This window comes from Paenibacillus sp. FSL M7-0134, assembly GCF_038007865.1.
In the GTDB taxonomy this organism is placed as follows: Bacteria; Bacillota; Bacilli; order Paenibacillales; family Paenibacillaceae; genus Paenibacillus; species Paenibacillus polymyxa_B.
In genome coordinates this window covers 2,305,686-2,363,356 of the sequence record NZ_JBBOXV010000002.1, presented here as the reverse complement: position 1 = coordinate 2,363,356, position 57,671 = coordinate 2,305,686, and the positions used below count along the sequence as shown (strand labels likewise).

16 protein-coding genes and 1 pseudogene (1 of these 17 only partly in view) are annotated in these 57,671 nt (G+C 46.4%); 2 read left to right on the top strand and 15 right to left on the bottom strand.

Annotated features, from left to right (window positions below):
- Positions 1-812 carry the 3' portion of a helix-turn-helix transcriptional regulator gene (locus NSQ58_RS26030; RefSeq protein WP_053325439.1) on the top strand. The gene continues 31 nt to the left of window position 1, outside the view, so only the last 812 of its 843 coding nucleotides appear in the window; its start codon lies beyond the left edge, outside the window; the stop codon is at positions 810-812.
- Between the two features lie 171 nt (positions 813-983).
- On the opposite strand, the gene NSQ58_RS26025 is transcribed toward NSQ58_RS26030, so the two are convergent.
- Positions 984-1,871, bottom strand: coding sequence for a LysR family transcriptional regulator (locus NSQ58_RS26025; protein ID WP_028541292.1), 888 nt, complete (start codon positions 1,869-1,871; stop codon positions 984-986).
- A gap of 110 nt (positions 1,872-1,981) precedes the next feature.
- Here NSQ58_RS26025 and NSQ58_RS26020 point away from each other — a divergent pair, with 110 nt between their 5' ends.
- Positions 1,982-3,367: an MFS transporter gene (locus tag NSQ58_RS26020; RefSeq protein WP_028541293.1), complete on the top strand. Its 1,386-nt coding sequence runs from the start codon at positions 1,982-1,984 to the stop codon at positions 3,365-3,367.
- 165 nt (positions 3,368-3,532) lie between these two features.
- Here the strand turns inward: NSQ58_RS26020 and NSQ58_RS26015 are convergent, their stop codons facing one another.
- The 14 genes and pseudogenes from NSQ58_RS26015 to NSQ58_RS25950 all read right to left on the bottom strand — a co-directional run bounded on the left by NSQ58_RS26015 (position 3,533) and on the right by NSQ58_RS25950 (position 57,222).
- Entirely contained in the window at positions 3,533-24,823 is a 21,291-nt protein-coding gene (locus NSQ58_RS26015; RefSeq protein ID WP_341058496.1) for a non-ribosomal peptide synthase/polyketide synthase, read from the bottom strand.
- Between the two features lie 14 nt (positions 24,824-24,837).
- Positions 24,838-29,463 carry an amino acid adenylation domain-containing protein gene (locus tag NSQ58_RS26010; protein WP_341058495.1) on the bottom strand — a complete coding sequence of 1,542 codons (4,626 nt, stop codon included), beginning with the start codon at positions 29,461-29,463 and terminating at the stop codon, positions 24,838-24,840.
- A gap of 23 nt (positions 29,464-29,486) precedes the next feature.
- Entirely contained in the window at positions 29,487-38,357 is an 8,871-nt protein-coding gene (locus NSQ58_RS26005) for an amino acid adenylation domain-containing protein (protein WP_445671686.1), read from the bottom strand.
- 564 nt (positions 38,358-38,921) lie between these two features.
- Positions 38,922-45,014 carry an aminotransferase class III-fold pyridoxal phosphate-dependent enzyme gene (locus tag NSQ58_RS26000; protein ID WP_340959644.1) on the bottom strand — a complete coding sequence of 2,031 codons (6,093 nt, stop codon included), beginning with the start codon at positions 45,012-45,014 and terminating at the stop codon, positions 38,922-38,924.
- Positions 44,989-46,209, bottom strand: coding sequence for an ACP S-malonyltransferase (gene fabD / locus NSQ58_RS25995; RefSeq protein WP_340959643.1), 1,221 nt, complete (start codon positions 46,207-46,209; stop codon positions 44,989-44,991). The genes NSQ58_RS26000 and fabD overlap by 26 nt, the downstream gene beginning before the upstream one ends.
- Before the next feature lie 629 nt (positions 46,210-46,838).
- Entirely contained in the window at positions 46,839-47,624 is a 786-nt protein-coding gene (locus tag NSQ58_RS25990) for an S-layer homology domain-containing protein (RefSeq protein ID WP_340959642.1), read from the bottom strand.
- A gap of 374 nt (positions 47,625-47,998) precedes the next feature.
- Positions 47,999-48,397, bottom strand: coding sequence for a class I SAM-dependent methyltransferase (locus NSQ58_RS25985; RefSeq protein ID WP_341058575.1), 399 nt, complete (start codon positions 48,395-48,397; stop codon positions 47,999-48,001).
- 21 nt (positions 48,398-48,418) lie between these two features.
- Positions 48,419-48,691 (bottom strand): annotated as a pseudogene (locus NSQ58_RS25980) (GNAT family N-acetyltransferase); the annotation flags it as partial.
- 526 nt (positions 48,692-49,217) lie between these two features.
- Positions 49,218-49,520, bottom strand: coding sequence for a putative quinol monooxygenase (locus tag NSQ58_RS25975; RefSeq protein WP_028541298.1), 303 nt, complete (start codon positions 49,518-49,520; stop codon positions 49,218-49,220).
- 93 nt (positions 49,521-49,613) lie between these two features.
- Positions 49,614-50,408, bottom strand: a complete 795-nt coding sequence (locus NSQ58_RS25970; RefSeq protein ID WP_025723368.1) for an SDR family NAD(P)-dependent oxidoreductase — start codon at positions 50,406-50,408, stop codon at positions 49,614-49,616.
- Between the two features lie 159 nt (positions 50,409-50,567).
- Positions 50,568-51,596, bottom strand: a complete 1,029-nt coding sequence (locus NSQ58_RS25965; protein ID WP_341058493.1) for a helix-turn-helix transcriptional regulator — start codon at positions 51,594-51,596, stop codon at positions 50,568-50,570.
- Positions 51,597-51,861: 265 nt separating this feature from the next.
- Positions 51,862-54,702 carry an alpha-amylase family glycosyl hydrolase gene (locus NSQ58_RS25960; RefSeq protein ID WP_341058491.1) on the bottom strand — a complete coding sequence of 947 codons (2,841 nt, stop codon included), beginning with the start codon at positions 54,700-54,702 and terminating at the stop codon, positions 51,862-51,864.
- Between the two features lie 429 nt (positions 54,703-55,131).
- Entirely contained in the window at positions 55,132-56,196 is a 1,065-nt protein-coding gene (locus NSQ58_RS25955) for a Gfo/Idh/MocA family protein (protein ID WP_023988587.1), read from the bottom strand.
- 117 nt (positions 56,197-56,313) lie between these two features.
- Positions 56,314-57,222 (bottom strand): AraC family transcriptional regulator, encoded by a 909-nt coding sequence (locus NSQ58_RS25950; RefSeq protein ID WP_341058488.1) that lies wholly within the window; start codon positions 57,220-57,222, stop codon positions 56,314-56,316.
- Positions 57,223-57,671 lie beyond the last annotated feature (449 nt).

Sequence of the window (57,671 nt, the reverse complement as noted above, 5' to 3'; positions counted from 1 at the left end):
CCATTCTAAATAAAGGTATGCTGTTTCCCGAATCATTAGGGCGTTACAAGAACTTCCCTAATCATGGGGAGCGAAGGAATGCAGGATTACTGAAAGAATACAATTTACATATCATTTTTGCAGGCAAAGGCGTTATTGTGCATGATGGGAAGGAAATCGAGCTTACCCCTGGCATGGGCTTTCTTTTCGACAAGCATACGACGCAGCAATATCGAACAAAACCCGAGGATCCCTGGGATGTTCGATGGATTCATTTCGACGGGCAGGACGTAGATTCGCTATTACAAGGTCGAAGCATTCACGAACCGTATCTGTTCTCGCTCCACCGACCAGAACGTTTAAAGCCACTGATGGAAGAAATGCTGCAACTTGCCCAAACTTACCGTCACGACTATGATGTACGGATCTCTTCCCTGCTTTATGAAGTTCTTCTGGAGATCGTCCACCATTCCCACCAAATTTTCGGCACCTCTCCCGGCGGCACCGTCCATGAGAGGATTCGTCATACGGCGGAATATATTCGTATGCATTGTCGGAACATGCTCGATTTGAAGACAATGGCTGCGACGTCAGGTTATAGCTCCTTTCATTTTAGCCGGCTCTTCCATCAGATCATGGGCAGCACCCCAGCTCAATATTTGCTCCAATGCCGAATAACGCTGGCCAAACATCTCCTTGTATCCACGGCACTCACTGTAAAGCAGATTGCACTGGAAACTGGCTTTCATCAAAGCAGCTATTTTATCAAGAGATTTCGGGAGCATACAGGCATCACACCGGAGCAGTTTCGCCAGCTGAGAAGGATGGGTTAGTACAATCTAAAAAACTCCTTCAATAGCTGGGCATGTGTGTATGGCAGCGTACAAATCGAAATTACAAATTTTGCAGTTGAATAAAAGAATAAGCGGCCGCTTAGGACGTTTGGTTAACATGTCCTACGCTACCGCTTCTGTTAATGTTTTTTATTTCGCTTATATATGGGATTATATTGTCTGTTTGGATATTGCTCCGAAATATTCTACAACTACCTCACGGAATTCCAGAGCAGCCCGCGAAATATACCGACTCCTGTGCCATAATAAAGCGATCTCCCGTACCAATTCGTGATTTTCTACTTGAAGATATTTAAGATGTTCCCGTGAGTTTCTTGCCGTGCTTGGTATGAAGGCTATGCCAATTTCAGCTTCCACAAGCGTACTAAGCCTTGCAGGTTCATCCCCCTCATACACATATTTAGGTACAAATCCTTCCGATTTGCATACAGAGTCCACTAAATCGCGAGTACCGTAGCCACTCTTTACACCAACAAACCATTCATCCCTTAGATCTGTCAATGTTACACTGCTTCGATCTGCCAGCCGATGCCCCTTTGGAACAGCTACAAGGATTGGGTCGATAAACACGATCTGGCATTCGATGTTATCCCCCTCTATTGGAGGTGAGGACAAGCAAAAATCGACCTCACCTCTATGAAGAAGCGTTACCATTTCCTGTGTGGTCAGCATTTGCACATGAAACTGAATATAGGGTCGCTTTTTCCGAAACTCTCGCAGGATATTGGGTAATGTGCTTGCGGTGGTCACCGCCAATTCGAGAGTGCCATATTCCGGGCTGGATAAATCGCTAAGCTCCTGCTTCCCCTGCTCCAATTCAAATAAAGCCCTCTCTGCGCGGTGAAGGAATCTGCTTCCGAACTCATTTAATCGCAGTTTCCTTCCTGTTCGATCGAAGAGAGGAACCCCCAGATCTTCCTCCAGACGCTGAATCGTTTTGCTCAGCGACGATTGAGTAACGTGTAGACTTCGTGCAGCCTCGGTCACATGTTCCAAACGAGCTACCGTCAGAAAATATTGCAGTTGAAGAAGTTCCATTATGCCCTCCATTCATTCCCTCAAGTCAATGAGATTATAACATCAAATGCGTTGGAATAAATAATCGATTTCAAGTACGATGACATTAATTCGCTATGGGGGGACCAGAAATGAGCGTTCGCAGCTGGTGGTTAATGATTTCGGTTGGTCTAGGGATACTATTGAACCCATTAAATTCTTCGATGGTTTCTGTTGCTATTCCAAGTCTACAAAATGTGTTCCATCTTGACTTTACAGGTGTTTCCTGGATTATTTTTTCTTTCTACATTGCAAGTAGCATCGCTCAACCTGTCATGGGAAAAGCGAGCGATTTATTCGGTCGTAGGAAAATATTTCTTACCGGGCTTGTTGTAGCCTTCATTGCATCATTATTAGCTCCATTATCACCAAATTTCGGGTGGCTCATCATGTTCCGCATTGTGCAATCCATCGGAACAAGCATGATGGTTGGAGTTGGAATGGCTATTGTTCGAATTCATATTACAGAGAAACAAGCAACTGCGTTGTCTGTTTTGTCCATATTCCTATCTGGAGCAGCAGCAATTGGCCCCTTTATTGGCGGGGTCTTGATTCATTGGTGGAATTGGCCTGCTATCTTTTTCATCAATATTCCGTTTGTGGTGGCCAGCTTTGTATTGGCTTGGAGGAATATTCCTAAGGACGAACTGCCAACATCCGTAGCACGCAACATGTCTTTTCGTAAATGGTTTGATTTGATTGATGCAACAGGGATTCTGCTCTTCACATTGGGTCTGGTTGCCCTGCTAGTTGGGTTACTCTCGGCAAAATCATCTGGGCATATCTCATTAGGAAATGTCATTGTCGGGCTGATAGGCTTCGTTGCGCTGGGGGCATTCGTACGACATGAGTTAAAAGCGACATCACCCTTTATTCCTTTACGCACATTCGCCAGTTACCCTGCGATGATTTGGATTAATGTCGAATTCATGCTCGTTAACGTACTATATTACTCGCTCTTTTTCGGGCTTCCGTCCTACTTGCAAATGGTACGTCATGTCAGCGAGTTCCAAACAGGCATTCTCATGCTAAGCTTAGGCTTGTGCTCGCTAATTACTTCTCCATTTGCAGGACAATGGATTGATAAATCAGGACCCAGACCGGCATTGCTGGTGTCCGCAATTCTGATGACATTGGGGTCAGTGTGGCTCGTGACATTGAATCCAACTTCACCGGTTATCAGCGTGTGTTTGGCTTTAGCTGCATTCGGTATTAGCAACGGTTTGAACAATGTAGGTATGCAAGCAGCCCTGTTCCAAAGTTCTCCAAAAGAAATAATCGGTGTAGCATCCGGATTATTTAACACATCAAGATATCTGGGAACCATTATCTCTTCATTATTGATAGCTATTGTTATGGGAGGTACGTTTAGCTTCAAGGGATTTCAAATGCTTGGGATCATCCTCACGGTAATTGCATTGTCTTTGGTATTCATAAGTCGGCGGCACCAGAAGCCAGCGCAATTGCATGAGTCATAGGTTCACCAAGTTCATAATTCAAACCACAAAAGCCGTAAATCTCCGGGGTTATTGGAGACTTGCGGCTTTTGTGGTTTGTTTAGATTGCCCCAAAGCCATTTGAAAGCTTCGGGGCAGTTTCCCTATTTTGAACTCGGAGCTTGTTTTTAATGCCTAAAGTGAGAATCAGGTGAACATTATTCCACTTCCGTCTGTTACTAGTAAGTTCGCTAGCTCAGTTTCCAACATCGCTTTAACGGTTTCTGGATTTTCTTCAAAAGGAAGTTCAAGTGATATTTGCAGTACGTTCTCTAGATGCTGAACAGTGAAGAAAATGATCGAATCCCGATGAAAGTCCCTCTCTTCTGGCAGCACATTTTTAAACAGTTGATATGTTTCCGACGCTTCGCCAAGGTAATTGAAGACAATAGGCAGTTTATTCAGGCTATGCTTTAGATACCGATTGGACTGCGGATACAACGATGTCATTTCGCCATTGTATATGAGATTTAAAAAATTCAGATTATGGGACACGGCCAACTGTATAGTTTTCCTGATCTCATCCCCCTGTTCATCCGCATCTGTAAGCAGTACTGGAATTTGGTCAATAAATTCACCTATAATATCAAAATATTGCTTGTCCTCATATGCCCGGCCATAATTGACGAGAAGAACAGGAACTTCGTCCACTTGCAAATATCTGCGGAAAAAGCGATTGGCCAGTCGTATAGCCAAGTCCCACATGTATTCGACCGCGTCGGAATCATTCCAATTCGCAAGTTCAACTGTCACATCTGTGCCCGTTGTGTAGCTGCGCCCATCGACTGCGAGGAAAATAGCATCCGAAGCAGTAGCGAATGCGGACAAGCGAAATTTGTCGACAATCTCTTGATCGCCCATACCCTGAGGTCCTTTGCGGACCTGACTCACATAATCACGGTAGCTTCCTGCTAGCTGCCCTTTTACATTGTTTATGTCATCATATGCACGGTACAACTCACTCTTAACGACCTCTCCGCTCATGTTATCATAGATGAGATGTGAACAAGGGAGCAGCAGCAAATGATCCCGTAAATTGAGGCGAACAAGCGCAATACGATATAACAAGTCTCCGGTTGTTTCATAAGGGTTCATAAAGAATGCAGGCAATATATGTGAGAGTATACGATTTTGCATCTCTGCATCGTAGTTCGATAAATCTATCATTGGAATGTCCATGCGCTCCTTCATGGACAACGTTTCCCATTCACATCCGATATCCGTTTGGACCAACACACTTCTAAAGAGTTCATGGCGCTCTATCAGGCGTTGCATGACTGCAGATAACCGTTCTACATCCAGCAGGTAACTATCAAAAGGAACGACACCTCCTGAGGGTTGCGGATGCTCCAAATGATAATGTTGAGCGGGAGCAAGCGCATAGCGTTGTAAAGGCTCTCCTGCTAGCATCGTGCTGTTCCATTGGTCATTCATCCGCAGCAGATGTTCCAGCCATTCCTCAGCATGCAGCTTCACTGCTTCATCGTCTACCATCGTATCTGTGTACAACTTTTCACAGCCAAGTACTTGGACAGCTTCTTCAAAAGGAAGCAAATGATGTGGATGAAGGTCAGGATGAAGGCGTGACAAAATGACTTTTTTCAGGGCCTCTGCTTGTACAGAATCGAAAGGATCTATGTGCAAAGTTAATTGATCTCGTCCTTCAACGGTTGTTGATTGGAAATGAGCATATACGTCATAAGCCTTTTCGATGATGTCTATTGCCTCGGCAATATCACGTGTTAGTATATCCGGCATCGAAGTGTCTGCTCGCATATACTCTGACATTTGGCGAATAGTCTGATATTGAAACACCTGATTAATTCCTATTTCAATGCCAACAGCCTTAGCCTGTGAAACCAATTGAATGGCTTTTAGGGAGTGTCCGCCTAAATTAAAATAGTTATCATCAATGCCAACAATACTGACACCCAAATTCTGCTTCCAAATATCTACCATATGTCGTTCCATGTCGGTTCGCGGGGCTGCATATTCAACACCTGTTTGAATGTCTCCATCCGGCGCAGGCAACGCTTTGCGGTCAATTTTCCCGTTTGGTGTCAGCGGGAAATGATCCAGTTGTACGACATAAGTCGGGATCATATAACCCGGCAGCTTGGGCTGCAGCAGGTTGCGCAGCTCTGGCAAATTCAGCGCCTCCGAGGCTACGACATACGCACACAAATCCTTGTCTCCGTCTTCGTCTTCCCAGGCGGTGACGATGGCTTTCTGAATGCCGTCCACGGTCAGCAGCTGTGCTTCCACCTCGCCCAATTCAATCCGGAAGCCCCGGATTTTGACCTGATCATCCATCCGGCCGATAAAGTCCACATTGCCATCCGGCATCCACCGCGCCAAATCGCCTGTGCGGTACAATCGTTCACCCGGTACATATGGGTTCGCTACGAATTTCTCGGCTGTCAGGTCTGCACGATTCAGGTAGCCTCGTGCCACCCCGGCTCCGCCAATGCACAGCTCACCCAGTACGCCGATCGGCACCGGATTCAGCTGGCTGTCCACGATATAGAAACGTGCGTTCAGCCACGCCTGACCAATCGGCACATTGCCGCTGCTTGGCAGCTTCGACAGCTCTTCGTCGTAGAAGCTAGAGTCGATTGCCGCTTCTGTGACACCATAGCTGTTCATAATGCGGATATCCGCGCCAAACCGTTCTTGCAGCACCCGGTAATCTGTCACGCTACAGCTATCCGAGCTGGTGATCAGCAATTCCAGACTGCTCATGTCCAGTCCCTGTTCATGCACATGTTGCATAAACGGTACGATCAGGGCCGGGGTCGATTCGAATACGGTAATCTGGTAATCGCGAATCCAGCCATACAAACGGCTAAAATCAATCCGGTCGTCTTTCGGACAAATGACCATCGTGCCGCCGTTATAGAGCGTCCGCGCGATATCTCCGACGAATACGTCGAACGAGAAGCTCGCCAGCTGCAGCAGTCGTACCGGAAACTCGCTCAGACGGTAATCTCGGCGATACGCCGCAGCCGTATTCACTAAGCTGCGATGCTCAATCATGACCCCTTTTGGACGTCCCGTTGTACCAGACGTGTAGATCACATACGCCAGATCCTGTGGTTCGTTGATGTGATCGACGTCTGTGATATCTCCGATGTACAGCGACTCATCATCCAACGCCAGCATAGACTGCAGACGTAGTCTGGTTGCCAGTTCGGATGCTGCTTCGCTATCAGGTGACGAAGTTGCTGTTCCATTCAGGGTTCCATGGAGAGTACCTGATTCCATCGTTTCAGCGCCAGCCGCTGTTTCTAACTCGGCTTCAGATTGCCCTCCGGCCAAGGCCTGTCGGCTTTCCTCCAGCCATGCCTGCGCACGGTCCTGCAAGCCCGTCTGGGTCAACAGTACCGTCGCACCGCTGTCCTCCAGCATGAAATGAATACGTTCTGATGGATAGTCTGCATCCAGCGGCACATATGCGCCTCCAGCTTTCCACACCGCCAAAACGCCGACCAGCATGTCCACCGAACGTTCACTTAAAATGCCGACAATCGACTCACGTCCAATGCCTTCATTCCGCAATCTACGCGCCAATTGGTTCGCACGCTCGTTCAGTTTCCGGTACGTAAGCTGCTGCTCCTCGTACACCACCGCCACGTGATCCGGCACAAGCTGTGCCTGTTCTTCCACAAAGGTATGGAAGAAGGCTTCTGCTTCAACTACAGCAACATCCGATACCCCTACATTTCCAAATCCATGGATGATTTGTGCTTTTTCCTCGGCAGGTACCATCTCCAAAGCTGCCAGTGGCTGCTGCGGATGAAGGGTAATTGCACGTACAAGTTCGGTAAAATGCTGTGCCAAGCGCGTGATGGTCTCAGGCTTGTACAGCGCCGTGCTGTATTCCAGACTGCAAACAATACCATCCGGCTGCTCCACTGCATCCAGAGTCAGATCAAATTTGGCCGTATTATTTTCCAGCGGATATGAATGTAAGGTCAGACCTTCCAGATGGAACTCCTGTTGCTCCAATGTTTTCAACTCAAACATCGTGTCAAACAATGCATTTCGGCTCGTATCCCGCGTTAAATTCAGCTTTTCAACCAGCTCTTCAAAAGGATAGTCCTGATGCTCATAAGCACTAAGCGCATGCTCTTTAACCTCTTGCAGATAATCAAGGAACGTTTTGTCGCCAGACGGATAATTGCGGATCGCCAGCGTGTTGATGAAAACACCTACGAGGCTCTCCAGTTCCGCATGCGGTCTTCCAGCAATCGGCGTTCCCACTACGATATCTTCTTGGCCTGTGTATTTATGCAAGAGCGTGGTGTATGCCGCCAGGAGCACCATATACAGGGTTGCGCCTGTTTGTGCCGCCAGTTCTTTCAGGCGTTCGCTAACTTCACGCTCCAGTCCGAATTCGATCGTATCCCCTGCCGTACTCTGCACTGCCGGACGGGCAAAGTCGGTTGACAGATCCAGCGCAGGTACTCCACCCCGGAAGGTGTCGAGCCAGTACGCTTCCTGACGCTGCATCCACTCCTGATGGGCTTCGCTTTGCTGCCATACTGCATAGTCTTTGTACTGAATCCGCAATGGTAATAGCTCTTCACCGCTATACAACCGGACAAATTCATCGGTCAGTACCTCCATCGACACACCATCCGAAACGATATGGTGCATGTCGAGCATGAGCAGATGCTGAGATTCCTGCTCTACTCCTTGTACGCCCAAGTCCACCAAGCCTACCCGCAGCAGTGGCACAGCTTTTAGATCAAACGGACGGACAAACTGCCGCACAAGCTCTTGTGCTTCCTGGCTGACTGTCGTGTCCGTAGCTGTAGCTGTGTCCTGATCTGTATCCGTAGTCGCACGCTCTGCCTGTACCTTCGTATATTCCACCTCAAACGACACCGTATCCTCAACCCATTGCATCGGCTCATTGTCCACCAGCTCAAAGCGAGTACGCAACGTCGCATGACGGGTGATTAATTGATGGAACGCGTCTTCTACCTGTTTCACATCCAGCGGTCCGCTCATTTGCAGCACCGACGGCATGTTGTAGTTCACATCATTCGGGTCGAACTGATGCAGCACATACAGTCGTTTTTGCGCCGAGGAAAGCGGGTAGAAGCTGCGTTCTTCCGTCACCGGAATGGACGCATACGCCACTTGATCCAGACCTTCTATGATCGCTGCCAGTTGTTCAATCGTTGGCGCTTCAAAAATACTGCGTAGTGGGAGCAGCTTGTTCAGCTCCTTGTGAATTTTTGAGGCCAGCGTCGTCGCCCGCAGCGAGTGTCCGCCAATCTCAAAGAAGTTTTCCTTCACCCCAACCTGCTCCAGACCCAGCACATCCTGCCAAATTTGCGCCAGCTTCACTTCCACCCATGTCCGCGGTGCGACATAATCAGCTCTGCTTTGCAGACTGTCTTCCGGTGCCGGCAGTGCCTTGCGATCAATTTTTCCGTTCGGTGTCAGCGGCATGTTCTGCAGTTGTATAAAATACGACGGTATCATATAGTTCGGCAATTTTTCATTCAGCAAATTCAACATCATACTGCCGCTGATTTCTTTTTCAGCTACGTAGTAAGCAGCCAAATGATAGTCTCCCTGCTGATCTGCACGAGCCATGACAATAGATTCTTTAACACCGTCCACCTTGATAATTTGCGCTTCAATCTCACCGAGCTCAATCCGATACCCGCGGATTTTGACCTGATGGTCAATCCTACCCAAATATTCAATGTTCCCATCTGGCAACCATCGTGCCAAGTCACCTGTACGGTACATTCGCTCATAGCCAACTTCCTCTGCTGCAAACAGATTGGCTACGAATTTTTCTTTTGTCAGCTCTGGACGGTGCAGATAGCCGCGTGCCAGACCCGGACCGGATACACACAACTCACCAGGGACTCCTGCAGGTGAAAGATTTCCGTGTGTATCCACCATATACACGCGGTGATTAGATACTGGCCGTCCGATGGATATAATTCCACCTGACTCAGAATTTTCTTCTGATACCGGCCAAAGAGACGTTGCAACGGAATTTTCGGTAGGACCATACGCATTGTAATAAGCCACCCGGTCCTTCCATTTGGACACCAGTTCTGCGGTAGAGGCCGATCCTGCTGTAAGCAGAACACGCAAATCAGGCATGCGATCAGGGTTCAGGTATACAGCATAGTTTGGCGGCAGCGTTGCAATTGTAATTCTGCAGGCAGCCATGTATTGCTCGAAACGTTCATAATTCAAAATAGTCTCGGAGGAAGGTATATACAATGTCGCTCCGCATAGTAAAGACTGGATTATTTCCGAGCATGATGTATCAAACGAATAACTGGCAAACATGACAACCCGATCGGACAAGCCAATACTCAATTTTTGCTCGAAGTAGGTTTTAAGATTACTAAGACCGTGATGCTCAAGCATTACTCCCTTAGGCTGACCTGTCGTCCCGGACGTATAGATGACATATGCTAGATCGTTTGGACCCGATACAGCCTCCAGATTCGAACCGTTCTGATGATATACGGGCAGCATTTCCCTGCGTACATCCGCTTTTCTTGTATCGGAAGCGACTCCGTCCTGTTCACCGTCAAGCACCAGCACTTTGCCTCCAAACAGCACCTTTTCCGTTAGGTGCTGTTGCGTTAACAACAGTTCCGTACCTGAGTCGTCCAGCATGTAGCGGATGCGTTCCTCCGGATAGGTTGGGTCTATCGGGATATATGCTCCCCCCGCCTTCAAAATTCCCAATATGCCCACAATCATATCTACGGAACGCTCTGTCATCAGACTAACCAGACTATCGGCTTTCACGCCATAGCTGCGTAAAGTACGGGCCAGACGGTTTGCGCGCTCGTTCAATTCATGGTAGGTCAATTGTTGACCTTCAAAATATACCGCTGTCTGATCCGAAGTCTGCAAAACCTGTTCCTCGAACAGTCCGTGAATTGTTTGTTCACGCGAATACTCTGCCGTGGTATTTCCCCACACCTGGATGATGTGCTCCCGCTCGTGCTTAGTCAACAGATCCATTGCCTCAATTAAACTATCCGGATTCGCTATAATTTGATCCAGCAACCGCAGTAGATGTCCTTGAATCTGCGACACACTCTGATGATCATACACCTGGGCATTGTAGGAAAAATCAATTCGTAGCGTATCTCCCTGAAGTACTATGATGCTTAAATCGTAGCTTTCTTGCTCAGTATTGGCCTCTTCCAAAGTAGTCTCAAACACCATTCTATGGCCAAAGAGGGCCAGTTGTTGCACTTTCGTTGTAACCAATTCAGACATTGGCAAATGTTCATATACCGCAGATTCATCGGTTTGCTGCTGCACACTTCTCATCAACCCGATAAAGTTAGCTCCTGCTTCGGTTCGAATGCGAACTGGTAAGGTGTGGTTACCCAGTCCAATTGAATGCTTCGAATCCAATTTATCTGTCAAAGGACTTGATATGGAGCAAGCGAACACCACATCATCTGTACCGTTATACTTTTGTAATAAAATTCCCCAGGCTGTCTGCAGTAGCGTATTTGTCGTCACCTGCTCATTCAGTGCAATTCGCTGCAGTGCCACCGTTCGTTCAACATCCAAATTAATCTCCAAATGCTCTGTCTGATATGGACTGCGTCCCATCAGATTGGCATATGGCAATTGAGGTGCTTCTTCATAGCCTTCGAGCAGAGTACTCCAGTAGCGAGAAGCCTTTAGGATGTCCCTATGTTTTTTTAGAATCCCTTTGTCTTCTTCCGAAATCAGCGTCAATTCGCCCAGCTTAGTATTGGGATTGGCTACAACGGTTTTAACCAACTGTACAAAATGCCTTGCCATGCTTTCTACCGTTTCCCGTTTAAACAAAGATGTAGCGTACAGAAATTGGAGTTGAATAGATGCTTCCTCCTCATTAACTTCAAGCGTCAGATCGAATTTCGCAGAAACCTGATCTATGTCAAAAGAGCGGAAGAACAACTTGTCCAACTTCACTTCCTTTTTCTCCACATTCTGCAATACAAACATTGTGTCGAACAACGGATTACGGCTCATATCTCGTTTCAGGTCGAGCTTTTCCACCAGCTCCTCAAACGGATAATCCTGATGCGCATATGCTTGCAGTGCACACGTCTTGGCGTCCTCAATGCAGTTATAAAACGTCTGTTCAGCGTGAGGATGATTGCGTAATGCGAGCGTGCCGACAAACATACCGAGCATAGGCTCCAGGTCAGCATGCGGTCTACCTGCAATCGGAGTACCGACAATGATGTCTTCCTGCCCTGTGTAATAATGCAGCAATGCTGTATAAGCAGCCATAAGTACCATGTACAGCGTAGAATCCGTATGCACCGCCAGTTCCTTTAAACGCTGAGTCAATTCCAGTCCCATTTCAAATTCAACAGCGTCACCTTTCGTACATCGTGTTGCCGGACGCTCAAAATCAGTTGGCAAATCCAGTTGAGGCAAATCACCACTAAATCTATTCAGCCAGTACTCTCCCTGACTCTTTATTCGCTCCTGCTGAGTTTTGCTATGCTGCCACACAGCATAGTCCGTATATTGAATACGCAGCGGAGATAATACTTCACCGCTATATAAGCGGGCAAAATCACCAGCTAATATTTCAATGGATACCCCGTCTGAAACGATGTGGTGCATATCAAGCATCAATAAGTGCTGCGGCTCCTGTCCTTCTTCGTCCAATCCCCATTTGACCAGCTTTACACGTAGCAACGGAGCGATCCTCAAGTCAAATGGGCGTACAAAGGAACGGGCATGTTCTTCTGCTAAATTCTCAAGCATAAGTTCATTGGATTCTGTCCGCAGTTCTGATATTGTGGCATATTCCAACTCAAAGTGAATCGTATCATGAACCCGCTGCATCGGCACACCATTTATCAGTTCAAAGCTTGTCCGGAGGGCCACGTGACGTGAAATTAATTGATGGAATGCCTCTTCCACCTGTTTCATATCTATCGGACCGATTACTCTCAGTGCTGATGTGGTGTTATAGCTTATTCCATCCGGATCCAGCTGGTGAAGCACATACATCCGTGTCTGTGCGAAAGAAAGCGGGTAAGTGTCGCGTTTTTCCGTCACCGGAATGGATGCATATGTGATTTGATCCTGCTCTTCAAGCAAGGCGGCTAATTTTTCAATCGTCGGTGCCTCAAATATGTTTTGCAAATCCATCGGTTTGTTTAAATCTTTACGAACTCTAGAAGTCAGTGTCGTCGCCCGCAGCGAATGACCACCAATTTCAAAGAAATTTTCGTTGATGCCTACTTGTTGTAGACCCAGTACATCCTGCCAGATGTCTACCAATTTTATTTCCATCCACGTTCGCGGTGCAACATGGTCGGCCAAACGACCTTCTGGTATCGGCAGTGCCTTTCGATCAATTTTACCGTTTGGTGTAAGAGGTACGTTCTGCAATTGAATGAAATGTGAAGGGACCATATAATTCGGGAGTTCTTCATTTAACATCTTACGAAGCTCGCTCCCCGTCACTTCCCGTTCCGCTACATAATAAGCAACGAGTTCGTGTTGGTTTTGGCTATTTGCATGTGCCAGTACGATGACCTCTTGCATGCGATCTGCCTTCAGCATAGCGGCCTCAACTTCGCCCAGTTCAATCCGGTAACCACGAATTTTGACCTGCTGGTCGATCCGGCCCAGGTACTCAATGTTGCCGTCCGGCATCCATCTCGCCAGGTCGCCTGTCCGATACATGCGTTCATAGCCCGCTTCCCCATCTGCAAACGGATTGGTCACAAATTGGTCTGCCGTTAATTCCGGACGGTGCAGATAACCGCGTGCCAGTCCTGGGCCGGATACGCACAGTTCACCAGGGATTCCTGACGGTGAAAGCTGTCCATGTGCATCGACCATATACACGCGGTGATTCGGTACAGGACGTCCGATTGAGATACACATTCCTGCTTCGGGACCTTCCGGTGAGAGCCAAATAGACGTTGTTATGGAATTTTCCGTTGGACCGTAGGCATTGTAGTATGTCACATGATCCTTCCATTTGGATACCAATTCTGGTGAGGCAGCCGAACCGCCTGTAAACAGGATGCGCAGATCCGGCATTCGTTCCGGATTCAAGTATACAGCATAGGTCGGCGGCAATATCGTAATTGTAATTCGATGATCCGCCATATACTGCTCAAACTTGTCATAGCTGAGAATGGTTTCTGATGTCGGAATGCATAAAGTGGCCCCGTTGAAGAGCGCCTGAAGCATTTCCCAGATCGAAGCATCAAAGGAATAGCTGGCAAATGATACGACACGATCCGAGCCGCTGATCCGCAGCGTCTCCCTGAAGTACGTATGCAGATTGCAGAGTCCACGATGCTCAAGCATGACTCCCTTAGGCTGGCCTGTCGTTCCGGACGTATAAATCACATACGCTAGGTTATGAGGACCGGATATGGCCTCCAAATTCGTACCATCCCTGTGATATACGGACACAGGGTTCCCTTTTGCTTCAGCCGAACTTGCATCCACAGTGGCTTCGTCCATTTCTGCGTCCAACAGCAGTACCTTGCCCCTAAATTCCACTTTTTCCACTAAATGCTGCTGCGTTAACAGCAGTTCCGTGCCTGAATCGTCCAGCATATAGCGGATGCGGTTCTCCGGATAAGTCGGATCGACCGGAATGTAGGCGCCCCCTGCCTTCAAAATACCCAAGATGCCGACAATCATGTCAATCGATCGCTCTGTCATTAGGCCGACCAGACCGTCTGCCATCACACCGTTGCTGCGTAAAGTACGCGCCAAACGGTTCGCCCGCTCATTTAATTCACGGTAGGTCACTTGCGCTCCTTCAAAATATACTGCTGCCTGCTCCGGTGTCTGCATGACCTGCTCCTCAAACAATCCGTGAATCGTCTGCTCACGTGGATATGCTGCTGTCGTGTCACACCAAGCACCCAGCATTTGCTCGCGTTCTTGCGCGGTTAATATATCCAGCTCGCAAATCCGGCCAGCTGGATTTACCTTGATTTGCTCCAGCAGTTGCAGCAGATGCCCCTGAATCTGTTCTACCCTTTCGTAATCATATACCTGGGCATTGTAACCAAAATGAACCCGTAGCGTCTCTCCCGGTAACACCACGATGTTAAAATCATAATTCGTCTGCTCAACTGCATCTACTCCGGTTATTTTAAAATCAGCTTCTTCCCTTTCACCTAATTGCTCAATTTGTTCATCCATCGGATAGTTCTCAAATACCATAATATGATTAATCAGTTCCACTTTTTGCTCAGCCTGTGCCTGAATCTCATAGAGTGGGAACGTTTCGTATGTTCCTGAAGCAAGCGCCTGTCGCTGAGTTTGCTTCATCAGCTCTGTAAATGCAGTTGCTTGTCCGCCTTGAATACGGACGGGGACCGTGTTAATGAATAGTCCAATCATCTGCTCTACTCCGGCAATGTCCGCTGGGCGTCCAGAAACCACGCTCCCGAAAACAACATCCTCTGTGCGATTATACTTTTGTAATAAAACACCCCAGGCCGTTTGCATCAGCGTATTTATCGTTACCTGTTCTTGCTTTGCTAGTTGCAGCAAGGCCCTTGTCAGGTCTATACCTAAATCAAATTCTAGATATTCGGCCTCATATCCCTGGGTCTTCCCTGTTTTGGCCTGCGGCAAGACCGCCGTTTCCTCATAGCCCCACAGGTAACCGCTCCAATACTCCGCTGCTTCCTGACGGTTCTGCCTCTCCAGCCATTCGATGTATCGACTGTATGGTGTTACCACCGGCAATTGCGGTGGCTTCCCCTCTGTAAGAGCGGTATATCCTCCAAAGACCTCATTGGTGACCAGTGACAAGCACCAGCCGTCCATTATGATGTGGTGGAAACTCCATACAAAATGGTATGAATCGTCTGATGTACGCAAGATAGATACACGCATCAGTGCATCCTTTGCCAGATCAAAGCCTCTCTGCTGATCTCGACGCGTGAACTCCTCAATATACTGCTCTTGCGCCGTCTTCTCCTTCTCACGTATATCCTCTACGTACAGTTCTCCGCGTTTATTCCGGTACACCACTTGCAACGGCTGGTCCTGCAAATCGCTCCGGAAGTTGGTCCGCAGTGCTGAATGACGCTTTACCAGCAAGTCCAGACTGGCAGCGAATGCAGTGAGATCCAGCGTTCCCTTCAGTTCAAAGGTGGACTGCTCCACATAGGCGCTCGATTGGAAATCCAGCATGTTGTGAAACAGCATGCCTTTTTGCATCGGCGTCATGGGGTACATATTCTCAAGCTCTTCGTCAGACTGAATCTGCTCCACCATCCGGTTCAGTTCTTCAAGGCTTAAGTCTGAAAGCAGCACATCACTTGGCGTCAATTCGGATTGCTCCCGAGATGCACAATGCTGAACTACTTCCAGCACGTTCTGCTTGAATTGCTCTGCTAGTTGCTCAGCAGCATTTTGTTGGAGTGCCTTAATGTTGTATTGAATACTTAATTCCAGCATGCCATCTGTAACGAGTCCTCCCACGTCCATAACACAGGACATTTGGGTCAGTTCATGAGTACTGGCTCCGCTGGAATATGGAGAAAAATGCATGCCGCTATGCTGCAGTGTCTGATCAAATTCGCCCAAATAATTAAAGCTTATCTGTGGCTCGGCATATGTTGCCCCGGACGGTCCATTCTGGCTGAGATATCTCCAGATGCCATACCCAATTCCTTTACGTGGAATGCTTCGCAGCATCTCCTTCATCCGTTTGATGTGCCCGGAGATATCATCTTCCCGGTTAATCCGCAGCAGTACCGGGTATTGACTCGTAAACCAGCCAATCGTCCGTGATATATCCGTATCCTTTAGGATTTCTTCCCGGCCATGGCCTTCGAGAAGAATCGCTACCTTTTCATTGCCAGTCCAAGCGCTTAACGTCTTGCCGAGTCCCGTCAACAACAGATCATTCACTTCTGTGTTGTACGCGCGGTGGGCTTGCTTCAGTAATTGGTCAGTCTCTTCCTTCGTAAGCCTCACATTTACGATACCCATGTCTTGCTGCATAAACCTATCGCTATGCTCTTGGGACACTGGAAGTTGGGGCGACTCGGATACCGCCAGTTCATTCACTTGCTCCCAGTATGCGTGCTCACTTTCCATCTCAGGACTGTCGGCATAGGCTGACAACCGCTCCGACCAGACCCGGAAGGAGTCTGTTTTGGCAGGAAGCTGTATGGCTTCTCCACGTACAGCCTGCTCATAGGCATTCGACAAATCCTCCAACAGTATCCGCCACGATACGCCGTCTACCACCATATGATGAATAGCCAGTAGCAGATGGTCCCCATCAGCGCAGTGGAACAGGCCCACTTTCAGCAGAGGTCCTTCATCCAGTCGGATGCTACTCTGAATAGTACTGGCCCGGGCTTCTATAACTTGACCCAATACGGGACCGATCGGCACGTCTTTGAAATCGGCCACTTCCAGATCATACAGCGCCCCTTCCTCCGCTCTGCGGTTCCACGCTTCCCAGCCTTGCTCCGCCTTGCGGAACACCATCCGCAATGCATCATGGTGCACCACCAACTGCGTCAGTGCCTGACGTAGCGGCTCTTCCTCGAATCCCTGCTCCCGGTGAAGCATAACCGCCTGATTAAAGTGGTCCGGCACAGGCTGTCCTTGCTCCACAAACCACTGCTGAATCGGCGTCAGCAGCACAGCTCCGCTAACCTCTTCCTGATCAGCTAATTGGGTATCCGACACACGCAGGTGCGTAGCTAGCTCAGCAACCTCAGGGTACTTAAACAGGTCTTTAATATCCAGCTTGTATCCTGCCTGCAGCAAGCGTGAGGATACCTGAATCGCCTTGATCGAGTCCCCGCCCCGATCAAAAAATTGATCCGTCAATCCGACCGGACCGCCGCCCAGCACAGCCTCCCACACATGGGCCAGCGCCTGCTCCTCTGCTGTCTGCGGAGCCCTATATTCCTGCGTGGAGCGGGAAATCTGTTCCGGTGCCGGCAATGCCTTACGGTCGATTTTGCCGTTGGGTGTGAGCGGCATTTGCTGCATCTGAACAAAGTACGAGGGAACCATATAATTCGGGAGTTCTTCACTCAGCTGCTTGCGAAGCTCACTCCCCGTCACTTCCTGTTCTGCCACGTAATAGGCAACCAGTTCGTGTTGGTTTTGGATTGTCGCATGGGCCAGTACGCTGACCTCTTGGATACGATCTATTTTCAGCATAGCCGACTCGACCTCGCCCAGCTCAATTCGGTAGCCGCGAATTTTAACTTGTTGATCCATCCGTCCAGCGTATTCTAATGTACCGTCTTCACGCCAGCGAACAAGGTCTCCCGTGCGGTACAGGCGATCTCCGTCCACCCACGGATTGGCAAGGAATCTCTCAGCCGTCAAATCAGGACGGTTCAGGTAACCGCGTGCGACTCCGTCTCCGCCAACAACCAGCTCACCCCATGCTCCAATCGGCTGCAGGTTAAACGCCGAATCGACCACATACGCCGTCGAATTGCGGATAGGGCGCCCGATCGGCACAGAATCAAGCTGTTCTTCCTTAATATGATAAGTCGTCGAAAAAGTAGTATTTTCCGTTGGTCCATAGCCGTTAATGATATTCATGTCCGGATTATCACGCAGCACCCGATTGATATGCGGTGCAGACAGCACATCGCCTCCGACCAGCAAATACTTTACATCTCCGAACAATTTACTGTCCTGCTGCGAAAGCTGATTAAATAGCGGTGTAGTCAGCCACATCATAGTAATGCGATGGTCCCGTATAGTCTCCTTGAGCTTAGTTGCGTCCAAAAGATCATCCTTATGCACGAGTACAAGCTCACCGCCGTTCAGTAGCGCCCCCCAAATTTCAAACGTAGACACATCAAATACAAACGCGCCAGTCTGCAACATTCGGATTGATTCATCGAACGGCACATAATCCGTATTACGCACCAAGCGCACGACACTTTGATGCTCAACAACGACGCCCTTAGGCTTGCCTGTTGATCCCGAGGTATAGATGACATAAGCAGCATGTTCGCCTGATCCATCTATTCCTAAATTGGAAGTATCCGGACTGTGGGACGTATACTCATTCAGATTGACAATTTGTCCATCAAAATAGTAACGTTCCAGTAAATCTTGTTGAGTCAGCAGCAGTTTGGCTCCCGAGTCCTCCAGCATATAGCGGATACGGTCCTCCGGATATTGAGGATCTATCGGCACATACGCGCCTCCAGCCTTCAAAATAGCCAACGTTCCGCTAATCATATCCAACGAACGCTCCGTTAGAATGCCGACAGGCTCATCGGCCTTCACTCCAGCAGTCTGTAGTGTATGCGCTAATCGGTTAGCCTTCTCATTGAGTTCCCGATAGGTCAACGATTGATGACCCAAAGTGACGGCCACGTGATCTGGCGTACGTTCAGCCTGCTCCTCAAACAGCTTTTGGATCGTCTGATTGCGCGGATATACAGAAGCCGTGTCGTTAAACTCGCCTGTAATCTGTTGTCTTTCCGCCGTTGTCACCAATTCCAGTTCTTCAACGCGAACATACGGGTTGAACGAAATTTGCTCCAGCAGACGAGCAAAATGACCATGCAGACGCTCAATGCCGGTTTGATCAAAGCTCAATGCGTTATACATAAAACGAATCTTGATGCCTTCTCCCGGCATTACGACGACGTTCAGATCGTAGTTGGTTTGCTCTGTAGCCACTGCGTTTAAAATTGTGAATGCATTCTGCCCATCACTTCCCAGCTGCTCTACCTGCTGCTCCACCGGATAATTTTCGAATATCATAATGTGCTTGATTAGATCCTGCTTCTGCTCGGTCAGTGCCTGAATTTCATACAGCGGGAACGTGTCATAGGCATTGGCAGAAAGCGCCTGTCGCTGAGTTTCCTTCATTAATTCAGTAAATGCAGTTGTTGGTTTACCTTGAACACGGACTGGGATTGTATTAATGAAAAGTCCGATCATTTGCTCTACTCCGGCAATGTCTGCTGGACGTCCCGACACCACACTACCGAAAACGACATCCTCTGTGCGATTATACTTTTGCAGCAATACACCCCAGGCTGTTTGCATCAGCGTATTTATCGTCACCTGTTCTTGCTTTGCCAGCTGCTGAAGTTGCGCCGTCAGGTCTATACCTAAATCAAATTCCAGATATTCAGCCTCATATCCCTTCGCTTTCCCTGTTTTGGCCTGGGGCAAAACTGTCGTCTCCTCATGGCCCTGCAGGTAACCGTTCCAATACTCCGCTGCTTCCTGACGGTTCTGCTCTTCCAGCCATTCGATGTATCGGCTGTATGGTGTCACCACAGGTAATTGCGGCGGCTTCCCTTCTGTAAGGGCGGTATATCCTCCAAAGACCTCATTGGTGACCAGTGACAAGCACCAGCCATCCATTATGATATGGTGGAAGCTCCATACAAAATGGTATAAATCGTCTGATGTACGGAAGATGGATACCCGCATCAGCGTATCCTTTTCCAGATTAAACCCCTTCTGCTTATCCCGACGCGCGAATTCCTCGATATATTGCTCCTGCGCCACCTTCTCCTTTTCACGTATATCCTCCACGTACAGCTCTCCGCGTTTATTCCGGTACACCACTTGCAAGGGCTCGTCCTGCAAATCGCTCCGGAAGTTGGTCCGCAGTGCTGAATGACGCTGCAACAACGAGTCCAGACTGGCAGCAAACGCTACGAGATCCAGCGTTCCCTTCAGTTCAAAGGTGGACTGCTCCACATAGGCGCTCGACTGGGAATCCAGCATGTTGTGGAACAGCATTCCTTTTTGCATCGGCGTCATGGGGTATATATTCTCAAGCTCTCCGTCAGGCTGAATCTGCTCCACCATCTGGTCCAATGCTTCCAGGCTTAGACCCGGAAGCAGCACATCACTCGGCGTCAATTCAGAACGCTCCCGTGATACACAGTGGCGGATCACTTCCAGCACGTTCTGCTTGAGTTCCCTGGCTAGTTTCATTACATTATCTTCCTGTAATACTTTTGTGTTATAACGAATATCCAGTTCAAGCCTTTCATTTGTTACAATGCCCCCCACATCCAGGGAACACGGCATACGGGTCTGTTCGTTAACATCTGCTCCACTGGAGTACGGTGACATGCGCGTTTCGCTGTGCTGTAGCGTTTGATCAAATTCGCCCAAATAATTAAAGCTGATCTGTGGCTCGGCGTATGTTGCCTCGGACGGTCCGTTCTGGCTGAGATATCTCCAGATGCCGTATCCAATCCCTTTATGTGGAATGCTGCGCAGCATCTCCTTCATCCGTTTGATGTGCCCGGAGATATCATCTTCCCGGTTAATCCGCAGCAGTACCGGGTATTGACTTGTAAACCAGCCGACCGTTCGTGATATATCCGTATCCTTCATGATTTCTTCCCGGCCATGGCCTTCCAGAAGAATTGCAACCTGCTCACTGCCAGACCAAGTGCTTAACGTCTTGCCGAGTGCCGTCAGCAACAGATCGTTCACTTCTGTGTTGTACGCGCGATGGGCCTGCTTTAGCAGTTGATCAGTCTCTTCTTTCGTGAATTTCAAGCTCAAAGTAGCTGTGTTATTTATGGTCAATGGTTTTTTATTATAATCCAGCAATTCTGAAAGTTTTAAAGACTCGTATGCCGTCAATTCATTCAATTGCTCCCAGTATACGTGCTCACTTTCCATCTCAGGGCTGTCGGCATAGGCTGACAACCGTTCCGACCAGACCCGAAAAGAGTCTGTTTTGGCCGGGAGCTGTATGACTTCTCCACGTACAGCCTGCTCATAGGCATTCGACAAATCCTCCAGTAGTATCCGCCACGATACGCCGTCTACCACCATATGATGAATAGCCAGTAGCAGATGGTCCCCATCAGCGCAGTGGAACAGGCCCGCTTTCAGCAAAGGCCCCTCATTCAGTCGGATGCTACTCTGAATAGTGCTCGCACGGGCTTCTATAGCTTGACCCAATACGGGACCGATCGGCACGTCTTTGAAATCGGCCACTTCCAGATCATACAGCTTCCCTTCCTTCACTCCGCGGTTCCACGCTTCCCAGCCTTGCTCCCCCTTGCGGAACACCATCCGTAACGCATCATGATGCACCGCCAACTGCGTCAATGCCTGACGTAGCAGCTCTTCCTCGAATCCCTGTTCCCGATGAAGCATAACCGCCTGATTAAAGTGGTCCGGCACAGGCTGCCCTTGCTCCACAAACCACTGCTGAATCGGCGTCAGTAGAACGGCTCCCTCGATCTCTTCCTGATCAGCTAATTGGGTATCCGACACACGCAGATGCGTGGCTAGCTCAGCAACCTCAGGGTACTTAAACAGGTCTTTAATATCCAGCTTGTAGCCTGCCTGCAGCAAGCGTGAGGATACCTGGATCGCCTTGATCGAGTCCCCGCCCCGATCAAAAAATTGATCCGTCAATCCGACCGGACCGCCGCCCAGCACAGCCTCCCATACACTAGCCAGAGCCTGCTCCGCTGCTGTCCGCGGAGCCCTATATTCCTGCGTGGAACGGGAAATTTGTTCTGGTGCAGGCAATGCCTTACGGTCGATTTTGCCGTTGGGTGTGAGCGGCATTTGCTCCATCTGAACAAAGTGCGAGGGAACCATATAATTCGGGAGTTCTTCACTCAGCTGCTTGCGAAGTTCGCTCCCCGTCACTTCGCGTTCCGCCACGTAGTAGGCAACCAGTTCGTGTTGGTTTTGGCTGTTTGCATGTGCCAGTACGATGACCTCTTGCATGCGATCTGCCTTCAGCATAGCCGCCTCAACTTCGCCCAGTTCAATCCGGTAACCGCGAATTTTGACCTGCTGATCGATCCGGCCCAGATACTCAATGTTGCCGTTCGGCATCCATCTTGCCAGGTCGCCTGTCCGATACATGCGTTCATAGCCCGCTTCCCCATCTACAAACGGATTAGCCACAAATTGCTCAGCCGTTAATTCTGGGCGGTGCAAGTAACCGCGTGCCAATCCTGGACCGGATACACATAACTCTCCTGCTACTCCAGCAGGTAAAAGATGACCAAGAGCATCGATCATGTACACCCGGTGGTTGGGTACGGGACGTCCTATAGAAATGGTATCGATTGCTCCGGGGTGTTCCGACACCGGCCAAATGGACGTTGCTACCGAGTTTTCTGTCGGGCCATAGCCATTAAAATAGGCAACCTGATCCTTCCACTTGTTTACAAGCTCCATCGAGGAAGCGGAACCAGCGGTGAACAGAATACGCAGATCCGGCATTCGTTCTGGGTTTAGATACACGGCGTAGGTAGGAGGTAATGCCGCTACCGTAATTTTATGTTCCGCCATATACTGTTCAAACTGGTTGTAGTTCAGAATGATTTCCGAAGTAGGCACGTAAAGTGTCGCACCACAAAATAGCGCCTGAAATATTTCCCAGCATGCAGCATCAAATGCGTAGCTCGCAAACAGTAGGGCATGATCTGACGGACTTATCTGCAATGTTTCATCAAAATACGTTTTCAGGTTACACAATCCATGGTGCTCCAGCATTACACCTTTAGGCTGTCCTGTAGTACCTGAAGTATATATGACGTAGGCTAGATCGTTTGCTCCTGATACGGCTTCCAGATTTGATCCTTCCATGTGATATACAGTTGGATCTCCATCCAATACCAGAACTTTTCCTCCAAAGGCGGCTTCTTTGACCTTTTCCACAAGATGGGTTTGTGTTAAAAGCAGGTCTGCACCGGAATCTTCAAATATATAACGGATACGTTCCTCTGGATATGACGGATCGATGGGTACATATGCCCCTCCTGCTTTAAGAATAGCAAGAATGCCAACCACCATATCTATAGAACGATCAGTCATGAGTCCAACTAGCCGATCGGTTGTTGTGCCGTAACTACGCAGGGTACGAGCCAGTCGGTTAGCACGTTCATTCAGCTCAACATAAGTCAGACTGGAGTTCTCACAGACTATTGCTGTTGCCTTCGGTGTCTTTTCTACTTGTTTTTCAAAACAAAGATGGATGGTATCACTAGAAGGATATGAGATCTGTACTCCGCTAAATTCGGATAAAACCTGGCTTTTCTCTTCCGTTGTCAGAAATTCCAAAGCGGAAATCGGTAGATCCGGCTGTTGAACAATCTGCTCCAGTCCCCGTTTAAGATGAGCTGCAATTAGCTTAATCCAATTTTCATCGTAAACCAGTCGATTATAACTAAATGTAACTTCATACTGTGATCCAGGAACGACAATCACATTAAAATCATAGTTGGTCTGTACAATATCCTCTACGTCGGTAACCTGAAGTGTATCAGGCCCTTTTTCCGCATGAATAAGCTCCTCTGAATAAGGATAGTTCTCAAAAACAACAATATGACGGACTAAATTTTGTTTCAAATCCGTGTGATTCTGAATATCTGCCAAGGAAGAATAAGAGTACTGAGTAGACTCGATGTTGGAGTTTTGCACAGATATCAGCAGATCTGAGAATCTCTGGTCCGCATCACTGGTTATGCGTGTTGGTATTGTGTTAATGAACAATCCAACCATATTTTCAATTCCCGGAACTTCATCTGGTCTGCCGGATACTACGGACCCGAACACAACATCCCGGCTGTGGTTGTACATTTGAAGCAATAATCCCCATACCGTTTGAAATACAGTGCTGACTGTCGTGTGGTAGTGTTTAGCTATTCTCTCCATTCCTTGAGTCAGTTCTTTCCCCAGCTTGCATGTGTAACGTTCTGCTTCGAAGATTGGATTCAATGGACGGTTATACCCCGGCAAAATTGTTTCATTTTCAAGTCCATTTAAATACCCCCGCCAATAGGCTGTCGCTTCTTCCTTGTCCTGTTGCTCCAGCCACTGAATAAAACTGCTGTACGGATATACCGTATCCAATTGCGCAGGCACTCCAGACCGAAGGGAAGTATATATAGTAAAAAATTCCTGGGCTACCGTTCCCATGCACCAACCATCCATTATAATGTGATGAACATTCCAGACAAGCCTGCAAGAGTCATCATCCCATTGAAACAGGGCAAGCCGAATCGGAACATCTTTTTCCAAGTCAAAACCCGCTTGACGCTCTGTCTTTAAAAAGTCAGTAAAATGCCCCCTTTTCTCAGCTTCAGGGAAAACACTGATATTTTCGAAATGAACAGGCAACGCTTCACGTTCTTCCAGGACAATTTGAAGCGGACGTTCTGTTTCTTTATACATAAAAATGGTACGGAATGTATCATATCGATTCATGAGCTGCTGCAAGCTTTGCTGAACCAAATGAACATCTAGCACTTCATTAAAGGTAATAACGGTCTGCTCAAAGTAAGCTTCTGATTTTGCGTCGAGGATGGAATGAAACAACATTCCCTCCTGCATCGGGGATAGCGGATAGATATCTTTAATATTTACCTGTGCCAAATCATTCACCTTTCCTTTATCCATGCAGAATTTGAGTTTCAACTTGCTGATATCCTTTATTTCAACAGATTTCCCAGCTTATCCGATAATCGGCTTGATATTTGTTCAAATTGCCCCATAGACAATTGATTATATGTAAAATCCGTAGGGCTGCGCTCCGCCTGATCTTTAGTGCAACAATGATGGATAATATTCAATAGATGTTTTTTAAAGCCGATCGTTAATCGATCTACCGTCGCTACACCATATTCAAACCCGTTATATTCAAATTCAAACCGAAGGATTCCGTTCGTGATCATGCCGTTAATGTCAAATGTATTCGTCTTTTCCGCACGCGGGCTTCTCTCACCATTGGCTAAGTCTGCTAATCGGGAAATACGCCAAGGCATGTCTGTCTTGTTTTCTTCGTCGAATTGTCCCAAATAATTGAAGCTGATTTCCGGGAATGGTGCAGCTACTAGAGAAGCGGCTTTAGTCTGGTCCTTGGTCAAATAACGTAAAATACCATAACCGACGCCCTTATTAGGCACCCGCCGCAGCTTATCTTTAACCATTTTGATCTGATAGGCCAAGTTCTCGGGTCTGTTGACCTCGATTACAAAGGGATACAGGGAGGTAAACCAGCCGACTGTACGAGAGATGTCCAAATCTTTAATGATCTCCTCCCTGCCGTGTCCCTCCAGCAAAATCGGGATTTCGTTGTAACCGCTCCATTCATAAAAAGCCAGGCCCAAGGCTGTAAGCAACAGATCATTCATTTCCGTATGATAGGCATGATGTACATGCTTCAATAGCTTTTCCGTCTCATCCCTGCTGAGTACCACCTCCGCTTGGCGTCGATCCTGTATCAGGCTAACCGCGATTTCATGATCTCTTGGCAACCGACGTATCCTGCGTGAATCTACATTGTTCCAGTAGCTGATTTCTTGGCGTACCTGTACACTTTCGGCGTAAGTGGTCAGTCCTGAAGCCCACTCTTTGTAAGCATCAGTCTTGGCGGGCAGATTCGGCATCTCACCCCGAGCTACCTGATCATAGGCGGTGCCCAAATCTTCCAGCAAAATTCTCCAAGACACACCGTCTACAATAAGATGGTGGATAACGATCATCAGATGATCTTCACCGGATAAATGGAATAAAGCCAAGCGTATGAGAGGACCTCGTTGCAGATCCAAACTGCTTTGCAGCTCATCGCCAATGTGTCGGATTTCTTCTTCAGGCTGGCTTGATTGTGTCAAATCATAGCTCGTTAATGTAAAGAACTCACCTTCGTTCACTCCCCTGTTATAGGCGGTGGTTCCCTTTTCCTCTTCCACAAAAATGATGCGTAATGCATCGTGATGAGCTACCAGCTTGTCCATAGCGTTTTTCAGCCATAATTCATTCCATCCTCTATCATTTTGCAGCATGACTGCCTGATTATAATGGTGACGATCTCTCCGATGATGCTGAAAAAAATCGAGTTGAATAGGTGTCAATTCTACCTCACCTTCTACAATCCCCTGGGGAATGATACGGGTGATTTTTTTTATAAACGGTGCTATCAAGTGAATTTCAGGGTAACGGAATAAGTCCTTTACTTCCATTTTCAGGCCTTTGGCATTTAAGCGGATTGCAATTTGCAATGCTTTAATCGAGTCCCCGCCAAGCTCGAAAAAGTTGTTGTGTAATCCAATTGGTTTAACGCCAATCACTTCTTCCCAGATCAAAGCGATTGTTTTTTCCAATTCATCCTGTGGTGCCTCATATATGCTATCCACCGATGCTATTTCATCCGGTTCGGGCAGATTGGATCGGTCTATTTTCCCGTTATGGGTCAATGGCAACTGTTCCAATACAATGATTTGGGCTGGAACCATATAGACTGGTAACTGCTGAGCCAGTTTATCCCGCAACATGTCTTTCTCAGCTGCACCTGCAACATAGGCACATAAGTACTTTTGTCCCGCTGTGTCCAGTCGATCAACTACAACTGCCTGGCGTACTCCTTCCGTTTCGAGCAAAATAGATTCGATTTCTCCAGGCTCAATCCGGTATCCGCGAATTTTATATTGGTAGTCCGCTCGCCCGATAAAATCAATATTCCCATCTGGCTGCCAGCGCGCCAGATCCCCCGTACGATACAAGCGTCCACCGGGCGAGAACGGATCAGACACGAATTTCTCAGCCGAAAGCTCCGGTCTGTTCAGATATCCCCGTGCTACAGAAGCTCCACCAATACACAGCTCGCCCGTTACACCCACAGGGACCGGACGCATCCTGTCATCAACAATATATAACTTATGATTCGGTAGAGCTCTGCCGATAGGGACGATACCGGACAGAGGCAATTTTTCCAGCTCGTCCTCATAAAAGCTAGATTCGATTGCGGCTTCGGTAACTCCGTACGTATTAATAATTCGCATCTTGCTGCCAAAGCGGGTCAACATCTTACGGTAATCTGCAACAGCCAAGCTATCTGCTCCAGTAGTAAGCAGCTTTAGGGAACTGATATTTGTACCGTGCTCATAGATGTAATTCAATAGCAGAGCTAAAAGCACAGGAGGCGTCTCAAACGTAGTAATCTCCTGCTGCTCCAACAGTGTAGCCAGGGCAGCTGGATCATTTCTCACGTTTTCAGGACAAATGACTAAGGTACCTCCATTGACAAATGCCTTGGCCAAATCGCATGCAAACACATCAAACGACATGCTGGCAATTTGTAGTAGCTTAACAGGGAAATCTTTAAATCCTTGGCTGTGTCTGTAACCGAGTGCGGTGTTGACATATTGTTGATGTTCAACCATAACGCCTTTGGGCTTACCTGTGGTACCCGATGTATAAATGACATACGCCAAAGAGCCGGGTTCATATGTGGAGATATACTGCTTGTCCAAATCTATCTCGGGCTGGAGTGGCAACGTAGCCAGATCGACTACCTCGCCCATGAAATCCATTGTTTTCAGCCAGCCCGTCAGGTGAGATTGCGTAAGCACAATCGTCGTTCCGCAGTCACGCAGCATATATTCAATACGTTCTTCTGGATATACAGGATCTACTGGCACATAGGCAGCTCCTGCTTTCATAATTCCCAGCACCGCCACTATCATCTCAACAGACCTGTCAACCATGACAGCGACCAGACTCTCCCGTGTAATTCCACGCTTCTGCAAAAGATGGGCGAGAGCGTCTGCTCTATCATTAAGTTGTCTGTAAGTGAGCATCGTACCTTCATATATGACGGCCGCTCGTTCTGGTGTACGCTCCGTCTGCGCTTCGAATATCCCGTGAAAAGTAAGTGCAGGAAACTGGACAACGGGCCCGCTCCATATTTTCGTCAAAGTAGCCTCTTCTTCGGTTGTTAACAGCCGAACATCACGGAGGCAAACATCTGGATTGCTGGCAATTTGGAGGAAGACATGCTTCAAATGATGGGCCAGATGCTTCATCGCTTCACTGCTATAGACCTTGCCGTTATAGGACAATATGAAACTCATTGCCTTCTTGTCTTCAACTTCAATATTAAAGTCATACGGTATTTCTTCGAATAACCGGGCGTCTTCAATAATGAATCCGAGTTTGTCTTGCCAGTCCCGTCTCCCGACCATGTTTTCCAGCGGATAGTTCTCGAATACAACGATATGATCGAGCAAGCGTTGCTTGAGTGCAGATTGCGACTGGATTTCAGCAAGTGAACAGTATCCGTTCATCCTTCCTTGGACAGAGGCTCTCTGGACATCGCGCAATAATTCAACAAAACTCTTTTCTTCATTTAATCTAATTCGTAATGGAATGGTATTAATGAACAATCCCACAATTCGCTCTACTTCATCCAATTCCGACGGGCGGCCAGATACCACCGTGCCAAAAACTACGTCCTTGCTTCCGTTGTAACGACCAAGTACAATTCCCCAGGCGGCCAGAAAAAGACTGCTGAGCGTGGTCCCATTGCATTCAGCAATCGCACGCAAACTACTGGTCTCTTTTTCCGTCAGCGTCGTTCTATATTCCTGCAGCAGATAGCCGCCTTTTTCTGAAGTTGTAGCTGGAGTTTTTAGCATCTGAAGTCCAGCCGTTTGTTCGTAATCTTGTAAGACAGAACTCCAGTAGTCCTTGGCCGCCTCCTGATCCTGTTCTTCAAGCCAGTCGGCATACCCGGTGTAAGGTCGTGGTTCAGGCAATTGAACGGAACAGCCTGTACGATAGGCTTCATAGGCCGTTAACAACTCGTCCATTATGATGCCAAGACACCAGCCGTCCATAATAATATGGTGAAAACTTAAAAGCACCGTATAAGCATCTTTATCTGTTTGAAGTACAGCCATCCGGATAAGCATATCCCTGCTCAAATCGTAATGGGTGTTACGGTCCATATCCATAAATCTACGAATAGCGTCGGCTTGCTCCTTTCCGGTCAGCTCTGTCATATTTTCGTAAGTAATCGCCGTGTTTCGCTTCTTAAAGACAATCAGCCGCGAACGAGAAGCGGATTTATGATAAATGTTCGAGCGCAGTGTTTCATGACGCTGAACCAACAGCTGAAAGCTTTCTTGCAGGGCATTCCAATCCAGATCTCCCCGAATAGAAATACGTAATTGCTCGTAATAAGCCTGTGATTCTGGTTCCATCAGCGCATGAACGAGCATTCCTTCCTGTAAGGGAGTCAAGTTGACCACTTTTTCAATTTCAAGTCCTTCGATCATGGATATCCTCCTCGGACGAATCGTTATAGATTCTCATAAAACTGCTTCATGTCTTCAAACTCATCTAGATCCAAACCACGTGCTCCCACATCCGATGGTGTTAGTTGCCGTCCGGATTGGTCCAGACAATGCTGAATAATGCCCGACAAATGATGTTCAAAACGCAACAGAAGCATTCGGATAGTATCCGCTTCATACGCTTGACGGTTATAAAGCATGCAGATGGAAAGCTTACCGTCTTTCAGCCGCCCATCCAGATAGAGGTGATAGGCTAAATCTGAAACGCTACAATTCTGGTCGGACCATAATTCAACATCCATAGGTGATGTATGAAAGTGAGAGGAACTAACCGATTCAGAATGAATCAAGCGGAAGCCAATTTCTGGGTAATACTGAGCATTAAATTCTGATCTGCCAGAGGATGCAGCTCCATATTTTAGTAATCCATATCCTAAACCCTGGTTGGGTACTTGCCGGACTGTCTCCTTTACGTTTCTGAGCAAAAGAGAACTGTCTTTCCCAGGCTCCATATCCAGGACAAGCGGATATATGGAACCGAATTGACCTACGGTTCTTGAAAGGTCCGGTTTGTCCAAAGTCACCGTTTGTTGCTCCCGATCATAATGTTCAAATCCAATGGCGATCTTAGACTGTCCAGACCATTCCACTATAGTCAATCCCAATGCAGCAAGCAGTAACTCAGCGGTCACCGTATTATAGGTTTGATTAGCCCGTGTTAACAGCTGGCTTGTTTTCTCGTCCGAAAGCTGTATGATGCAATGTTCTACTGGACGAAGTGTTTCTGAATGTGCAGGTGCCTTATGGTCCTTCGGTATAAATTCTCCATTGAAATGAACCTTATCCAGCCAGTAGAGTTTCTCTTTGGCCAGCTTTTTGCTGTCTGCATAGTCTTCTAGCCACCGCATCCAGGAGCGGTAAGAATCTGTTTTGTCAGGAAGCACTATCGGTTCCCCGGTAAGAGCTTGTTCATAGGCAGTTGTGAAATCCTCAAGCAGGATACGCCAAGATGTGGGATCAGCCACTAGCGGATCTACTGAAAGGAAGAACTGGTCGGAGCCCGACATCCTGAATAAGCCTGCGCGTACTCTGGGTCCCTCAAACATTCCATAACTGTTTTGAATTCGGAAGCATTCGGTCTGTAATTGCTTGCTAGCTTCATAGGCATCATCTGAGAGTGAGAACACATCAAGTGTGAACAATTCTTCATTTTCATCTCGGTATACAAGGGTAGACGGTTCGTCGATCGACGCCAGACCAAGCCGTAGTCCCTCGTGATAAGTAGTTAATGTTTGCAGCACAGACCGTAACAGATCCTCATCGAAGTCCGGGTTACCTGCAAATAGCATGGATGTTGTCGTCTGCAAGGTGTACAATGTACCCAGTTCATTCAACTGCCGCTGAATCGATGTTATTGGAATCTCTCCATGTATCGAATTCTGGTCTGTGTAGCGGAACAAAGTTGTCACAAGCTTGCTAAGCTCCTCAATGAACGGGTGCTCCATTAAAAGAGAAATGTCAAGGGAATAGCCATGCTGACGCAGACGTGAGGCCACCTGAACGGCCTTAATAGAATCGCCGCCAAGCAGAAAAAAATGATCTCGAACGCCTATATGATCACATCCCAAAACGTCTTGCCATACCACGACCAGCGCCCTTTCCACATCAGTTCTTGGAGCAACATAATCCGTTTGTAAAGAGTCATGACGGTCCGGCTCAGGTAACGCTTTTCGGTCCGTTTTTCCATTGGCCGTAAGAGGAAGCTGCTGCAGAGGCACCACATATGCTGGAATCATATAAAACGGCAGCTTCTGCTTGAGCGCATTTTGCACGTCCAGCGGACTTAATGGCTCAGAAGCCACAAAGTATGCACACAAATCCTTGTAGCCGTTTTTGTTTTCCCGAGCTACGACCACTGCTGACTGGATTCCGTCTACGGACAGCAACTGCGCTTCAATCTCACCCAGTTCAATGCGATATCCTCTTACTTTAACCTGTTGATCGATCCGCCCCAGATATTCAATGTTGCCGTCAGGCATCCAACGAGCCAAATCTCCTGTGCGGTACATCCGCTCATAACCCTCCGCTCCGCTATTAAACGGATTGGTAGCGAACTTCTCCTTTGTCAATTCCGGTCGATTAAGGTAGCCCCGGGCTACTCCTATACCACTGATACAAAGTTCTCCCACCGCTCCAATCGGTTGCAATCGCTCCGTGCCTTCCTGTACAACGTACAAATGAATATTATCAATCGGTTTACCGATCGGGATCACCGAGTGCTCTTCCACAGGCTCGCATTCAAAGAATGAAACGTCTACAGTAGCTTCTGTTGGACCATACAAGTTAATTAGTTTTGCGCTTCCAATCCCTGACATAATTCGATAGAAACGCGCCACCTGCTGAGGAGGCAATGCTTCGCCGCTGGCAAATACATGCTTTAGCGTTTTCAATTTGGCTTGCACGACTTCCCTTGGTTGCTGCTCCAGATATTCCAGAAAAATATGCAGCATCGCGGGTACAAAATGAAGGGTGCTTACCTTGTCTTCATTAATCGTGTTCAGGATCTGTTCGGGAGACTTTTCTCCGCCGATTGGCAACAAGCTTACTTTAGAGCCCACCATCGACCACCAGAACAACTCCCATACGGATACGTCAAAAGTAAAGGCGGTTTTTTGCAAAATCGTATCTTCTACGTTCAGCCCATATCTATTGTGCATCCAGCAGAGCCGATTCACGACGGAGCGGTGCTCAACAATAACCCCTTTCGGTTTCCCTGTGGAACCGGAAGTATAGATGATATAGGCCGCATGGTTTGGTTCTGCTAGAGGCGCAAGGTTGGAGGCATCTTCATGCCAGCTACTCATGCAGTCGGTCATAGGCTCCGTCGACCTGGACGCTTGCAAAGCCATGATCTTGGAAGCATAATCCAGCACCATTACCTTGCAGTCCGCATATTGCTTCAGCTGTTCTGCAAACTGTGGTTGTGTCAGCACCAATTGTGTTCTTGAATCTTCAAGCATATATTGAATTCTTTCTTGTGGGTATCCCGGGTCAATGGGTACATAAGCTCCACCCGCTTTTAGAATTGCATAGATGCCAATCATCATCTCAGGTGAACGCTGAGCGATAATCCCCACCGGCTGATCCGGTCCCACTCCTTCCGCCCGCAGCGTTCGCGCTAAACGATTCGCCAGCTCATTCAACTCTTGGTAAGTCATACACTTATCTCCAAATATGATTGCCATGTCATCTGGAGTCCTGCTAACCTGCTGCTCAAACCTTCCATGAATCGTTGCATCCCGCGGAAAATAGGCAGAGGTGTTGTTGAACTCATATAGTAATAAGTGCTTATCTTCTTCTGTCAGCATATCCATGTCAGCCAAGCGAATTCCGACATCTTGAGTTGCGATTTCCAACACTTTTATATAATGGAGGGCAAATCGCTCAATCGTCTCCAACTTAAACAGGCTGGTCGAATACTCCCAGGTGAAAGTTAAATGGTCTTGAGTTTCCGTTACATGTAATGAAAGATCGAACTTCGATACACCTGCATTAAACTCATTCGGTTGCAAACGAAGTCCCTCGAATTCAATGACCTCTGTTCCCTTATTTTGCAGACTGAACATCGTATCAAAGATGGGATTGCGGCTTACATCGCGTACTCGATCCAGTTTGTCGACCAGTTGTTCAAATGGATAATCCTGGTGCTCCAACGCAAGCAGAGTGTTATGTTTGACGTCCTCCAGGAAAGCACTGAATGGCTGGGACGCTAGCGGTCGATTACGGAGAACTAAAGTATTCACAAACATGCCGATCATCGCTTCCGTATCCGCATGCCCTCTACCCGCTGCCGGCGTACCTACGAGGATGTCCTCTTGCCCGGAGTATTTGCTTAACAGCACATTATAAGCTGCCAAGAGCACCATAAAGAGCGTTGCTCCCGTGTCTCTTGCCAATTGATTAAGTCTATCCGTTAGCTTGGATTGCACAATGACGGTAAGGCTGTCCCCTGCGAAGCTCTGACTTGGCGGACGAGCAAAGTCAGTTGGCAGGTCCAATACAGGGAGCTCGCCATCCAACGTGTCTAACCAAAATGCTTCATCCTTTGCTTGGCTGTCTCCGGCATAATGTTGTTTTTGCCAAACGACATAGTCTTTGTAGTGCACGTCAATGGGGGCAAGTGGCATACCCTGATACCGCGTGCTGATCTCATCCATTAATACTGCCATTGAGAAGCCGTCTGAAATGATATGGTGCATATCGATCAGCAACATAAACTGGTCACGATGGATTGCGAACAGTTCAGCACGAATTAAAGGAGCCTTACTCAGGTCAAAAGGCTGAATAAACAGTTCATGGGCGTGACTAGCATCCTCTTCGGAAATTGGAGTAACAGGAATGTTCAGTGAAAGCACATCCTGTACCTTCTGCACGGTTTCCCCGTCTACTATCTCAAAATACGTCCGAAAGGATTCATGCCGTGAAAAAACCTCCTTCACTGCATCAATGAACCTGGAAACGTGTAACTCTCCCTCTATATGCAGTTGACCCGATACATGATACGCTGCACCTCCACCCAGTTGATCCAGCACATACATTCTTTTTTGTGCGGGAGATACCGGATAAAAGGGCTGTAAATCTGCCGGAACAAGCGGCTCAAACTTTCGCTTTTGCCCTCCTTTTACATGTGCCGCCAGTTGTGCAATCGTTTGTAAATGTAAAATTTGTACCAGCGGAATATATACTTCGAATTCCTTGTTAATTCTGCTTAGAAGAACAGTCGCTTTTAAGGAGTCTCCACCCATTTGAAAAAAATTATCGTTGTATCCGATATCAGATACATTCAAAACTTCCTTACATATGGATATCAGTTTGTCCTCAGTCATATTGCTGTCAGAAACCTGCTTCTGCGAGTCCTCTATCCTGGTATCTTCTGGTTTCGGCAATAATTGAAAATCCGGATGCCCATCAGCCAAAAGAGGGATGCTATCCATCAAAACCCAAAAGCGAGGTTGCCCATAATCAGGAAGTATTGAGCTAACAGTCTCTTTCAGCTTCGCTATATCCCACGACTTGGAAGCACTTTCCACTCCGTAAGCCACTAGATACGATGAGTTACTACTCTCACCGTCTTTCCGGGCCGTCAAAACACAGGCATCCAAATCCAATGCTCGCAAAAGATGTTTCTCCATCTGCTCAAGATTCACTTGATGACCGCGAATATGAACATCTCGGTTGGCCGCACCGAGATGTCGAATTCTCCCCCCAACCTCGACATATGCCCATTCCAGCGTCGTTCCCAGTAAACCAGCGGATGTGGCCAAATATACTTGTCCGATGGTACCCGTAGGAGACGGATGTTTGTATTTGTCCAGGACACAAGGATAAATTCCCTTGGAATCCGCATGTGTCGCCCACACTTCCAGAAGTCGCTCGCTTTCCGTACTCCGAAGCAAAGGCAGCGCAGATATACGCATTCCGTCTTCCTGCACAATCGAGCTCAGCAGATGTAAAAAGTATTGCGCCCATACTTCCATAGTGTCTTGTTGAAAAAGACTCGTAGCATAGTCAAAATCAAGCCGCAACTGCTGGCCAGACTCCGTAACATTCAAAAACAACTCATATTGACAGAACAATATTTCATGCTCCAATAATTCTGTTTCCAATCCGGAATAGTGAAACTCCAGAATAGGCCGATCCATATTGAACAACACGTTAAGGACTGGAAAATGACTTAATCCTAACTGGGCAAGTCCGGCAAAGCTGTATTTCTGATAAGCATCCAGCGTATGCATTACTCGCTTGACCGTCTGAGTGAATTCCGTGAACGTTGTCCCAGAGTCTACCTCACAAATTACTGGAAGCAAGTTAACGCAGTTGCCAATTAGCGGAGACACACCCATATGAGATTGCCCTGCGGTTGGAATACCTACCATTATTTGATTTTGGCCTGTCAGTCTGTGCAGGAAAAGCTGAAAAACAGACAATAAAGTCACAAACAAGCTATTGCCAAGCCGAATACTGACTGATTTCAGTTGCTTCACCAGAGGCGCCTCCAACACAATGGTGTGCCGCGCTCCGTGCAAAGAAGGAGCGCAGATGTTCCGTTGGGGAGACGGCAAGTCAAGAACGGGCAACGGCTTCGCAAGTACATCCGACCAAAAAGCAAGGGCTGCCGATCCTCCTGCCTCTAACTGGTTTTGCTGCCATGCTGCGAAATCTCGGAACGGAACAGGATCGGGAAGCGTGCAGTGTTCCCCCTGTACACAAGCGGAATAAAGTCGTTCCAATTCATGAAAAAACACACCGATGGACCAGCCATCTGCAATCAGATGATGAAATGTAAATGCAGCGATGTGCTTCTCATTCGACGTTTTTAAAAGCTGGATACGGAATAAAGGTTCTCCCGCACTTATTGGGAATACGGTCTCCCTGTCCTTATCCATCCAAGCACGGATATCGTGTTTCTGCTCCTCTACAGAAAGAATGCTGATATCATGCAGCGGAATACTGAGGGTCATTGCCGGAGCGATGATCTGCGTTTCTCCGTCCTCTCCCATAAAGGTGCGTAAGGCTTCGTGGCGTTCGACGATGCGATGGACAGCTTCATTAAATTCCTTAACATGTAGCGGACCCCGAAAACGCAGTAAAACAGTCTCATGAAGCGACTGCGATTCCTTTGAATCCGAGACTGAGGCAAACCATAACTGCTTCTGATCCGGAGTCAGCATAATCGTCGATTCCTTAAGGCCTATAATTGCAGTTTCAGGAATAAAAGGCTTGTTTAGATCGTTTTCATGAGGGTGCAGATCCGGCAGAAATCCTCCTTTTCGCAACTCATTAACACTCTCTTTAATTGCCTGTACAATCCGCTCTATGTCTTCCAAAGTATGAGCCGTTGACAAAAAACAGTTCCGGCCTTCCCATATATAAATTCCTTTATCCAGCATGTGATAGAAGAATAGCTCCAAGTCACCTTTAAGGACAAAGCGGAACAAGGAACCGAAGTAAACGACCTTTATAGGTATCTGTTCCTCCGTAAAATAGTGATTCAGTCCTGCTGCGAACGCCTTCGTACGACTATTCAGCTCGTTATGCAGTTCCCCCCTGTCCTTCTCCAACTGCTCTAGTACGGCCAGGGACGCTGCCATAACCAGGGGATGATGGCAAAAAGTTCCCGCTACAAACGTCCGCTGTTGCTCATGCGGTGGATAAGAGTCATCTCCGAAGCTCCACATCCCTCCATCAATTCCATCCATGAACGATGCTTTCCCTGCCACGATACCGATGGGAAGACCGCCGCCAATGATTTTACCGTAAGTTACAAGGTCGGCTTCAATTCCGTACCACGCCTGCGCACCTCCCGGCTGAATACGGAAGCCCGTAATTACCTCATCAAAAATGAACGCGGTCCCGGATTGCTCCGTAATCTGGCGTACTTCCTTCAGAAAAGCTGCGGGCTGGAAATCAGGGCGACGACTCTGTACTGGCTCTATGAGAACAGCAGCCAGTTCATGGGCATGGGAGCGGATATAATGGAGTGACTCGTCCGTTCCATAGCTGAGCACAACGACATCGTCCACCATGTGCTGTAGTATACCAGGTGCCAGAGGAGTGGAATGTTCCCTGGCATCTGTTGTTCCGCCCAATGCCAATACTCCGTCAAAGGTACCGTGATAGGAACCAGAAAAAATCACCACTTTATCCCGCCCGGTGGCAGCCCGTGCTAACCGAAGGGCGACCATGATCGCCTCTGTCCCCGAGTTATATAGCGCAATTCGTTCCATGCCTGTCATTTTGCAAATCTTTTCGGCAATCTGCCCGGCCATATTGGACATCGGCCCAAGGCACATTCCGTTATGTAGTTCCTTTTCTATCGATCCACGAATAAAGGATGGGTTGTGACCAAACAGATTGACCCCAAATCCCATCGTCAAATCAATATATTCATTACCATCCAAATCCCAAATTTTAGAACCCTCTGCACGCTGGGATATAATCTGATACACCATTTCCTTGAGAGCAAGCCTAAATCCGGCCACATTCCGGTTATTGGCATATACAGACCTGTATTGCTGAGTATACTCTTTGGTTTTTCGTGTGCGCATCGTGTAATGTTCAATCAGCTTTTGCAGATGCTTTTCCTGCCTAAGTGAAAGTGAATTATGGGCTTGCACATTTATTTTTTGATAGGGAACAAATGCTTTAGATTCTTTTCTGTCTGGCAAAACAGCTGAGACGGAAGCCTGGACGGGGGAAACAGAAGTAACTGTGGCAGCTTCCTCCTGCATCGTGGATGTCTTAGGCTCGACAGCAGTTTGTAGTGAATGCGATTCAGACATTGCCACTGGTGCAAGCCGAGACTGACGCAGTATTTCCATCTGCTGCGACATGAGTTGAAGTTGCATTTCTAAAATTCGTTCTCTCCCCACAAATACATCCTTATTTGATAGCTTGCTTTCTTGTGGTGCAGGATCTTCTACAGGGATAGCGGATTTTTGACTCCGGCCCGGCAAGACGGAAGGCACCGAAGAAGTGACGCTGGACGATGCAGCCAACTGATGCTCCTCCGAATTCCGGGTCAATTCTTCAGAGGTCGAGGCCACCCTATCAGCAATATAGTTTGTCAGCAACTCCAGCGTAGTCAGTGATTCAAAAAATTCGTTCATCGGGATATCCAAGCCAAACGTACTTTTAATGCTGTGTCTAACCTGAGACAGAAGAATAGAGTCTAAACCCAGTTCTAAAAAATGTTTTTGCGGCTCTAATTCGTCTGGACTGAGTTGGGATACACTTTCGATTATTTTTGACAGTTTATTAGTAATCGTAGATTTTTGCGGATTGGAAGCAGATTCCGTCGAGAAATACTCATTCACCATCTTTTCAGACTCCTTTACTATGGGGTATTCAAGGAATTAATTTTATCCTTTCCAACTGTGGGCTAGCCTAAAAAAACACGATATAACCTAGCTAGGGGTACAAGATAAAGTTCTCATAAGAAGGTAAATATGAACGGTCCACTGTATAAAGAAACCATCCTCATACTAATAAAATATAATTATCCATCTGTAAAGCGAGGATCTAATTTGTTTTATTAAACCATTAATGGCTAAATGCGCTTATCTAACTTATTATGCAGGATATAGTTTTTTTCCAGTAATGATCCTAAAAAAACTCAAATCTTTTCGTTTACTCGCTGACATGCGTCAATTTATGACAATTGAATTCGATGACATAACTGATGCCCATACTGGGTGCACTACTAAAAATGCCAAGTCCTAAGAATAGAACCTGACATTTTATCAAACTTGGAGCGTAAAGACGCCAAGGTGCACTTTACCCGATTTTTCAGCAAAATAAATACGGGATTGGACAGTTTGCTTAACGTCTCACATTAATGTGTTCGCGTGTCAGAACGGGAGTCACTTCGTTTCTTTTCATTAAGCGAACCAAAACTGCTTTTGATCCGGGGTTAGTGGGATGACCGTTTCATGCGCGTCCACTGTCAATACTTCTGAAGGGTCGGATATAGGCAATCTTTGCTTACCTGGACCTGGGCCTTTCCCGTTCGGGGTCAGATCAGGCAAGAATCCCCCTTTACGCAGCTCATCCACACTGTCCTTGACAGCTTGTATGATCCGCGCAATATCTTCCTCTGTATGAGCGGTCGACAAGAAGCAGTTCCGCCCTTCCCAGATGTAAATACCCCTTTCCAGCATGTGATAGAAGAAAAGCTCCAGATCACCCTTGAGTACGAAGCGAAATAGTGAACCAAAGTGAACAATCTTCATGGGTATCTGCTCATGGGTAAAGTAACTATTTAACTCTGCTGCCAACGCTGAAGTACGGCTGTTCAACTGATTTTGCAGCTGCTCGCCGTGGTTTTCCAAATAATCCAACACTGCTAGGGATGCCGCCATCGCCAGCGGATGATGACAGAACGTACCGGCTACAAAGGTTCGCCGATGCTCATTCTGAGGATAGGAACCATCTCCGAAGCTCCAGGTGCCACCGTCAATCCCATCCATAAAGTCGGCTTTCCCTGCTACGATACCGATTGGCATCCCTCCGCCAATAACTTTACCGTAGGTCACAAGGTCAGCTTGTACCCCAAACCACGCTTGAGCGCCTCCCGGTTGAATCCGGAAGCCTGTAATCACCTCATCGAAAATAAAGGCTGTACCGGATTGCTCCGTGATCTGACGAACCTCCTGTAAAAAGGCCTTCGGCTGAAAATCAGGACGACGGCTTTGCACCGGCTCCACTAGCACAGCAGCTAGCTCCTGCCCATGTGTACGTATATAATCCAGCGATTCGTCTGTTCCATAATTGAGTACAACGATATCGTCCACCATGTGCTGCAAGATGCCAGGCGCCAGAGGTGTGGAATGCTCCTTATTATTGCCTGCACTACCCAACGCAAGCACACCATCATACGTACCGTGATAGGAGCCAGCAAAAATGGCTACTTTGGCTCGTCCAGTGGCAGCACGCGCCAAACGGAGAGCAACCATAACCGCCTCGGTGCCGGAATTGTACAAAGCGATCCGTTCTACACCGGTCAGCTTGCAAATCTTCTCGGCGACTTGTCCTGCCATGTTGGACATAGGTCCGACACACATGCCGTTCTTTAGCTCTGCCTCAATTTTTTCACGAATAAAGGCTGGATTGTGTCCAAACAGATTAACACCAAAGCCCATGGTCAAATCTACATATTCATTCCCATCCAAATCCCAAATTTTGGACCCGTCTGCACGTTGAGAAACAATTTGATAGACCATTTCCTTCAAAATAGGCCGGAATCCGGCTACATTACGGTTATTCGCGTAGACAGACCGATACTGCTGAGTGTACTGCTTGGTGCTTCGCGTCCGAGCAGTATAGCGCTCAATCAGCTCTTGCAGATGTTGTTCTTGGCGGTGTGAAAGCAATTCATGAGCTTTGACCTCCAGCTTTTTATAAGGTGTAAACGGTTTTGATTCCTGGCCTGCATTCTTCGGAACAGCTAGTACCGGTGGAACAATAGCTAATGCAGTTGCGATTTCCTGTTTGGTTTCAATGATCTCTGCGCTTTCTCTATTTGCTGACGGCAAAACCCTTTCCGGTTGAAATGATTGGGAAACGGATGTCGGAGGAGTTGGTTGAGTTCGGAGCACATCAAGCTGCTGTGACATCACGTGCAGCTGCTGCTGCAAAATCTGCTCGATACCAGCAGAAGTCGCTATAACTGATGTGCTTTGAAATGGGTCTTGCCCGGACGTGACTATTCCATGAGGCGATGTACCAATTGCGCTGGAATCCTGCCCTGTCCAGGTTGATACTGTAGTAGCATCTACCCGATTAAGGGGTATTTTCGGTTGGATTTCCACAGCACCAACTGCTGCCTCGTCAGAAACGGAAATACTCACCTGTTCTGCGACGTAGCTAGTCAACAGTTCGAGCGTGGTCAGCGATTCAAAAAATTCATTCATTGGGACATCCAAGTCGAATGTATCCTTGATGCTGTGGCGGACCTGGGACAAATTAATGGAGTCCAGCCCTAGTTCTAGAAAATGTGTTTGCGGTTCCAGTTCCTCAAGACTAAGTTGTGACACATTACCGATCATTTTCGCTAGCTTTTGTTGAATGGAAGATTTATGCTGCTCAGTAAACGACGCTGAAGTCGAATACTCATTCCCCATATTTTCAGACTCCCTTACTATTGGTTTTTTATAAACGGGTGCGTTCTGCTCTGCTCGAACCTGTTCTGGAACATGAATCCAGCACCTTTTCCTTTCAAACGGATACGTAGGTAGAGAAACCCTTTTGTACGGGTGACCTGCGTATATCGTGTCCCAGTCTATCTGTGCCCCCTGTACGTACTTCACTGCTACTTGCTCCAGTGCTTGTAAAGTGTCCGAGCTTCCGACGGCTGTTTCTGTACCACCACTGCTATCTACTTTTCCAATGTATACACCTTCAATGGCCTTGCCCTGCTCATAAAGCTGAAGTAATTTCACTTTCAGAGCCTCCGCTCCTTCGGCTATCACAGCCACTCGGTATGTTAAGTGGCTTCTGCCCGTGTTAGCCGTATAGCAGACATCCTCCATCGGCAATTCTTCCTCACGTTCAAAGCGATCCACGTACCGTGCAATCAACTCACTTAAAGCTCCTTCAGTTCGCGCCGACAGTGTCAGCAGCAATGGCGATGATCCATTTTTTCGGTCGGTGGTTTCTTGGTCCGCACTCTTTTTCGCTATATATTCTTCCAGCACCACGTGGCAGTTTGTCCCGCTGAAGCCAAAGGAACTCACCCCGCATCTTCTCGGAAATCCGTCTGTCTTCCATTCCCTCAGTCTAGTGTTGGCATACAGCGGAGATTCTTCAAAATGGATGTTCCGGTTGGGTGTGCGAAAATGAACGAGCGGTGCAATCTGTTGATGCTTCATCGACAGCACGCATTTGATCAATCCCGCAATCCCAGCAGCTTCGTATAAATGCCCAATATTCGTTTTGACCGTGCTTATCGCCACAAACTGCTTGCGCTGTGTAAATCTACGGAATGCCTGGGTAATGCCCTTAATTTCAACGGGGTCACCCAACTTGGTGCCAGTACCATGGGCTTCAATATAGCTTACCGTCTCGGGATCGATCCGTGCATCACGCCACGCCTGCGAAATGACTTCTGATTGAGCCAGCGCATTGGGCGCGGAAATTCCAATCGTACTGCCGTCCTGATTAATCGCGCTTCCTTTGATCACACCCAGAATGTGATCTCCGTCTTTTTCCGCTTGGCGAAGCGGCTTTAAGAGAACGGCTCCAACGCCTTCGCCCCAGCCTGTGCCGTCCGACTGATCGTCGAATGCTCGTGCCCGGTCATCGGAGGATTCCATGCCAATGCCAGCTTTCAACGGCAGCAAAATGGTCTTCACTCCACCGGCCAAAGCCATCTCACAGTCTCCATTCAAAATCGACTTACACGCCAGATGTACCGCTACGAGTGACGAGGAGCATGCCGTATCAATGGTCAGTGCTGGGCCTTTTAAATCAAGCAAATACGCAATCCGACTGGAGATAACGGACGGAAGATTGCCTATGCCAAAGTTTGGAATCGCTCCTGGCTCCACTTCGGACAACAATCGTTCATATTCAAAGCTGGTTTTGGAGAATCCAACATACACCCCTACCTTTTTCCCCGACAGCTGTTTTCCTCCATAGCCTGCATCCTCAATCGTGCTCCAAGCAGTTTGCAGAAATAAACGTTGATTCGGGTCCATCAGAGAAGCTTCACGTGGAGTCAGCTTGAAGAAGGTGTAGTCAAATTTGTCCACTTCGTCCAGATAGCCACCTTCGGCGATTTGCATGTTTCGGCCTTCCATATTCAGACGGGAAATAAAAGCTTCGGCATCCTTTTTTCTTTCATCGCTATATGGACTGATATGATCTGTACCGGAAGCTACATTCGCCCAAAACTGCTCCAGTGTATCCGCATGAGGAAACTTACCGGACATGCCAATGATAGCAATATCCAGGTCCTCTACCTCCTCTTTGGATTCCAATTGCGGTGCTGTGTTCACCTTATGACCTAAGCCCTGACTGGATATATATCCAGCTAGCTTGGCGATAGTCGGATAAGAGAAAAAGTCCGTTACCTCAATATGAATCCCGAGTTGTTCCTCTAATTGGTCCACGATCTGAACGAGTTGTAAGGATGTTACGCCGATATCAAAGTAGCTATCTTCCTTCCCAATTGACTGTACATTTAAAATAGCTTGGCAAATCCCAATCAGTTTTTGCTCGATCTCACCTTGAGGTACAGGGGCATCGTTCGCTTCCTGTATATTTCGAGCGGCCTCGGTTAGGGATGCCAAAACTACATCATATTCTCCCTGCTCGTAGCTCTGAGCCAGCTTGTAGCGCTGAACCTTTCCACTAGTAGTTTTGGGAATACGGCGAATTGGAACTACATCTTGAATATGCCATCCTCCCCGATAATTCAAATGGCTTTTCAGCCTTTGGACTGTTGGCAAAAATAACTCTATTTTTTTCGTGTGCATCACAAAAACAACAATACGATCCTGTCTAGTTTGTGCATCATGTACACCGCAGACAGCTACTTTCCCCAGATCCACCCCGTCCAGTTCCTCTGCAATCCTTTCGATATCATGCGGATAAATGTTCTGGCCGTTCACGAAAATAATATCCTTAGCTCTGCCTGTAATCACCAGTCGTCCGTTTCTCATAAAACCCAAATCTCCGGTAATGAGCCAGCCATCCTCTGTCTTGACCTTTGCGGTAGCCTCAGGATTGTTATAGTACCCAGCAGTCACATTTTTGCCGCAAATTTGGGTGTATCCGATTACATCGTCCTTTAGTACCTGATTTTGCTCATCACAAATGCGAACAGAGGTGCTGGCCATGGGGTAGCCCAAATCCGCAAACGTAAGACAACGCTTATCGGATGAATCTACTTCTTCTATAGGTTCACCTACATGTAGCTGCTGCCGATTTAAATGAATAGTAACAAAATTATCTTTATCCAAAGGTGGAGTGGAGACACCTACGCTGGCCTCTGCCAAGCCGTATACAGGATACATGATATTTTTTTTTAATCCATGTACACTCATGGCTTCCATAAATACATGGCAAAGCTCCACCGATATGGGCTCAGCCCCATTTAAAATCATGCGAACACTTGACAAATCCCAGTTATCCGCTGTTTTGGATTTATATTGATCAAGGAAAAATTTATAACCGAAGTTAGGAGAACAGATTTGAGTCACCTTATGCTCCGACACCTTTTTTAGCCATAATGAAGGACGTCTTATAAAAAGAGCTGTTGGCATAATGAGCTGCTTGGCATGGGCGATGATACAGGTTAAATGAAAAGCGATCAATCCCAAATCATGTGTGAGTGGCATCCAGCCCAGATACGCATCACTTGAAGTCATTCCCGTTTGACTGGCGATATCCCGAATATTGTATACGAGATTCTCATGCGTCAGCATGACTCCCTTGGGATCACCTGTCGAACCAGAGGAAAATTGAATAAACGCCAAATCCTCCGGTCTGGATTGATGAATGGTCCCTTTGTTCTGATCGGAATAATCAAAATCATGGCTAGAAAAGGTCGCTTCTTTCACAGAATCAAAGAAATCCAGCATCTCATGCTGATGAGAATACTTTTCTAACTGCTCTAATACTTTATGATCCGCAATCATGTAAGGGCAAGTAAGGGTACTCCAGATTTTAAATAGCTTCATTTTATGTTCATCATTATTCCCGATACTTACAGGTACGGGGACGATTCCGCCGAGCAGACAGCCCCAAAACACATTCACAAAGGTATGATTGTCTTCAATTTGCATAATTAGCTTATTGCCAGGCTGTACTCCTTTTTCCTGCAATTGATGAAGTACCTGCAGTGCTTGCTCCAGAAGCTGACTGTAGCTTACATACTCCTCCTGTGTATCACCCGAAATGAAAATAATTCCATTTTCAGCTCTACTGGCTCGGTCCTGAATGATTTCAATTAAAGTTTGAAACTGCTCCATCCTGATCCCTCCTCAAAAGGTCTAAAACTTCCTCCTGCTCTCCTGCAGATACTTGTTTGGTTTGCAATATCAGGCGAATACACTCCAGCGCTTCGCGTCTTAGTTCATAAGCAGAAGAAGATTTGCCCGATTCTATGCTTTTGAGTAACTCCTCCAACCTGTGAATAGGTAAAATAACCCCCTTTTGATACTCATCCTCATTCCAATTGGCATTGGGTGTAGACACCGCCACCGCCAGCGGTTTGACCAACCAATCACGGATCGAAAAACGACGTTCCAGCTCAATCCGATCCAAGTCTCTGTCCAAGGAAAGCACCTCAAAAGCGATGTTTGTTTCCTTTGCCAAGTTTTTCAGCACCGTTCGCGGTCCTAATTCAATTCCCTGCTTCACCCCATGTTTCTCCATATACTGCATCGTTTGTATCCACCGCACTGGATGGATCATTTGCAAATGCAAACCTTGACGAATGCTGTTGGCATCCGTATATGGCAGTGCTGTAACATTAGAAATGACAGGCCACAGCGGTTCATGAAACGTATATTTTTGCAATTCCAATGCTAATCGGTCAGCAGCATGCTGCATAAGCGGGCTGTGAAAAGGGCCGCTTACCTGCAAACGGGTAATTTGGAACCCACGTTGCTCTAATTGTCCCGCCACCGCAGCAACAGAGGCATGATGACCAGAAACGACGTATTGATAGGAGGAGTTATAACAAGCGATGGAAATAGGCTGACTGGTTACGTCATAGTGATCGCACAGCTCTTCTAGCAGATTTAAATCAGCCCCTCGAACAGCAATCATGCAACCCACTCCGGCCTCTGAAGCTTCTTCCATAAAGCGTCCCCGTTCTTGTACCACCCGCAAAGCATCGCCAAACGATAAGACTCCGCCGCTTACCAATGCAGAATACTCACCCAAACTATGCCCTGCAGAAAATTCGGGAATAATCCCAACATCGTGCATGTAACGTCTGAATGCGATTACACTAATTGTGAGTAGTGCAGGCTGGGTGTAGGATGTTCTGGATAATTGGGAGATGGGTCCTTTCATACATAAAGTTTTCAAATCATACCCCAAAATATCAGCAGCCTCTTCAAAAATGTGACCTGCCTCTGAAAAACCGTCATGCCATGCCGCTCCCATCCCGACATACTGAGATCCTTGTCCCGAAAAAAGCAAAGTCATGCGATTCATGTCCAACCCCTTTCCTCACCATAAAAAAGCGGTAAAACAAATGTTTTATGGGATTCAGATGTTCACATTCCTATGTATTTAAGATAGATACAGCAAAAACAACAAAATGTCTTGCCACAAACAAACAGTAATCGACATGTTAAAGTAAATCGTTTTTGAGTTTCATGATGTAATCAGAATTAAAAGTGTGTAAGTAGACTTGGAAGTGTAAAAAAATGGAGTGTGCTGGAAGTTCAGAGTTGATACTTAGAAACTTCAGCATCATAGATGAGTGTAAGACATAGGTTAAGGCTATTAATTTATTATAAACATTAAAATGAATTAAAGTACAGTGATATATACTACATATATTTTATAAACCAAAAGAATATCCTCTTTTGTTTAAAAAAAGGAATTGTTTTCAGCTTTTTAATGAATTTACATGAAAATTTCATATTCTAAACTATTGACTGGCATCTATCGTTAAAACAAAAAAGCCGCCAATTTGGCGACTTTTTATACATAGTTGTTGTCCTTCGACAGTAATCGACGGTTAGGCGTCGTCATAGATACGTTACTAAATAAGTAGAAAACTCCAAAGCGCTTTATCTCCTTATGCAGTTTCCTTGATGGCTACAATGTGCAAGCGGCTAGTGTCGATTCTCCACTGACTTGGTTGTGGCTTCGTACAAACGCTGTAAAAGGGTAACAGCTTCAGCCCGTGTAACTAGTGCTTTGGGGCGAAGGTATCCTTCATTAGCGGTAAGGACCCCCATCTTGGTTAGGGTGTAGAATGCTTCTGCCTTTTGATCCTGGGAATCGCCATCATAGGAGTACTCTTCTCCAGTCTTGTCGATGTACAGCACCGGATAGTAGGCCGAGAAATTGTCATTGTAATTGGCCTGACGAACTTTCATATCCTTGTACTGCGCAGCTGCGGAAATCACTTCCTCAATCTCAGGATGAAGCGTCTGATTGGTATAATCCGTCCGAAGAGAGGCAATCATCATCACATCCCAGCGGGTCAATGGTTTGTCAGGCTTGACATAGAAAAGATAGTTTGGATATTTCCCCCCAACACTTTCAGCATACGGCCAAACATAGTCCCCGTTGAATATTGCTGCAAAATCTTTATTCGCCCAGTGTTTACGCGCATCCACAAAGTCGGAAGATTTGCCGGAAGAATGATCGATTTCTGGAAAAAGCTTGTGAAACATATGTACAAATTCTGCTTTCGTTATAGTTTTGCTTGGCTTGAAGGTCCCATCTGCATAGCCCTTGACAACGCCCTTGTCGACCATGGAACGAATCGATTCGGCAGCCCATTCATATTTTGTTCCTTCCACATCTGAAAACGTGTTTGCCGCGAATGCAGATTGACCGAAAAACAGTGTCGTCGCAACCAACGGGGTGATAAGCCATTTCTTTTTCAACATCTCTTCACACTTCCTTTAGGTAAAATTTATGTATAAAATAGTTCTCAAGACTCAATTTTATATCGGCATTTCAAAAGAAAATGATGATATCAGAGAGAAAAAAAGTACTGTTAAACAGTATTTTGGAATATCGACAATCTGTGTTTAAAAAATGCTATGGATACAAGTTCTAAAGCCTCTCCATATTCGGGTAGCCCGTCGGGAATTGAGAAAGCTTGTGGAGGCCTGCATGGGCCAATTTCTCCTGTATTACTCTTCCGACCTAAGCCTGTAAGTTCGACCCTGGCATCGATTAACCACTTCATGTAATCTGCCCACTAGTTAAAAAAACAGCCGAGCGCTCGGCTGTTTTTGATAGCGTTGAACTATCGTTTTTAATTAGCACGTGCATAATCGTTGTTGCACTGAAGCCATTCATACCAAGCTTTCGAGAAGCATTTCATTTCTCTTACCGATTCAACGTAAATATTTGGCGACGGTTCCCATAATTTCCGCCACCAATCGCATGTATGCCACTGATTATCAACCTCACTAAGTGACAAGAACGGCTGCAGTTCCACGGGTATATCCCCATCAAACTCCATCTTTACCCCTGACATCGCTATAGCCAATTTACCTCCTTCTTTAACTAGCGGCGTAAGATGGTCATCTAAGTACTGCTCATTCGCTCCAAAATATTGATACGCATCTACGCTTATAACTGCATCAAAGTATTGTTCCGCAAAAGGCAAGTGGCAGGCATCTGCATGGATGGGGATAATTTGGCTTTCCAAACCAAACTCTCTGAATCTTCTATTCTGATCAGGGTCTCCTAAAAAACCAATCCCTCCAACAATTTCTTGGGTATCCTTCTCCACAATGATCCAAGAGTCAAAACCTCTAGTGCCATTATTTTTTATCAAAAGTTCTCGAAAATAAGGTAAAGCTTCAAAGAAATCAGGACCCGGCCATTCATCACTGGTTTTATAACCCAAAGCTTCAATAGCACCTATATCACGTCGGGCTGCTGCTTCGATTAAATTAAGATCAAGTGTTTTTAATATGAGCCGATTCGTTTGAAGTTTCATGTATTGTCCACCTTTCTATTTACTTAGATTGAATCTTTCATTCAAGAAGTCTGGATGTATTTGACCAAATTGGAGTAATTCCCTTCTATCCCCCTTTGCTAAAAATTAGAAAAGGGCAGGAATGAACATACGTCATTCCTACCCTCATATCACCTGCTATTTGAGCCATAAAAAAATCCGCGCTGAACCAGCACGGATTGGACTCATTATAACAGGTATCCCTAAGGATCTGGTAATATCCGTTGTTCTTAACTAATTCCGAAGCTTTCAAATCCCACCCGTAATACAAAAATTGGGCAGACGAATAGTAGGTGCATAAAAACCTCTTTTTATGGAATTGGATTAGTAAAGAACAGCTCCAGACAAAAAAATCTCTCCTTAGTGAATTACCCTTATTATACCAGGGCCAATTTTATCTGCCAACCTTTCACATGTTACAAAAGCGTTTCATTAGGACTATCCTGCTGGTTAGCTTAAAAGCAACCGAGTGATCGGCTGCTGTGGTAGCAGCAATTGCATCATGACCCTACAGGCCTTTTCCCCCTAGAGCACGCAGTTTAATGGGCTCCGCTCCGATAATTAACGGTCGGCCGCGTTGTATCGACGCCAGTACCTCTTCGTTCTTAAGACTGGCTGCATGGGCATCTGCATCTTTCCACAGTTCGGTCACATACACCGCATTCGGGTCGTCGTCTGACACATTGACTATATACAAATAGCAGTCATTATTCGACTTCAACAGATCGGCCGCTTCTAGCAAGATGTCTGCAAGAGCGTCCCTTTGCCCTGGACGTGCCGTCAACTTTCCATACATAGCAAAATGGTTCATGATCCTCATCCTACCCTCGAGTGATGTTTGACTTCATCTTATCATAATGTTCCGCAATGTCAGCGCTAATTTCAGCAAGCTTCTCCACAAGCGCTAAAAAATAGTCGGTACCATTCCCCCATCCATACGGATTGGAGAACCTTTAAATGCAGATGCATAAGGACTACATACAAATGTAGCTAGTCTACCTATTTCAATAGGCTTGATAAATCGCTGTATTTCAGATTGAGGCAGGTTGGTAACCATAAAATCTTTCTCTTTTTCTGAAAAAGTCATATCTTCATGAGGATACATACTCTCAATGATTTGGTGCACATTCTCAGAGAGTGTTGGTCCTGGCATGATCGTATTGACTGTAACTTCTGTTCCTATTGTTAATTTAGATAAGCTTTTTGACAATGATAACAACATAGATTTTGTCATACAATACTGCGGCATTTGTCCTGAAGGCATAATTGCTTCTTCACTCGCAATAAAAATAATGCGGCCATAATCATTTTTCAACATTTTAGGTAAATAAAATTTTGATAATCCATTTGCAGCAAGAACGTTAGTGCGGAAGTATTTTTCCCATACTTCATCGTCTACGTCCTCATATTGCATAATTTCATAAATACCCGTATTGTTAACTAAAATATCAATATTAGGGTATTTTTCGAATAAAGCATCTCTTTGTCCAATATCCACAATATCGGCTGTGGCATTTTGAGGAGAGGTAGCTGGGAAATCTGACTTAATTTCATTTACAGTTCGTTCTACCTCTTCATAATTTCGTCCATTAATTAGTACATTAACACCTTCTTTGGCTAGTTCAATGGCAATTGCTTTACCTATACCTTTCGTTGATCCTGTAACTAAAGCTGTTTTATGGTTTAATCCCATATCCATAATACACTTCTCCTTTTTTAAAACAGTCTTGTGCTCCGGATAGTGATTATGTTATCTTGTCTGGATTGTCCAGTAACTAGTATAATGCGCCAAAGTTCTTGTTTAACACGCCAAATGACAAAACTTATTAGGAATTGTATCAATGAATAGTCGGCAGTCCTAGCGTGCTCCTGATATCGAGTTTGTACCTTGATGTTCAGTCCGCCAATTTGAAGGTGTATCACCCTCCCATAGGCGGAAGGCGCGGTAAAACGAGTTCTGGTCTTCATATCCAATCAAGAATGCCACCTCTTTAATATCAAGCGAGGGGTCTGCCAAGTACTTTCGTGCCTGCTCATGTCTAGCTTGTGTCAACAGAAGCTTGAAGCTCGTGTTTTCGTCAGTAAGCCGGCGCTGCAAGGTACGATCGCTCATACCGAGCTCCTTCGCCACAGCCTGAATGTCGGGGCGCCCTCCTGTAAGGCTACGTTTCATGATCCATTTGACCATCTCGCTAATTGAGCGGCTGCGCTGCTGTTCATCCAACGACCGGTCCAAAACAGGAGTCAGGATCTCCAGCAGCTCTTCGTTGTACGAGACAAAGGGGCGGCCCAGATCTCTTCGATGTAGCGTCAATCGGTTACGTTTTGCACCAATCCGGATACGACAGCCGAAGTAAGCTTCAAGCGCCTGTACATCGCCCATGGAGTTCGAAAATTCAACAAGCTGCGCGGTCAAAGGTTGACCTGTGCCCCGGCGTCCAATCTCCAGAAGACAAGCCAGCGTGATACCAACCAGCATCCGCGGACCAGATTGCTCGGGAGACAGCCATTCCAAATCAATTATGCAGTGCTCGCCCTCCTCAGTGATATGTAGGCTTTCCGGGGGACACAGTTGTTTGTACCGAGCCATTCGGTTTAGAGCGTCGCGGTAGTCCCGAGCGTGGTAAGTCGCTAAGACGGTCGGTGGGTACTTCGCTGTATCAAAGACGGTCGCAAGCTTGATGATTCCTTGGGCAGTATCACCAATGAGATCAGAATATGCCTGCCAGATCGCGAAATATTGGGCGGTGGTGACTACTGGTTCAGTAATAATGGTGATCGGCAATCGTGCTTTGCGAGCGACGTCGTGGGCGCCAAACCCTAATTGACATAATCCTGCCCACAATCCTGGCGGGATTTTAATACGGTCAGTGGTATGAGACTTCATACATATGGGCCTCCTTTATATACTTACATATTCATTAGTTTTGGTTGCAATGGGGTCCCTCTTAAGTACACATAAGAATACTCTTAAGTACGTTAAGGTGTCTACATTAACGTACTAAGCTGCGGCAAATGTTACATCTTCTTGGTATCTGTGCTACTTTAACACCAAAAAAACACACCCATATGTTTATGAGTGTGTTTTTAAAACCTCAAACCACCGACACTCCTAGGAATGTCATTCCCTCCATGCTTCTTATATTTAAAAATTAAGGCTTCAAGAAAGGCCCGTTTTCACCGATCTTACCGGGAGCAGGATTACCCGGGAGATCAAGTACATATACCCTTAAGTTTCCTTTGCCCGAAACTGCCAGATTGAGCGTCCCATTCGTGACCTCTTTGACGTCTCCGGTAATAGCATCTTTATAAGTGCCGTTAGGAATATTCCGAAAAACAGCTGATTCACTAACAGTAACTAAAGCATAACTGTCTATGCCTTTTGATGAATCCGTATAACGTCGCTTGTACGCCATTTGTCCGCTTACATCTTTTGTAGAATACTGTCCTTTTTGCAAGGCAGGAATACTTCTTCGAATTTGATTCAGTCGCTGAATGTGCTTTACAAGTGGGTGCTGCAGGGTTTGAGCAACCGAACCTGAAGCAGAAGCTACCTGTCCGAAATCGGAGGCTACTACTGTACCTTCAATATGATTTCCATAGTAAGCACGGCCTGTGGTTGCTAATGGACATGTTGGACCACAGTCGATTGGCTTGCCTGCCTGAAATTCGATTTCTGAGCCGTAATACAATGTTGGAATTCCACGGAAAGTCCACATTAAACTCATATTCTCAGCCCATGCAGCCGTGCCCCCCGTATACCGGGTAGATGATTTGTTAGGTCCATAATCATGGCTATCTACATACACTACGTTATAGGTCGCATCGTTATAACTGTCATCCGAATCCTTGCCATTCCAAAATGCGTTATTCGCATCACTAAAATTCATATGCATCCTCATATCAATTACATTCATCCCGGAGGATTGCGAATGGTCCGGTTCATGATACAAATTCCCTTTGAGGAATGCATTATCGGATAAAGGCTGATTGGCTGTACCAAGATTATTTTCGTGTTGATATTGTTCCAACGCAGCTACTTCATCATTGGTGCTATAATCTTTGCGTTCCTTCCAAGTGAAGAATTGAGCCGAATGATTCACAGAACCTCGGTTCCATTTATCGTTAACGAAAGCACCTACTTCACCGAACATATAGAAATTACGTCCTTTTTCACCAAACTTCTCAATCGCCCGCTCCTGCGCTGCAGGAAGAAAATGACGGTTCCAGGTAACGCGTGGAATGTGCACAGCGGTGTCTATCCTAAACCCGTCTACACCCATATCTATAAATCGATTGTACGCTTCAATTAAATAATCTTGGACAGGCTTCGACTCTGTATTAAAGTCAGCCAGATCCTCATGCAGCCAACAACTCCGTGAATCTTCCCCTTCCCAATTGCCTATCCAGCAACTGTGATAGTACTGTGAAGGAAACATGCCAGAGGTGGGGTTGGGCCATTGGCAATTGTAGGTTTTTGAGTTCATTGGGATTCCCCAATTCCGGCAGGTGTTGCCCTCCGGTTCCTTCGTTGACCATAGGTCACCGTTATACGGCTTGCCTGCGTCATTCTGCTGAAGGCCATCGTACTCGATTCCTTCTTGAGGTTCGTCATAGTACCAGGTCCACTGATTATCTCGAATACCGAATACTTTTGGCGTGAATAGACCTTTTGCACCCCAGCGGCTAGAGTGATTGTACACAACATCCTGTATAATTTTAATATCTTTGTCGTGTGCAGCATTAATCAAATCCTGGTATGTTGCACCTGGTGACTCTAACCTGGGATCCACTCGAAAAAAATCGTAACCATGATAGCCGTGAAAGTCATAGTCAGATCGATTCAATACAACCGGTGTAATCCAAATCGCTGAGAAGCCAAGAGCCTTGATATAATCCAGTTTATTGATTAACCCTTGAAAATCGCCCCTAAACATTGGATCACTGTTGGCTGCATTGCCGCTTGAAACATGATTCGCACCACCTCGGTTGTTCGAAGGGTCCCCATCATAGAATCTGGCAGTCATCACAAAGTAAATTGAATCTTCACGCATATCTGTTCCGATCGGACTTCCCTTTGAAGCAGGAGGTGATGAAGTTCCTGTTGTTGCACTCACCTCAATACTACTTTCCGATTTGTTGGCTGGTTCTGCTTTATCGTATGCCTTAACTGTATACGTATATGTCGTTTTCCCCTCCAATAATGAATCTTGGAAGGTAGTACGGGTCGTCGTATAGACCTTTTTGCCTTTAGTTCCTCCTGTGCGAGTGATCTCATACCCGCCGATTCCACTTCCACCAACATTATCAACAGAAGGATCCCATTCTAATTGGATTCGTAGTCCATCGGCATTGGCTGTCAATCCTTGAGGTATAGAAGGTGCTTCTAAATCAATAACTGGAGGGTTACACGGATTCTTAGCTCCTGTTGTTGTGACGATGCCGTCTTTGATGGTACTTAAACCAGCAGCTAAATGATAATCAGCGCCTTTATTATTATCCCAGACAGAGCCGTTGTTAAATGCTGCTTTCATCGATGTTTTGGAGCCAAGATCAATAGTTTTTTTGGCCCAATCCAAGCAAGCGTTTTCATTCATGCTGATACCCGGCGGGGATGTCCAGGATGAACCATCGGGAGCATAGTGGATATTTACATCGCTCCAGCCACGGCTTTTCTTAAAATAGTAAACTATCGCTTGGTTGTCTGGAAGGGCTGTCAAATCAAGGTTCTTCGGCAGATTGGCATATGTTGCATCGGAGATATTCTGCTTGATGAGAGAACCGTTGCGATAGAGATCGTAATCTGATACTCTACTACCATTGGAGATGTCTTCGGAGGCTTTCCATGAAAGTTTTACTGATGTACTTGTAACGTTTTTAGGCGATTCATCAGCATTGATCGGCGTAACAACACTTACTGATGTTAATACAAGTATCCCCGGGATCATGAGTAAAAATAAGCGTTTCCAAGATCTTCGTTTATAACTCCTCATTCTCTACGTCCCTTCATCTATATTCTTCTGGTCGCACAGTACAATAAACGATCTCTCCCTTCCTCTTTCTCATACAAATGATTATTCTAGCACTTTCATGGATTATTTTATGTTTTTATGGAAGAATTTAGAGTGGAATATGTTGATTTATAAGGAGGAAATAGCGGATTTTATGTAAAACATCTTTTTCTTTTTCGTGTAAATTAAACCTATTCAAAATCTCAGCAACTTAAAAATGATCAAGCAATAGAATTCGGTTGTGGAGCGATACCCGCTTGTGTTTTATGGTGGGCAAAATTATTTTGCTCACCATTTCAAAGGTTTCTGATTACTTAAATGCATCCCAAAATTTCATTAAATAAATCTGTTTGGTTCTCTCCAGGCTCCTATATATCTCTCTTATGACGGATCGAAAATAAAGCAGCAGATCTAAATAGTTCTTCGAATCACGCTTTTGGTTGCCCCCGCCTCAAAAATCGTCTCAATCAGCACCAATACACGGTGTACTTCTTCGCTTTTGATTGCAATCTCCGCTTTTCCTTCGATGGTGGAGACAAAATTTTCATAAAAGCTTTCTGCAGCAGCAGGTATTTTCTCAATCGGGAACTTAAGGGTGGATTCCTCAGACGGCGGCGCCATCGTTTTCGTCAATCCTTGACCTGCTTGAATCGGCTTGGGTTCCACGTGAGCGACATCTGGATTTCGGGTGACGATCTCTCCGCTCAAATCCCAATCCCTAATCACTGCGGTTCCTTCGGTTCCTTTAATATACCAGCGCGGCAGCTTTACGTAATTGGTTGTACCCACTTCAATGACTGCTTTCAGGCCGTCCTTGAACTCAATAAAGCTGGTAAAGCCGTCATCCACTTCAGTCCCCAAAATATAGCTTAGGGTAGCAGCTACGCTTTCTATTTTGCTGTCCGTAATCTGAAGCAGCTGGTCCAATAGATGTACTCCCCAATCCAGCAGCATTCCTCCTCCATACGCCTTTAGTTGCCGCCAGTCACCTGGAATCCCATTAGCCCCCTGAACTCGCGATTCCAGCTGGAAAAGCTCGCCTACGGTCTTATTGCCAATTATATCTTTGATAATTCGGAAGTCTTCATCCCATCGACGGTTTTGATGTACCGTAAACACACGATTTTCTTTCTTCGCCACCTCAACAATATCCAAGAAATCCGCGCTCGTTATCGTAACTGGTTTTTCGCAAATGACATGTTTTCCAGCTTGTAGCGCCTGGATCGCGATTTCCTTATGAACATCATTAGGTGTTGCTATCAAAACAATATCCACGGCCTGATCGGCCAGAACGGCATCCAGGCTAGCGTAGGTTTTATAGCCAGCAGCCGCAGCCAGTTCCATTCGGTAATCGACAATATCATATACACCGCCAACGGCAAGTTGCTGATTAGATTCGATCAATTGAACATGGTAGCTTCCCATGCCTCCATAACCGATAATGACTACATTGTATATACGATTGCCCATTTTCATCTTCCTCCACTTCTGATTTAAGCCTACCGCATATCAAGCGGTTGCTCATGGATCCATAAATTTTAATGTCCTCGTAACTCTCCCTTCACTTCGTCGGATAGCTCTATCATACAAATCTCATGAAAAGCTTTCCTCCTCATTTCTTGCTGTATTATTCCCGAATATTGTCCTGCGGTATTTCAATGGTGATGTTCCTGTCGCTTCCTTAAAGAGATGATGAAACGTCTTTACACTACTGAATCCTGCTGCCTCTGCGACCTCAGTGATCGGATTGTTTTCATTCAACAAAATCCATTTTGCCTTATTCAGTCTGTAATCATTCAAAAATGCTACAAAGGTCATCCCCGTATTCTTCTTAAACAGTCTGGCGAAATAATAGGGACTGAAACCCATATAATCAGCGACATTCTTCAGCGAGATGGTTTCATGATAATGGCATTCCACATACTTAAAAATACGTTCCAGTTTATAAAGGGTGTCCTTTGATTGTGTTAAGGTTCTTTCAGAGATTTCAGGAAGCCTTGGCGTCATGCTTCTCGGCACTTCACGCATAATAAGAGTCAACATCTCAAACAGCTTGGCTTTGATCATATAAGCATGACCTTCGTGGTGGTTGACGTTCTCATCATAAATGCTTTGAATCAGAGGAAGCATTTTAGCTGCTGTTTCTTCTGGCCAGTTCCAGCTTGATTGCTCCATCTCCGTAAATATATATCTAAGAGGGCGTTTCTGATCACTTAATGTGGAAACCTCTTGAAAAAAGCTCAGATCAAATTGAATAACCACCCGTTCGCTGTCGGGAGAAGCCAAAAAATAATGAACATCACCCCCATTTATAAACTGAACTTCACCTTTTTTCATCCGTATCGAAATATCGTTAATTCCCAGATCCAAGGTTCCCTGAGTCACATAAATAATTTCAATTTCTTTATGCCAATGAGGATAGCAAAGCACGTCACCTTTATTAATAAAGCTCCGGAAAGGAAAATGTCGGTCAAGCTCCGGGATTTCCAAATAAAAATTCATTTTGGTAGACTCCTTTTGTTGTAAAGTTCAAAAAAGCCGTACACATGACTATTGATAATTATGCTGCACTGCATTCCTTCTTCTCCTCTTCATTTTTCTCCTTCTCAACTTTCGAATAAAATTCCCTCTCCCTTTTGAATTGTAAGCGTTTAACATTCTTTTTCCTACCCTATCAATCATAGTTGTATTAAGTAAAACCACTGTTAGGTATCCTTACTAACCTAATTTTGCAAACACAAAGTTATGCCTCAATTATGAGCGGTTTGGCGCCCGAAAACAATTTGGGCTGATCTTATTTCTCCCTTCCGCTTGCAGTTTCTTCAGATAACCAAGTTTCGCCTTAACTAGATTAAGCAAATACGTGTAAAATTGTCGAACGATTATTTTTACATTTTTTATATAAAGAGATATATACATTTCCAATAAAAAGGTATAATCTAGTAAAGCAA

Coding starts and splice junctions, on each gene's coding strand:
- NSQ58_RS26025 (WP_028541292.1), bottom strand. CDS start 1,871: ATGGAACTTCTTCAACTGCAATATTTTCTGACGGTAGCTCGTTTGGAA.
- NSQ58_RS26020 (WP_028541293.1), top strand. CDS start 1,982: ATGAGCGTTCGCAGCTGGTGGTTAATGATTTCGGTTGGTCTAGGGATA.
- NSQ58_RS26010 (WP_341058495.1), bottom strand. CDS start 29,463: ATGATCGAAGGACTTGAAATTGAAAAAGTGGTCAACTTGACTCCCTTA.
- NSQ58_RS26000 (WP_340959644.1), bottom strand. CDS start 45,014: ATGGAGCAGTTTCAAACTTTAATTGAAATCATTCAGGACCGAGCCAGT.
- fabD (WP_340959643.1), bottom strand. CDS start 46,209: ATGAATCGCATGACTTTGCTTTTTTCGGGACAAGGATCTCAGTATGTC.
- NSQ58_RS25990 (WP_340959642.1), bottom strand. CDS start 47,624: ATGTTGAAAAAGAAATGGCTTATCACCCCGTTGGTTGCGACGACACTG.
- NSQ58_RS25975 (WP_028541298.1), bottom strand. CDS start 49,520: ATGAACCATTTTGCTATGTATGGAAAGTTGACGGCACGTCCAGGGCAA.
- NSQ58_RS25970 (WP_025723368.1), bottom strand. CDS start 50,408: ATGGATATGGGATTAAACCATAAAACAGCTTTAGTTACAGGATCAACG.
- NSQ58_RS25965 (WP_341058493.1), bottom strand. CDS start 51,596: ATGAAGTCTCATACCACTGACCGTATTAAAATCCCGCCAGGATTGTGG.
- NSQ58_RS25960 (WP_341058491.1), bottom strand. CDS start 54,702: ATGAGGAGTTATAAACGAAGATCTTGGAAACGCTTATTTTTACTCATG.
- NSQ58_RS25955 (WP_023988587.1), bottom strand. CDS start 56,196: ATGAAAATGGGCAATCGTATATACAATGTAGTCATTATCGGTTATGGA.
- NSQ58_RS25950 (WP_341058488.1), bottom strand. CDS start 57,222: ATGAATTTTTATTTGGAAATCCCGGAGCTTGACCGACATTTTCCTTTC.